The sequence below is a fragment of the Luteimonas soli genome, from assembly GCF_042648865.1.
In the GTDB taxonomy this organism is placed as follows: Bacteria; Pseudomonadota; Gammaproteobacteria; order Xanthomonadales; family Xanthomonadaceae; genus Luteimonas; species Luteimonas soli.
The window spans coordinates 826,407-882,771 of sequence record NZ_JBHRYA010000003.1 but is presented as its reverse complement, the minus strand read 5'-3'; the positions used below and the strand labels follow the sequence as shown (position 1 = coordinate 882,771).

General features: G+C 69.7%; 49 protein-coding genes and 2 tRNA genes (1 of these 51 running past the window's edge). 18 read left to right on the top strand and 33 right to left on the bottom strand.

The annotated features are described in order from the left end of the window. A protein-coding gene (locus ACFONC_RS07255) for a phosphatase PAP2 family protein (RefSeq protein WP_386743034.1) crosses the window boundary here: on the bottom strand, window positions 1-378 show its 5' portion. It extends 210 nt beyond the left edge of the window; the window shows 378 of its 588 coding nt (coding positions 1-378); it begins with the start codon at window positions 376-378; its stop codon lies beyond the left edge, outside the window. A 139-nt stretch (window positions 379-517) separates the two neighbouring features. Here ACFONC_RS07255 and ACFONC_RS07250 point away from each other — a divergent pair, with 139 nt between their 5' ends. Further along, the gene (locus tag ACFONC_RS07250; protein WP_386743033.1) at window positions 518-1,087 is read left to right on the top strand and encodes an EF-hand domain-containing protein; all 570 of its coding nucleotides are present in this window, start codon (window positions 518-520) and stop codon (window positions 1,085-1,087) included. A gap of 147 nt (window positions 1,088-1,234) precedes the next feature. Here the strand turns inward: ACFONC_RS07250 and ACFONC_RS07245 are convergent, their stop codons facing one another. From ACFONC_RS07245 to ACFONC_RS07230, 4 genes are all read right to left on the bottom strand, one after another. Beyond that, window positions 1,235-2,386, bottom strand: a complete 1,152-nt coding sequence (locus ACFONC_RS07245; RefSeq protein WP_386743032.1) for an RNA polymerase sigma factor — start codon at window positions 2,384-2,386, stop codon at window positions 1,235-1,237. A gap of 75 nt (window positions 2,387-2,461) precedes the next feature. Continuing rightward, window positions 2,462-3,295 (bottom strand): putative signal transducing protein, encoded by an 834-nt coding sequence (locus ACFONC_RS07240; protein ID WP_386743031.1) that lies wholly within the window; start codon window positions 3,293-3,295, stop codon window positions 2,462-2,464. 7 nt (window positions 3,296-3,302) lie between these two features. After that, window positions 3,303-4,208: an acyl-CoA thioesterase II gene (tesB, locus tag ACFONC_RS07235; RefSeq protein ID WP_386743030.1), complete on the bottom strand. Its 906-nt coding sequence runs from the start codon at window positions 4,206-4,208 to the stop codon at window positions 3,303-3,305. A 142-nt stretch (window positions 4,209-4,350) separates the two neighbouring features. After that, a complete protein-coding gene (locus tag ACFONC_RS07230) occupies window positions 4,351-4,962 on the bottom strand; it encodes an N-acetylmuramoyl-L-alanine amidase (RefSeq protein ID WP_386743029.1) in 612 nt (203 codons plus the stop codon). Window positions 4,963-4,984: 22 nt separating this feature from the next. Between ACFONC_RS07230 and ACFONC_RS07225 the strand changes: the two genes are divergently transcribed. The 3 genes from ACFONC_RS07225 to ACFONC_RS07215 all read left to right on the top strand — a co-directional run bounded on the left by ACFONC_RS07225 (window position 4,985) and on the right by ACFONC_RS07215 (window position 8,871). Further along, entirely contained in the window at window positions 4,985-5,515 is a 531-nt protein-coding gene (locus tag ACFONC_RS07225; protein ID WP_386743028.1) for a hypothetical protein, read from the top strand. Between the two features lie 91 nt (window positions 5,516-5,606). Continuing rightward, on the top strand, window positions 5,607-7,769 hold the full coding sequence (gene rlmKL / locus ACFONC_RS07220) for a bifunctional 23S rRNA (guanine(2069)-N(7))-methyltransferase RlmK/23S rRNA (guanine(2445)-N(2))-methyltransferase RlmL (RefSeq protein WP_386743027.1): 2,163 nt from the start codon (window positions 5,607-5,609) through the stop codon (window positions 7,767-7,769). Between the two features lie 235 nt (window positions 7,770-8,004). Beyond that, entirely contained in the window at window positions 8,005-8,871 is an 867-nt protein-coding gene (locus tag ACFONC_RS07215) for a pirin family protein (RefSeq protein ID WP_386743026.1), read from the top strand. A 69-nt stretch (window positions 8,872-8,940) separates the two neighbouring features. Here the strand turns inward: ACFONC_RS07215 and aqpZ are convergent, their stop codons facing one another. The 6 genes from aqpZ to ACFONC_RS07185 all read right to left on the bottom strand — a co-directional run bounded on the left by aqpZ (window position 8,941) and on the right by ACFONC_RS07185 (window position 13,469). Beyond that, window positions 8,941-9,678, bottom strand: a complete 738-nt coding sequence (gene aqpZ / locus ACFONC_RS07210; protein WP_386743025.1) for an aquaporin Z — start codon at window positions 9,676-9,678, stop codon at window positions 8,941-8,943. 183 nt (window positions 9,679-9,861) lie between these two features. After that, window positions 9,862-10,305: a hypothetical protein gene (locus ACFONC_RS07205; protein ID WP_386743024.1), complete on the bottom strand. Its 444-nt coding sequence runs from the start codon at window positions 10,303-10,305 to the stop codon at window positions 9,862-9,864. 376 nt (window positions 10,306-10,681) lie between these two features. Further along, on the bottom strand, window positions 10,682-11,092 hold the full coding sequence (locus ACFONC_RS07200; RefSeq protein ID WP_386743023.1) for a hypothetical protein: 411 nt from the start codon (window positions 11,090-11,092) through the stop codon (window positions 10,682-10,684). Window positions 11,093-11,165: 73 nt separating this feature from the next. Further along, entirely contained in the window at window positions 11,166-11,849 is a 684-nt protein-coding gene (nfi, locus tag ACFONC_RS07195; protein ID WP_386743022.1) for a deoxyribonuclease V, read from the bottom strand. Beyond that, window positions 11,849-12,361: a histidine phosphatase family protein gene (locus ACFONC_RS07190; RefSeq protein WP_386743021.1), complete on the bottom strand. Its 513-nt coding sequence runs from the start codon at window positions 12,359-12,361 to the stop codon at window positions 11,849-11,851. The genes nfi and ACFONC_RS07190 overlap by 1 nt, the downstream gene beginning before the upstream one ends. Window positions 12,362-12,572: 211 nt before the next feature. Further along, on the bottom strand, window positions 12,573-13,469 hold the full coding sequence (locus ACFONC_RS07185) for a diguanylate cyclase (protein ID WP_386743020.1): 897 nt from the start codon (window positions 13,467-13,469) through the stop codon (window positions 12,573-12,575). 99 nt (window positions 13,470-13,568) lie between these two features. Between ACFONC_RS07185 and ACFONC_RS07180 the strand changes: the two genes are divergently transcribed. Continuing rightward, window positions 13,569-16,307, top strand: a complete 2,739-nt coding sequence (locus ACFONC_RS07180) for a serine/threonine-protein kinase (protein WP_386743019.1) — start codon at window positions 13,569-13,571, stop codon at window positions 16,305-16,307. A 6-nt stretch (window positions 16,308-16,313) separates the two neighbouring features. Here ACFONC_RS07180 and ACFONC_RS07175 read toward each other — a convergent pair whose 3' ends face one another. The 9 genes from ACFONC_RS07175 to ACFONC_RS07135 form a co-directional block, all read right to left on the bottom strand. Then, entirely contained in the window at window positions 16,314-17,219 is a 906-nt protein-coding gene (locus tag ACFONC_RS07175) for a DMT family transporter (RefSeq protein WP_386743018.1), read from the bottom strand. A gap of 283 nt (window positions 17,220-17,502) precedes the next feature. Further along, the gene (murB, locus tag ACFONC_RS07170; protein WP_386743017.1) at window positions 17,503-18,588 is read right to left on the bottom strand and encodes a UDP-N-acetylmuramate dehydrogenase; all 1,086 of its coding nucleotides are present in this window, start codon (window positions 18,586-18,588) and stop codon (window positions 17,503-17,505) included. A gap of 8 nt (window positions 18,589-18,596) precedes the next feature. After that, window positions 18,597-19,652 carry a quinone-dependent dihydroorotate dehydrogenase gene (locus tag ACFONC_RS07165; RefSeq protein WP_386743016.1) on the bottom strand — a complete coding sequence of 352 codons (1,056 nt, stop codon included), beginning with the start codon at window positions 19,650-19,652 and terminating at the stop codon, window positions 18,597-18,599. A gap of 189 nt (window positions 19,653-19,841) precedes the next feature. Then, window positions 19,842-21,377, bottom strand: coding sequence for an L-piperidine-6-carboxylate dehydrogenase (gene amaB, locus ACFONC_RS07160; protein WP_386743015.1), 1,536 nt, complete (start codon window positions 21,375-21,377; stop codon window positions 19,842-19,844). Window positions 21,378-21,535: 158 nt separating this feature from the next. Continuing rightward, a tRNA-Arg gene (locus tag ACFONC_RS07155) sits at window positions 21,536-21,612 on the bottom strand. A gap of 148 nt (window positions 21,613-21,760) precedes the next feature. Further along, complete coding sequence (locus ACFONC_RS07150) at window positions 21,761-22,513, bottom strand: L,D-transpeptidase family protein (RefSeq protein ID WP_386743014.1); 753 nt, start codon at window positions 22,511-22,513, stop codon at window positions 21,761-21,763. A gap of 94 nt (window positions 22,514-22,607) precedes the next feature. Next, window positions 22,608-23,456, bottom strand: coding sequence for a MurR/RpiR family transcriptional regulator (locus ACFONC_RS07145; protein WP_386743013.1), 849 nt, complete (start codon window positions 23,454-23,456; stop codon window positions 22,608-22,610). Window positions 23,457-23,474: 18 nt separating this feature from the next. Next, window positions 23,475-24,581: a dipeptide epimerase gene (locus ACFONC_RS07140; protein WP_386743012.1), complete on the bottom strand. Its 1,107-nt coding sequence runs from the start codon at window positions 24,579-24,581 to the stop codon at window positions 23,475-23,477. 29 nt (window positions 24,582-24,610) lie between these two features. Further along, window positions 24,611-26,008, bottom strand: a complete 1,398-nt coding sequence (locus ACFONC_RS07135) for a C40 family peptidase (protein ID WP_386743011.1) — start codon at window positions 26,006-26,008, stop codon at window positions 24,611-24,613. 370 nt (window positions 26,009-26,378) lie between these two features. Here ACFONC_RS07135 and ACFONC_RS07130 point away from each other — a divergent pair, with 370 nt between their 5' ends. The 3 genes from ACFONC_RS07130 to ACFONC_RS07120 all read left to right on the top strand — a co-directional run bounded on the left by ACFONC_RS07130 (window position 26,379) and on the right by ACFONC_RS07120 (window position 33,267). After that, complete coding sequence (locus tag ACFONC_RS07130) at window positions 26,379-27,821, top strand: transglutaminase-like domain-containing protein (protein ID WP_386743010.1); 1,443 nt, start codon at window positions 26,379-26,381, stop codon at window positions 27,819-27,821. A gap of 144 nt (window positions 27,822-27,965) precedes the next feature. Beyond that, window positions 27,966-30,923, top strand: a complete 2,958-nt coding sequence (locus tag ACFONC_RS07125; protein WP_386743009.1) for a TonB-dependent receptor — start codon at window positions 27,966-27,968, stop codon at window positions 30,921-30,923. A gap of 94 nt (window positions 30,924-31,017) precedes the next feature. Further along, complete coding sequence (locus tag ACFONC_RS07120) at window positions 31,018-33,267, top strand: serine hydrolase (RefSeq protein WP_386743008.1); 2,250 nt, start codon at window positions 31,018-31,020, stop codon at window positions 33,265-33,267. A 471-nt stretch (window positions 33,268-33,738) separates the two neighbouring features. On the opposite strand, the gene ACFONC_RS07115 is transcribed toward ACFONC_RS07120, so the two are convergent. Beyond that, a tRNA-Ala gene (locus ACFONC_RS07115) sits at window positions 33,739-33,814 on the bottom strand. A 13-nt stretch (window positions 33,815-33,827) separates the two neighbouring features. Beyond that, window positions 33,828-34,967: a ribonuclease D gene (gene rnd / locus ACFONC_RS07110; protein WP_386743085.1), complete on the bottom strand. Its 1,140-nt coding sequence runs from the start codon at window positions 34,965-34,967 to the stop codon at window positions 33,828-33,830. A 132-nt stretch (window positions 34,968-35,099) separates the two neighbouring features. Between rnd and ACFONC_RS07105 the strand changes: the two genes are divergently transcribed. Together ACFONC_RS07105 and ACFONC_RS07100 are read left to right on the top strand one after the other, a co-directional pair. Continuing rightward, complete coding sequence (locus ACFONC_RS07105) at window positions 35,100-36,953, top strand: formylglycine-generating enzyme family protein (protein ID WP_386743007.1); 1,854 nt, start codon at window positions 35,100-35,102, stop codon at window positions 36,951-36,953. A gap of 20 nt (window positions 36,954-36,973) precedes the next feature. Beyond that, window positions 36,974-37,885, top strand: coding sequence for a M48 family metalloprotease (locus ACFONC_RS07100; protein ID WP_386743006.1), 912 nt, complete (start codon window positions 36,974-36,976; stop codon window positions 37,883-37,885). A gap of 206 nt (window positions 37,886-38,091) precedes the next feature. Here the strand turns inward: ACFONC_RS07100 and phbB (ACFONC_RS07095) are convergent, their stop codons facing one another. The 6 genes from phbB (ACFONC_RS07095) to epmB all read right to left on the bottom strand — a co-directional run bounded on the left by phbB (ACFONC_RS07095) (window position 38,092) and on the right by epmB (window position 44,746). Next, the gene (phbB, locus tag ACFONC_RS07095) at window positions 38,092-38,832 is read right to left on the bottom strand and encodes an acetoacetyl-CoA reductase (RefSeq protein WP_449284279.1); all 741 of its coding nucleotides are present in this window, start codon (window positions 38,830-38,832) and stop codon (window positions 38,092-38,094) included. A 20-nt stretch (window positions 38,833-38,852) separates the two neighbouring features. Then, window positions 38,853-39,353: a polyhydroxyalkanoate synthesis repressor PhaR gene (phaR, locus tag ACFONC_RS07090; RefSeq protein WP_386743005.1), complete on the bottom strand. Its 501-nt coding sequence runs from the start codon at window positions 39,351-39,353 to the stop codon at window positions 38,853-38,855. A 295-nt stretch (window positions 39,354-39,648) separates the two neighbouring features. After that, window positions 39,649-40,389 carry a beta-ketoacyl-ACP reductase gene (phbB, locus tag ACFONC_RS07085; protein WP_386743004.1) on the bottom strand — a complete coding sequence of 247 codons (741 nt, stop codon included), beginning with the start codon at window positions 40,387-40,389 and terminating at the stop codon, window positions 39,649-39,651. A 50-nt stretch (window positions 40,390-40,439) separates the two neighbouring features. Next, window positions 40,440-41,342, bottom strand: a complete 903-nt coding sequence (gene gluQRS, locus ACFONC_RS07080; protein WP_386743003.1) for a tRNA glutamyl-Q(34) synthetase GluQRS — start codon at window positions 41,340-41,342, stop codon at window positions 40,440-40,442. Window positions 41,343-41,575: 233 nt separating this feature from the next. Beyond that, window positions 41,576-43,660 (bottom strand): EAL domain-containing response regulator, encoded by a 2,085-nt coding sequence (locus tag ACFONC_RS07075; RefSeq protein ID WP_386743002.1) that lies wholly within the window; start codon window positions 43,658-43,660, stop codon window positions 41,576-41,578. Between the two features lie 48 nt (window positions 43,661-43,708). After that, window positions 43,709-44,746, bottom strand: coding sequence for an EF-P beta-lysylation protein EpmB (gene epmB, locus ACFONC_RS07070; RefSeq protein WP_386743001.1), 1,038 nt, complete (start codon window positions 44,744-44,746; stop codon window positions 43,709-43,711). A gap of 105 nt (window positions 44,747-44,851) precedes the next feature. Here epmB and efp point away from each other — a divergent pair, with 105 nt between their 5' ends. From efp to folE2, 6 genes are all read left to right on the top strand, one after another. Then, window positions 44,852-45,418, top strand: coding sequence for an elongation factor P (efp, locus tag ACFONC_RS07065; protein ID WP_386743000.1), 567 nt, complete (start codon window positions 44,852-44,854; stop codon window positions 45,416-45,418). Window positions 45,419-45,421: 3 nt separating this feature from the next. Further along, window positions 45,422-46,768 carry a TRZ/ATZ family hydrolase gene (locus tag ACFONC_RS07060; protein ID WP_386742999.1) on the top strand — a complete coding sequence of 449 codons (1,347 nt, stop codon included), beginning with the start codon at window positions 45,422-45,424 and terminating at the stop codon, window positions 46,766-46,768. Window positions 46,769-46,897: 129 nt separating this feature from the next. Beyond that, window positions 46,898-47,623, top strand: a complete 726-nt coding sequence (ubiG, locus tag ACFONC_RS07055; protein WP_386742998.1) for a bifunctional 2-polyprenyl-6-hydroxyphenol methylase/3-demethylubiquinol 3-O-methyltransferase UbiG — start codon at window positions 46,898-46,900, stop codon at window positions 47,621-47,623. Further along, window positions 47,613-48,311: a phosphoglycolate phosphatase gene (locus tag ACFONC_RS07050; RefSeq protein WP_386742997.1), complete on the top strand. Its 699-nt coding sequence runs from the start codon at window positions 47,613-47,615 to the stop codon at window positions 48,309-48,311. Before ubiG ends, ACFONC_RS07050 begins: the two co-directional genes overlap by 11 nt. 70 nt (window positions 48,312-48,381) lie before the next feature. Further along, on the top strand, window positions 48,382-49,053 hold the full coding sequence (locus ACFONC_RS07045; RefSeq protein ID WP_386742996.1) for a phytoene/squalene synthase family protein: 672 nt from the start codon (window positions 48,382-48,384) through the stop codon (window positions 49,051-49,053). Between the two features lie 160 nt (window positions 49,054-49,213). Continuing rightward, window positions 49,214-50,137 (top strand): GTP cyclohydrolase FolE2, encoded by a 924-nt coding sequence (gene folE2, locus ACFONC_RS07040; protein ID WP_386742995.1) that lies wholly within the window; start codon window positions 49,214-49,216, stop codon window positions 50,135-50,137. 156 nt (window positions 50,138-50,293) lie between these two features. Here the strand turns inward: folE2 and ACFONC_RS07035 are convergent, their stop codons facing one another. The 3 genes from ACFONC_RS07035 to yidD all read right to left on the bottom strand — a co-directional run bounded on the left by ACFONC_RS07035 (window position 50,294) and on the right by yidD (window position 52,800). Continuing rightward, entirely contained in the window at window positions 50,294-51,103 is an 810-nt protein-coding gene (locus ACFONC_RS07035) for a M23 family metallopeptidase (RefSeq protein ID WP_386742994.1), read from the bottom strand. A 113-nt stretch (window positions 51,104-51,216) separates the two neighbouring features. After that, complete coding sequence (locus tag ACFONC_RS07030; protein ID WP_386742993.1) at window positions 51,217-52,563, bottom strand: dihydroorotase; 1,347 nt, start codon at window positions 52,561-52,563, stop codon at window positions 51,217-51,219. 9 nt (window positions 52,564-52,572) lie between these two features. Continuing rightward, window positions 52,573-52,800, bottom strand: coding sequence for a membrane protein insertion efficiency factor YidD (yidD, locus tag ACFONC_RS07025; protein ID WP_386742992.1), 228 nt, complete (start codon window positions 52,798-52,800; stop codon window positions 52,573-52,575). A 145-nt stretch (window positions 52,801-52,945) separates the two neighbouring features. Here yidD and dksA point away from each other — a divergent pair, with 145 nt between their 5' ends. Together dksA and ACFONC_RS07015 are read left to right on the top strand one after the other, a co-directional pair. Then, a complete protein-coding gene (dksA, locus tag ACFONC_RS07020; protein ID WP_386742991.1) occupies window positions 52,946-53,980 on the top strand; it encodes an RNA polymerase-binding protein DksA in 1,035 nt (344 codons plus the stop codon). A gap of 173 nt (window positions 53,981-54,153) precedes the next feature. Then, window positions 54,154-54,510 (top strand): hypothetical protein, encoded by a 357-nt coding sequence (locus ACFONC_RS07015; protein ID WP_386742990.1) that lies wholly within the window; start codon window positions 54,154-54,156, stop codon window positions 54,508-54,510. A gap of 63 nt (window positions 54,511-54,573) precedes the next feature. Here the strand turns inward: ACFONC_RS07015 and ACFONC_RS07010 are convergent, their stop codons facing one another. Both ACFONC_RS07010 and ACFONC_RS07005 read right to left on the bottom strand, forming a co-directional pair. Further along, window positions 54,574-55,779, bottom strand: coding sequence for an MFS transporter (locus ACFONC_RS07010; protein ID WP_386743083.1), 1,206 nt, complete (start codon window positions 55,777-55,779; stop codon window positions 54,574-54,576). Between the two features lie 44 nt (window positions 55,780-55,823). Further along, a complete protein-coding gene (locus tag ACFONC_RS07005; RefSeq protein WP_386742989.1) occupies window positions 55,824-56,261 on the bottom strand; it encodes a SufE family protein in 438 nt (145 codons plus the stop codon). Between the last annotated feature and the right edge of the window lie 104 nt (window positions 56,262-56,365).

Genomic DNA, 56,365 nt, shown 5'->3' with positions numbered 1-56,365 from the left:
CGACAGCTTGCACCAGCGCGCGGACAGCATCGCCACGGCGATCAACAGTGCCGACAGCGCCAGCCCGAGCGCGAACTCGCGCTGCGCTGCCCCCGCCCAGGCCGCCAGCGTCGCGACCGCGAACACCGCCAGCAGGAAGCGGTTCAGCGAGCGGCGCTCGCCGTGCCCGCTGGCGTCGACGTGCCGCCAGCGCTCGCGCCGCACCTGCCAGCGCGAGTAGCCCATCACGCCCAGGGCGATCGCGCCGGACCCCAGCATCAGCGCCGACAGCCTTGCTGGGCCTGCGTCCTGATGCGCGGCCAGCAGCAGCGCGGCCACCGGCAGGCAGACCAGCGGATGGCCGAAGACGGACACGATGCGGGCGAGCCGGTGCGACATGCCGCAAGCATAGCGCCCGCGCGCGCAGGACCTGCGACTGTCCACGCGCTGAATGCGCGTGCCGGTTTGTCATCCCCGCGCGCGGCCGGGCGTTGACCGTCGTGATGGCGGCACTGTCGCTGCCGGAATGGAGACATCGATGAACCACAAGATCCTGTTCGCCACCGTGGCCCTGGCGCTGGTATCGGCCGGCACGGCGGTTGCCCAGCAGCCCGCCGCCACGTCCGACAAGCCGGCGCGCCACATGAAGCTGGACACCAACAACGACGGCGCGATCGACCGTGCCGAAGCGGCCGCCTCGCCGCGCCTGGCCGAGCGTTTCGACCGCGCCGACAAGGACAAGGACGGTCGGCTGGCGGGCGAAGAACTGCGGCATCGCCATCGCTGGCACCACCGCGGCCACGGCATGATGAAGCTCGACGCCGACAAGGACGGTCGCATCAGCAAGGCCGAGGCCGCCGCCGAACCGAAGTTCGCCGAGCGTTTCGCGAAGATGGACTTCAACAACGACGGCTACGTCGACCGCGCCGACTTCAAGGAGCGCATGGAGCAGCGCCGCAGCGAATGTTTCGACAAGGCCGACATCAACCACGACGGCAAGCTCAGCCGCGTCGAGTACTCGAACATGCGCGAAGTCTGCGCACCGAAGCATGACCGCAAGGTAATGCATGCCGGCAAGCGACAGGGCGCCCAAGCGCCGGCAAACTAAGCGCAGGAAGCGCTGCGGGGGAGGCCCGCGCCGCAAGGCGCGGGCTTTTTCGTGCGCCGGCTGAGGCCAGGGAACGCCGTAGGTCGGGGCTACGCCCCCGACGCCCGCCGATGCGTGCCGAACGGGATGTCGCGGCTTCCGCCGCTCCTACAACACGCCTGCTGCGTTCAGGCCGAGGACCACGCCGGCGCAACCGGACACGAAACCGACGATGCCGCCGATCCAGCAGTGGATGCGTTCGCGCCGGCGCCGTCGCGCGGCGGCGACCGGGTCGCGCTGGGCTTCCAGCGTATGGCGCCGACGCATCGCGCGCGGCTGGACCACGAGGGTCTGGTAGAAGATCACCGCCATGAAGCCGAGCCAGGCCGCGATCGTCGCCACCAGCATCACCGTGCCACGCGCGGCGACGGCGACCAGCAGCATGCAGGCGACGAAGGCGATCGACGCCAGCGCGTTGATTACCGAGCTGCGGATGAGCGCCGCGCGCTCCTCGTCGTCGATTGCGCCTTTGAGCTGCTTGCGCAGGCCGAGCCACATGCCCGCGAAGGCGGCGACCAACGCCAGGCCGATGCTGCCGGCCGCGCCGAGCGCGACCTTGCCCAGCGTGTTGGCGCCGCCCGCGGCCGCGACGGCGAAGATGCCCTTGGCCGCCGCGGGCGGGCTGGCGGCGGCCAGCGCAGCGGAGATGATGGTGGTGAACGCCGCCGTCGGCGCGCTGCTGCGCGCGAATTCGCCGAAGCGCCGAAGCAGGTCGTCGCGCAGCCCTTGGCGTGCGCGCGACAGGCGCTTGCGCACGGCCGCATCCGACAGCCCGAGCAGCGTGGCCACCTGCTGCGAGCTCTGTCCCTCGCGGTAATACAGCAGCAGCACTTCGCGGCTGTCCTCGGGCAGGGCGGCGATCAGTTCGGCGGCGGCCTGTTCGCGTTCGTCCTGGACCAGCTGTTGCGCGGGCGTCGGCGAGGGGTCGGCGGCGAGCGAGATCGCGATCTCGGCGCCTTCGCCATCGAGCGGCCGGTGGCGATTGGCACGCAGGTGGTCGCGGGCGAGGTTGCGGGTGATCTGGCGCAGCCAGGGCAGGAAGCTGGAAGGATTCTGCAGGCGCTTGAGGTTCTGCCAGGCGGCGAGGAAGGCGTCCTGGGCGATGTCTTCGCTGGCCGGCACGTCGCGGGTGATCGCCAGCGCCACCGCGGTGACGGCGTTCTGGCAGGCGCCGACGATGCGGCCGTAGGCGTCGCGGTCGCCGCGCGCGGCGGCTGGCAGCTCGGTGCGGATCAGCAGGTCGATGGCTTCGGCGTTCATGGCGCTTTCCGTTGGCAGTCGACCATCAGGACGTGGCGGCGGGCCGGATGTGACCGGCCAGCGGGGGAGCCGCCCCTACAGCGGCTGCACGATCCGCCATCCCTCTCCGTCGCGGCGCACGTTGTACCACTGCGGTACCGCGCGGCCGCCAACGTCGCGGCGCTGCAGGAAGATCGTGCCGGTGCCGGCGTCGTTGGCTTCGTACTTGCCCACTGCGATCACCTGCGCGGCGCGCTTGCCTTCGGCCGCGGCCGGGCACTGCGAGACCGGGACCACCTCGCCGGGCGAGGGCGGCAGCGCGGCAAGCAGCGCCGGCGAGGCGTCTGCGCCGTCGACCGCGATGCAGGCGACGTCGTCGGTGCGCCTCGGCAGTTCGCCGCGCAGCAGCGCGACGGCCAGCGAGTCGGGCGTGGGGGTGTTGCCCGGCCCGACCAGGTCGTCGGGGACCGGCGCCGTGGTGGATGCAGGTGTTGCGGCGGCCGGCGCAGTCGTGGCGCCCGGCGGTGGTGCAGGCTGGCGCGTGGTGAGGTAGCCCAGCGCGACCACGACCACGATCACTGCCAGCAGGCCGAACTTCATGCGCTGCGCGCGCCGCTGCATGTCGTCGCGTTGCCCGGCCTGCGCCGACGTGCCGCGCAGGCCCATCGACAGGAAGCTGTCCGGCGCATTGCGCGTGGAGTCCATCAGCCCGGCCTCGCGCAGCATCGCGCGCGCGCGCGGCTGGTCCGCGGACCTGATGACCCATACCTCCGGCATCTTGTTGCCTTCGCCGCGATAGGAAAAGTTGCCGCGGATGCTGCCCTTGTACGAGCGGCCGTTGGTGATGCGCACCTCGATGCCGTCATCCTCGAGCAGCCTGGCGACGCGTTCGACGTTCTCGAGCCGGGCACTGGTGAAGACCTTCCTCATCGCACGCTCACTGTTTCGCCGGCACGTGCGAGGACGACTCGCCGGCGGTGACGCGGATCAGCCCTTCCTGCGCCGTGCTCGCGACCAGGTGGCCGTCGCGGTCGTAGATCAGCCCGCGCGCCAGCCCGCGCGAACCCTGCGCGCTGGGACTGTCGATCGAATACAGCAGCCAGTCGTCGGCGCGGAATGGGCGGTGGAACCACAGCGCATGGTCGAGCGAGGCCATCTGCACGTTCGGCTGGTAGTAGCTGATGCCGTGCGGGAAGGTCGCAGTGCCCAGCAGGTGGAAGTCCGATGCGTAGGCGAGCAGGGCGCGATGCAGCTCCGGCGCGTCGCCGACCTTCTCGGCCAGGCGGAACCAGACCTGCTGGAACGGCGGCCGCTTGGGTGGATCGAGCTCGTCGCGCGGATAGATGTGGCGGAACTCGAACGGGCCCATGCGGTCGAGCCAGCGCTGCACCTTGGTCGGCAGCGTCGCCAGCACTTCCGGCGGGATCGCAGGCGCCGGGTTGATGTCCCCGGGCTTGGGTACCTCCGGCATCGACAACTGGTGTTCGGCGCCGTCCTCGTGCTCCTGGAACGACGCCGCGCAGAAGAAGATCACCTTGCCGTGCTGGATCGCCGTCACCCGGCGCACCGAGAACGTGCCGCCGTCGCGGGTGCGGTCGACCTCGTAGACGATCGGATGGTCGATGTCGCCGGCGCGTAGGAAGTAGGCGTGCAGCGAGTGCGCGTCGCGCGCCTGCGTCAGCGTCGCCTGCGCCGCCGACAGCGCCTGCCCCAGCACCTGGCCGCCGAACACGTACTTGGTGCCGATGTCGCGGCTCTGGCCGCGGAACAGGTTGTCCTCGAGCCGCTCCAGCGAGAGCAGTTCGATCAGTTCGGAGACCACGGGTTGCAGGGGAGGGGACATGGGAAGCGGATGCGAAAAGTCGCCGGGATTATACGGGCGAGGCCCACACGGCGCGCCCCGATGCGCCGCAGGTCGGGGCTACGCCCCCGACGACTCTTGATCTTCGCTCTTCTCGCCGAACCCCGGTTGCCGGGAACGCAGGTCAAGAGTCGTCGGGGGCGTGGCCCCGACCTACGGGCTGCAGTGGGACTTCGGCCAGCACCCGTTGCCACGGGAACATCGGTCCCGGGTCGCGCTTGCGTGGCACCAGGATCTTCGGATCGTCGCTGGCCGGCACCATCGCGGTGTCCAGGTCCTCGTGTCCGGCGATGTGGCGCAGCGAAGGCAGCTCCGTCCGGAGTGCGTTGAGCAGCACGACCAGCGCTTCGATCTGTGCGTCGGGATAGGCCTCTTCCATCGCCTGGTGGCGCGAATCGAGCCAGTGCGGCCAGCGGCCGGCGTTGACAAGTTCGATGCCGATCGAGCGCGGGTTGTAGCCGCGCACGTGGTGGGCGACGCGGTCGGGCGCGACGAAGCGGTGGCAGGCGCCGTTGCGGTCGACGTAGTAGTGGCCGCTGTTGCCGGTGCCCCCGCTTCCGTCGGTACGTTCGGCGTACAGCACGCGTTCGCCGTACTCGCGCGCGGTGGCCAGGTCCGGCAATTCGGTGCAGTGGATGACCACCAGGTCCACCTGCGACAGCGGGCGCGCGTCCAGCCTGCCTTCGTAGGCCAGCGGCGACACCTGCAGCGCGTGCGGACGGGGCTTGGTCGGCATCGGGCGATGCTAGCATCCACGCATGAGCACACGCGGGCACTGCATCCTTTCCCACGGTTTCGAAAGCGGCCCGGACGCGACCAAGGTCACCGCGCTGGCTGCAGCCGCCGAACGCCTGGGCTGGAGCCACGAGCGGCCCGACTACACCGACCTCGATGCGAAGCACGAAGCCAGCGAACTCGGCGACGTGCCGGCGCGACTGCAGCGCCTGCTTGCGCTGGCGCGTGACGCCGCCGCGCGCGGTCCGCTGGTGCTGGCCGGCTCCAGCCTCGGCGCGTGGATCTCGGGACGCGCGTCGCTGGAGGTGCCGGTGGCCGGGCTGTTCCTGATGGCGCCGCCGGTGCGCATGACGCCGGCGCCCGCGCTCGAGGCCGCGGCCGTGCCGACGTCGATCATCCACGGCTGGCACGACGAGCTGATCCCCGCAGGGCAGGTGGTCGACTGGGCGCAGGCGCGGCACGCGCGGCTGCTGCTGGTGGACGATTCGCATCGGCTCGCCGGGCACGTGGAGGCGTCGGCGGAAGCGTTCGCCGCGCTGCTGGCCGGGCTGTGATGCGGATGGGCGCCCGGCGCGGTGCCGGCAGTGCCGGCGATGCTCTTGTGGGAGCGGCCGGTTGCCCGGGAGTACAGGGAAGGCGCACCGCATGAAATTTTTCGCTTCCTGCAACAAGGGCCTCGAATACCTGCTCGCGGACGAAATGCTCGCGCTCGGCTGCGCCCGCGCCACCGCGACGATGGCCGGCGTCAACGCCGAAGGCACGCTGGAAGACGCGCAGCGCGCGGTGCTGTGGTCGCGGCTGGCCAGCCGGGTGCTGTGGCCGCTGGCGGAGTTCCCCTGCGATGACGAGCACGCGCTGTACCGCGGCGTCGCCGTGTTGCCGTGGCGCGAGCACATGGACGAGACCATGACCCTGGCGGTCGACGCGCACGTGTCCGGCGATGCGATCACCCACGCGCGCTATGCCGCGCAGCGGGTCAAGGACGCGGTGGTCGACACCCTGCGCGAAGCGACCGGGGTGCGCCCGTCGGTGGACATCGACGCGCCCGACCTGCGCCTGAACCTGGTCGTGCGCAAGGGCAGGGCGATCGTCTCGGTCGACCTGGGTGGCGGCCCGATGCATCGCCGCGGCTGGCGGCGCGCGCAGGGCGAAGCGCCGCTGAAGGAGAACCTCGCCGCGGCCGTGCTGCTGCGCGGCGGCTGGAAGCAGGTGTATGCGGACGGCGGCGCGCTGCTCGACCCGATGTGCGGCAGCGGCACCCTGATGATCGAGGGCGCGCTGATGGCGGCCGACGTCGCCCCGGGCCTGATGCGCCACGGCGACGTGCTGCCTTCGCGCTGGCTCGGCTTCGACGAAAAAAGCTGGGCGCGGATGTACGCGCAGGCGCACGAACGCAAGCGAGCCGGGCGCGATGCGCTGCGCGACGTGTTCCATGGCAGCGACAGCGATCCGCACATGGTCCGCGCCGCGCGCGAGAACGCCACCGCCGCCGGCCTGCGCGACGCGATCGCCTTCGACGTATGCGGCATGGCGGTGCTCCCGGCCCAGCAGGCGCGGCGCGGGCTGGTCGTGTGCAATCCCCCTTACGACGCGCGGCTGGCGGCCGATCCGGCGCTGTACCGTACGCTCGGTGACGCGTTGAAGCGGGCCGTCCCCAACTGGCGTGCAAGCCTGCTGTGCGGCGACGTCGCGCTGGCGCACGCCACCGGCCTGCGCGTGGCGAAGAAGTACCAGTTGTTCAACGGCGCGCTCGAGTGCAGCCTGGTCGTCTGCGACCCGGTGCGCCCGGCCATGCGCGACGACGCGCAACCGCGCGCGCTGTCCGACGGTGCGCAGATGCTTGCCAACCGCCTGCGCAAGAACCTGCGCAACCTCAAGTCCTGGCGCGCGCGCGAAGGTGTCGAGTGCTTCCGCGCCTATGACGCAGACCTTCCCGAGTACGCCGCCGCGATCGACGTCTACCCGGAAACCGACGACCCCGACACCACCTGGCTGCACGTGCAGGAGTACGCGGCGCCTGCGCAGATCCCGGAGGCCGACGTGCGCCGCCGCTTCGGCGAAGTGCTGGCCGCCGCGCGCGAGGTGTTCGGCGTGCCGCGCGAGCGCGTCGCCACCAAGACCCGCGCGCGCGGCAAGGGCGGCAGCAAGTACGCGCAGGCGGGCGCCGGCTTCGGCCCGCGCGGGGAGAGCTTCGTCGTGCGCGAGGGCGAGGCGCGGCTGCGGGTGAACCTGTTCGACTACCTCGACACCGGCCTGTTCCTCGACCACCGCCCGCTGCGCCAGCGCATCTTCCGCGAGGCGCGCGGCCGCCGCTTCCTCAACCTGTTCTGCTACACGGGCGCTGCCACGGTGCAGGCCGCGGTCGGCGGCGCGGCGGCGACCACCAGCGTCGACCTGTCGGCGACCTACCTGCAGTGGCTGTCGGACAACCTGCGCGAGAACACCCTCGACGGGCGCGCGATCGGCGGCGAAGCGCATCGCCTGGTGCAGGCCGACGCGGTGGCCTGGCTGGAAGCCGACGTTGGCCGCTATGACCTGATCTTCTGCGACCCGCCAACGTTCTCCAACTCCGCCCGCGCCGACGACTTCGACGTGCAGCGCGAGCACGTACGCCTGCTGCGTGCGGCCGTGGCGCGGCTGGCGCAGGGCGGTGTCGTGTATTTCTCGAACAACTTCCGCCGTTTCCGGCTCGACGTCGACGCGGTCGCGGAGTTCGCCGACTGCGAGGACATCAGCGCGCAGACCATCCCGCAGGACTTCGCCCGCAACCCCCGCATCCACCAGGCCTGGCGCCTGCAGAAGCCGTAGGTCGGGGCTACGCCCCCGACGGCTCTTCGCCGGGACACCCCACGTCATTGCGACCTGGGGCATGGGGCGGTCAGGCATCGCGGGCGTTGGGGGCGTAGCCCCGACCTACCGCAGTTGCGTGGCTCCGTGGGAGAGGCCTTCCACGGCTCCGGCACCTTGCGTTCCAGCAATGGTGCTGGTCCGGGTGCATCATCGGCCCCATCACGGGTCCATCGCATCCCACCGGAGCCCCGCCATGCAGACCACTACCCACGCCCGCGTCATCCGCCAGGTCCGTGGCAGCGCCACCTCCGACGGTGCCGGGGTCAAGCTCACCCGCGTCATCGGCGGCCCAGCGCTGCCGGAGCTTGATCCGTTCCTGCTGCTCGACGAGTTCGGCACCGACCAGGCAGAGGACTACATCGCCGGTTTCCCGAGCCATCCGCACCGCGGCTTCGAGACCGTGACCTACATGCTCGACGGCCGCATGCGCCACAAGGACAACCACGGCAACGAGGGTTTGCTGGTGCCCGGCAGCGTGCAGTGGATGACGGCCGGCCGCGGCCTGGTGCACTCGGAGATGCCCGAGCAGGAGGCGGGCCGCATGCGCGGCTTCCAGCTGTGGGTGAACCTGCCGGCGAAGGACAAGATGACCGACCCGCGCTACCAGGAGTTCGACGCCGCGAAGATCCCGTCCGTGCAGCCGGTTGCCGGCGTCACGGTCAAGGCGATCGCGGGTGAAGTCGACGACGGACGCGGCGGCTCCGTGCGCGGGCCGATCGTACAGCCGGCCACCGATCCGCTCTACCTCGACATCGCGCTCGGCGCGGGCGCGCGCTGGAAGTACGCGCTGCCGGAAGGCCACAACGCGTTCGCCTACGTGTTCGAGGGCGGGGCCACGATCGGCGAAGGCGACGACGCGCGCACGCTGGCCACCCACGAGATGGGCGTGCTCGGCGGCGGCGACACGCTGGCGCTGCAGGCAGGCAAGGACGGCGCACGCCTGATCCTCGTCGCCGGTCGCCCGCTGCGCGAGCCGGTCGCGCGGCACGGGCCGTTCGTGATGAACACCCGCGAGGAGCTTATGCAGGCCTTCGTCGATTTCCAGGAAGGCCGGTTCTAGCCGCCACGGATGCAAGGAAAGAGGGGGAGCCATGGCTCCCCTCTGCTTTCCCGGATCAACGATCACCAATCACGAATCGCCGACCACGTCCGGCCGATGCTGGCCCAGCCAGCGATAGGCGATGCCGCCGAGCAGGCCACCGAGGAACGGCGCCACCCAGAACAGCCACAGCTGGCTGATCGCACCAGCCCCCGCGAACAGCGCCACGCCGGTCGAGCGCGCCGGGTTCACCGAGGTGTTGGTGACCGGGATGCTGATCAGGTGGATCAGGGTCAGCGCCAGGCCGATGGCGATGCCGGCGAAGCCCGCCGGCGCGCGGCCGTGGGTGGCGCCCATGATCACGATCAGGAAGAACGCGGTCATCACCACTTCGCACAGGAACGCCGCTGCCACCGAATATCCCTGCGGCGACAGCGCGCCGTAGCCGTTGCTGGCGAAGGCGCCGGCCGCGTTCGGGTCGATCGCGAACCCGGCCTGGCCGCTGGCGATCTGGAACAGGATCCAGCCGGCCGCGATCGCGCCGACCACCTGCGCCACGATGTAGGGCACCACGTCCTTGAGCGGGAAGCGGTCGCCGGCCCACAGGCCGAGGGTCACCGCCGGATTGAAGTGCGCGCCGGAGATATGGCCGAACGCGTAGACACCGGTCAGCACGGTCAGGCCGAAGGCCAGCGCCACGCCCATGTAGCCGATGCCGAACTGGTATCCGTCGGCCCCGACCACGTGCGCGGCCAGTACAGCCGCTCCGCAGCCCCCCAGAACAAGCCAGAACGTGCCGAGCAGCTCGGCAACGAGTCGTTTCGTCATCTTGGTATTCCCCCAGGAATGGCCCGCAGGAGGGCCGGAGGGAATGCTGGAACAAGTGTTCGCCGAAGATGTTCGCGCGGCGTTAAGGCGCTGCGGTGCGGAGCCTGCGACGGGCCGGTCGTGCCCGGGGAGTGCGCAGGCAGCCAAGTACCGCCCGGGAGGGCGGCCTGGGCGTAGCGGCGATCAGTTGCTGGTCAGCTGCGGCCCGCCGAAGCGCAGCGTCTGGGCCTGCTGCAGGGCGTCGGCCAGTTCGGCTTCTGAGTTGGCGCGCAGCGAGATATGGGCGACGCGGCCGTCGTCGAGCTCGATCAGCGTTTCGCGAACCTTGGCGTCTGGTGCCGAGGCGATCTCGCCGCGGTACCAGCGCGCTTCGTGGCCGTCGATCGTGGTCTCTTCGGCGCGATTCGAACGCTGGGGATCGAACGGCGAATCCTTGGAGATCATCACCGCGAACACTTCTTCGCCGCTGTCGCGCAGCGCCTTGCAGAAGACGAAATCATCGCCGGCCATGGCTTTCCACGACAGGCCGCTGTCGCCCGGCAACAGCGGGCATTCGCCGGCCGATTGCGCCTGGGCGGCGCCTGCGGCGAGCAGGCAGGCCAGTGGAAGTATCCGGAGCAGGTTCATTACGCACCCCCTTGCGCACCTGAACGACTGGTACCCGAACATAGTTGACGCTTGGCGAGGATGCAAACCGTGATGGATATCTCAGTTTTCTGCCTAGACATCTCCTGGACGGGCTGACGACAGCGAATACCCGGAAGTTGATGGTTGGGCGCCGGGTGTGGAGGCCCCTGGGGCAAATGTCCCCCGGCGCCGACCTGCGGCCGGCACCTCCTCCTTAGATTTTGCCCCAGGGCCTCCGCATCCGGCGTACCGCCTTCCCCGGTGCCTCCAAAGTACAAAAGCAGACAGCCTGGCTTTGGCAAACCTGCCGGTTGCGCCGGAACTTTCAGGTTGCGGCGTGGCGTGCGGCTCCGAAAGATCGCGGCCGACGCGACCTTCAGGGCAGGGTTTCGAGCTTGAGCTGCGCTTCGGGTTCGGCGCCGTCGGCCAGCGATACCAGGGTCAGGCGGCGACCGCCCAGGTCCCGGCTTCGATCGCCGCGGCCGGTGTGCAGGCTGAACGATTCGGGCGTGCCCGCGGCGTCCGCGCTCCATTCGAAAACCACTTCGGCGTCGCCAGCCCAGACGCACTGGCGGCCGGGCTTGCAGCGCGAATCGTTGGTGACGCGGACGTAGCGCAGCGTGCTGCGGTCTGCCAGCGCGACCTGTTCGCCGGCGGCCATCGCGAACGTTTCGCCGTCGGCGACCGAACGCATGCCGCCGCTGTCGGCGGCTGGCGTGGAGCAGGCGGCGAACAGCAGGGGCAGCAGGCCGGCGACGGCGGCGGCGTGGGGCAGGAGCGTGGGCATGCGGGCGTCCTTGTGCGGGGGAGCGCCCGATTCTAAGCAGGCGCGCGCCGTCCGCGGATGAACGCGGTGGATGTCAGCCGCGGCCTTCGTCGCGGCGCGAGGCAAGGCGGTCGGCCAGCCGCGTCGGCTCGGGCAGCCTGTACTTGCCAGTGAAACGCATCACCAGGTCCGCCGAGGAGGCCATCGAGACACGGTGGCCGGGCGAGACGACCAGTGGATTGCAGTTGACCTTGCTGCGCAGGACCCAGCCCAGCTGTGCGCCCTCGTGGCGCAGCGGAGTGTAGGCCCCACGCATCTGGTGCGGTTCGGAGCCGCTGCCGACGAGGGTCTTCTTCGCCACGCCGATGCTCGGCAGGCCGGTGGCGACGCCGAAGTGCGCGGCGATGCCGAGCCCGCGCGGATGCGCGATGCCGTGGCCGTCGACGAAGGCCAGGTCCGGCGCCTGCGGCAGCCGTTCGAGCGCCAGCAGCAGCGCCGGCAGTTCGCGGAACGAGAGCAGGCCGGGGATGTAGGGCATCCGGGTCGGGATGCGCGCAACTTCCGAGGCGAGCACCTGCCCGCTGTCGGCGTCGAGCAGCACCGCCGCCGCGCGCGTGGTCGCGCCGTCGTCCTCGAAACCGACGTCGAAGCCGGCGATGGTGCGCAGCGGTTGCCGGTAGTCGTCGCGCACGACGACCCGTGCGGCGAGTTCGACCTGCAGCGCGCGCGCCGCGGCGATGTCGCCGTCCCAGTCGGGGAACCCCGCGACCTCCGCCATCAATAGCGCTGCTGCGACAGCACCGGCGCGGCACCGGCGCGGATGCGCACTTCGAACAGGTTGCCGTAGTCGCTTTCGTCGATCGGCGCGACCTCGCAGCCGCACAGCGCCGACACGATCCCGGGGACGGTGTTGCTGTGGCCGACGACCAGCACCGTGCCGGTGGCGTGGGCGCGGCGCAGGCGCTCGGCGACGGCCTTGGGGGGCGCGTCGGCGTCGTAGGAGATGATGCTCAGGTCGTGGGTGGCGGCCGTGGGCTCGGCGGTATTGCGCGTCCTGCGGAAATCGGTGGCATAGACGGCCACCACGTCGCGCGATCGCAGTCGCGCGGCCAGTGCGTGGGCGCGGGCGCGGCCGGCATCGGTCAGCGACGGGTCGCGCGAACCGTCGCCTACCTTTTCCGCGTGGCGGACGACGACGTAGGTCACCGAAGGCGAGAAGGCGGGAATCACGGCGCAGGCCGACAGGGCCAGTGCGCAGGCGAGGATCAGGAATCGGAGCGGAGCGTGCATCGGCGGATTCTCGGTTCGGGCCGGGTCGCGGCTTGCGGGCGCAAGTCGCCGGGACTGGCTGCGGCGGACTTCCGGCCGTGGCGCGCCGCGTCCGGGGTGGCGCATCGAACGGCCGGCCAGCCGGTGGTTCGAAAGCGTATTGTCCTGCACGCCGGCCGCGATGTCAGCGCACCCGGCGACGCGTGCCGTTTCCGCGCGACCCGCCGCCCGGTCAGGATTCGATGCAGACGCGGTTGCGTCCTTCTTCCTTGGCGCGATACAGCGCGGCGTCGGCGGCGGCCATCAGGCCGGCGCGGCTGTCGTGCGCGGGCGACAGTTCGGCGATGCCGATGCTGATGGTGATCCGCCGCGGCTCGCCGCCTGGGGTGAAGGTCGCCGCCGCCACGGCCGCGCGCAGGCGCTCGGCGAAGCCGTATGCGGCGTTGGCGTCGCATTCGGGCAGCAGCACGGCAAACTCTTCGCCGCCGATGCGCGCGGCGATGTCGTCGTGGCGCACGTGCCGGTGGACCAGGTCGGCGATCTGGCGCAGGACCTCGTCGCCGGAGATGTGGCCGTAGCGGTCGTTGACCGGCTTGAACAGGTCGACGTCGACGATGCACATCGCCAGCGGCCGGCCGTGGCGCACGGCGCGCGCGACCTCGCGCTCCATCTGCTCGAGGAAATGGCGGCGGTTGCACAGGTCGGTCAGCGCGTCACGGGTGGCGAGCTGGTAGATCTCCTCGTGGTAGTTCGCCTCCACGCTGGTGTGGCTGATGAACTTGAGGATGCTTTCGCCGACGGTGACGTGGTCGCCGTCGGCCAGCGTTCCTTCGGTGATGGGCGCGTCGTTGAGGCGGGTTGTGTTGGTCGCGCCAAGGTCGCGGATGCGGTACTCGTCGCCGTCGCGCCAGACCTGGCAGTGCTCGCGCGAAACGCTCTTGTGGGCGATGCACAGGTCGGCTTCCTGCGAACGCCCGACCAGCACGCGCGCGGTGTCGACGTCCGCGCGGCCGCCCAGCCCTGCGCCGTGGATCACGACCACGCACGCCGAACGCGGCGCCGCGCGGTGCGGGCCGTCGCTGAGCAGCGTGCGCTGCGTGGTTTCGGACGGGCCGTTGCGGTTGTCCATGTCGTGGAGAGCGGAACGGGGCTGCAGTGTAGCGGCAATCCCGTGGCCGGACGCGGCGCTTCCGTTACCATGCAGGCGCTGCCGACAGGGGGGAGCACCATGTCCATGCCTACCGGGGACGACCCGGACCGCACCGAACTGCTTGCCACGCGCGGGCCTGCCGCGGGCGATGCCGGCGGCGAAGCGTTGGCGCCGGGCGCGCGCCTGGGGCGTTACCGCATCGAGGCGCTGCTCGGACGCGGCGGCATGGGCGACGTGTATCGCGCCGAGCAGCTGGAGCCGGTGCGCCGCACGGTGGCGCTCAAGCTGCTGCGCCGGCGCAGGCTGGATGCGCGGCACCTGGCCTACTTCGAGGTCGAGCGCCAGCTGCTCGCGCAGATGCGGCACCCGGCGATCGCCCAGGTGTTCGACGCCGACACTACCGCCGACGGGCATCCGTTCTTCGCGATGGAGTTCATCGCCGGCAGTCCACTGACGCAGTTCTGCGAAGAGCACGGCCTGTCTCTGCGGCAGCGCATCGAACTGATGATCCGGGTCTGCGAGGGCGTGCAGCACGCGCACCAGAAGGGCGTGGTGCACCGCGACCTCAAGCCCGGCAACCTGCTGGTGGACGAAGTCGACGGCCGCGCACTGCCGAAGATCATCGACTTCGGCATCGCCACCGCCTCGTCGATGGCCGAGGGCCGCGAGGTGGCCGGCACCCCCGACTACATGAGCCCGGAGCAGGCCGGTGGCGATCAGTCGCTGGTCGATACCCGCAGCGATGTCTACTCGCTGGGCGTGGTGCTGTACGAGATGCTGACCGGGCAGCGGCCCGAAGCCGCGGGCGAAACCCGCGTCGCCAGCACGCAGACGCTGCGCCTGCCTTCGGAGAAGCTGGCCACGCTGCCGCCCGGCGATGCAGGCCGCATCGCCCACCGGCAGGGCCTGCGCCTGGCCGACATGCGGCGGACGCTGCGCAACGAACTCGACTGGGTCGTGGCCAGGGCGATGCGCCACGACCGCGGCGAACGCTACGCCTCCGCCGGCGCACTGGCAGACGACCTGCAGCGCTACCTGGACGGCAGGCCGCTGGCGGCGGTGCCGGCATCGCGCCGCTACGTCTGGGGCAAGTTCATGCGCCGCCATCGCGTGGGACTGGCGGCCGCGTCGGTGGCGCTGGTAGCCCTGCTTGGCGGCCTGGCGATGTCGCTGTACGGGCTGCAGCAGGCCCGCGCGCAGCGGATGATCGCCGAACAGCGCAGTGCGGAACTGGAAAAGGTCGCCGCATTCCAGCAGTCGATGCTCGAGGGCATCGACATCGAGGCGATGGGCATCGGCATGGCCGACGGCCTGCGCGGGCAGGCGGCGAAGGCGACGCCCGAAGCAAGGGATGCGGTCGAGGAAGCGCTCGCCCACGCCAGCACCGCCGACATCGCCCGCGACCTGATCGACCACAACATCCTGGCCGGCGCCGAGACGGCGATCGCGAGCGACTTCGCGGCCGAGCCGGGGCTGGCCGCCGACCTGCGCGAGTCGGTGGCGAAGGTGCGCGAGGCGCTCGGGCTTCCCGAGGCGGCGGCCACCGGATACCGCCAGGTGGCCGACTACCGCGAACGGGCGCTGGGCGCCAGCGCCGTGCCGACGCTGCGGGCGCGCGCGGAACAGGCGTCGGCGATGCTGGCGGCGGCGCAGCCGAAACCCGCGCACGCGCTGCTGGAGCAGACCCTGTCGGACGCCTCCGCGCTGCCGCCGGACGATCCGCTGCGGATCCGCCTGGAAATGGACCAGGCGTCCGCGACCAGCGCGCTCGGCGACCGCAAGACCGCGCGCAAGGCGCTGGAGTCGCTGTACGACCGCAGCCGCAAGGCGCGCGGCGAGCGTGATCCGACGACCATGGACGTGGAGAACACCCTGGCCATCCTGCTCGGCCGCATGGGCGAGGCGGAACTCGGCCGCGAGCACATGGAAAAGCTGGTTCCGATGCGCCGCGAGGTGCTCGGTCCCGACCACGAGGACACGCTCAGCGCCCTGCACAACCTGGCGGTGATGCGGATCATGACCGGCGACAGCGAGGGCGCGCTGTCGCTGCAGCGGGAACTGGTGGCAACCCAGACGCGCCGCCTGGGTGCGGAACATCCGCAGACCCTGTCCGAACGCGGCAACCTGGCGAGCATGCTGATCGACAGCGGCAAGCCGGAGCAGGCGCTGCCGGTCGCGCTGTCGGTGGTGGAGGCGACCACGCGCGTGCTCGGCGCCGATGCCCCGCAGACGCTGCGCGCCAAACTCAACCTGTCCTCGCTGTACGCGCGCCTGGGGCGGTTCGACGACACGCTGGCAATGCAGCTGGAAGTGATCGAGGCGCGCACGCGCCTGCTCGGGCCGCGCCACCCGGACACGATCTACATCCTGGTCAACCGCATCGCCACGCTGTCGCAGGCCGAGCGACCGAAGGAGGCGCTGGCGATGCTGGAGACGGTGCTGCCGATGGCCAGGGAAGTGCTCGGTGACCGCCATCCGCAGACCCAGGCGGCGATGCAGTTCCTCGCGGAGGATTCCGATGCCGTCGGCGACACGCCGCGGGCAATCGCCGCCTACCGCGAACTGCTGGCCGCGCGCGAAGCGTCGCTCGGCGCGGACGACGAGCGGACGGTCGATACGGCCTGGCAGCTCGAAGGCCTGCTGCTCGCGACGGGTGAGCGCGAGGAAGCCGCCAGCGTGCGCGCGCGCTACGTCACGCCGCTGCTGGAGACCCCGGACGCGCGGCTCGATGAGGACCAGAGGAAATTCGTGGCCAACGTCCGTGAAACAGAGGCCGCCGAGGCGCTGCAGGCACGGCAGGCCGGCAGCGGCCACTGAGCGCGGCTACTCGGCCGGCTTGGCGGCCTCCACCGGCGCGTTGGTCGCTGCGCGCCGCGCCAGCTGCACCTCGCGGTGGGCGATGTAGGCGTTGGCGATGAAGATGATCGCCGCGCCCAGGATCGTCCAGCGGCTGGGATCCTCACCGAACAGCAGCCACGCCGCGAACGCCACCAGCGGCAACTGCATGAAGCTGATCGGAGTCAGCGCCGACACGTCGCCGAGCTTGAGCGCGCGCGTCCACAGCAGCTGGCCGCCGGTGCCGAACGCGCCGATCGCCACCACCCACAACCACACGATGCCCTGCGGCCATTCCCAGGCGAACAGCGCCGGCACCAGCGAGATCGGCACCCAGAACACGTAGGTGTAGAACACGATCGTGTCGGCCGGGTCGACGCGCGAGAGTTGCTTGATCTGGATCGCGACGATCGCGCTGAGCACCGCCGCCGACAGCGCCACCAGCGTGCCGAGGCTGAAGGACGTGCTGCCCGGCTGCACGATCACCAGCACGCCGATGAATCCGATGATCACCGCGCTCCATCGGCGCATGCGCACCTTTTCCTGGAGGAAGATCACTGCGGCGATGGTGACGAACAGTGGCGCCGAGTACGACAGCGAGATCGCCTGCGCCATCGGCAGGTGGCCGATCGCCCAGAAGCCGCACAGCATCGAACCCACGCCGATCGCGCTGCGCACCAGGTAACGCGGCAACTGCCGCGTACGCAGCACCGCCGGCCCGCTGCGCCACAGGAACGGCAGCAGCGCGAGCAGGCCGAAGAAGTTGCGGAAGAAGGCGATCTGGTAGGTCGACAGCGTCTCGGAGGCGAGGCGGATCATCACCGCCATCGCGCCGAAGAACATGGTGCTGCCGATCATCAGCAGGGCGGCGCGTGCGTGGGGGGTGGAGGGCATGGGGGAATGTCGAATGGAGGAAGGTGGGTGCGGCTTCAGCCGCGAGCTCCAACTCCCTCTCCTGCGAAGGCAGGGGGGGAGGAGGGCCGCTTGCGAGCCATTGGCTCGCGGCCTGACGAGCGACATCGAGCTGTGCTCGATGGCCGGACGGGTCGGGGAGGGGGGCCTTTGGGCAGCACGGTGAACCGTGAGCACCCCCTCCCAGCCTCCCCCTGCCGTCGTAGGGGGAGGAGCAAAAGCTCACGGCCGAAGCCGCTCCTGCAGGGGTTCTGTACGGGTGGATTCACCAGTCCGCGCCGATGATGCGCGGTTCGGGCTCGAGCGTCACGCCGAAGCGCTCGTGCACCGATGCCGTGATGCGCCGCGCCAGCGCCAGCAGCTGTGAGCCGGTCGCCGCGCCGTGGTTGACCAGCACCAGTGCGTGGTCGGGCGACACGCCGGCGTCTCCGTCGCGGTGGCCCTTCCAGCCGCAGGCGTCGATCAGCCAGGCGGCGGACAGCTTGCGCGTAGCGTCGCCGTCGGCTTCGCCATGCGTCGCGGCGTCGGCCGGGAGCGCGGCGACCGGGAACACCGGCAACCGCGGATTCGCAGCGCCCAGCGTTTCCGCCTGGGAGGCCGGCACGATCGGGTTCTTGAAGAAGCTGCCGGCGTTTCCGAGCACGGCCGGGTCGGGCAGCTTGCGGCGGCGGATGCGGATCACCGCCCCGGCGACCTGGGCGGCGGTTGGCGTGGCGACGTCCATCGCCGCCAGTTCGTCGCGCAGGCCGGCGTAGTCGAGCATCGGCGCAGGCCGGCGCGAAAGCGCGAACTCGACCGCGGTGACGATCCAGCGCCGCGGATCACACTTGAACGCGCTGTCGCGGTAGGCGAAACCGCACTCTTCCGGGGCGAGCCGGCGGACCTTGCCGGTGGCGCGCTCGAACACTTCGACCGCATGCACGCGCTCGCGCACTTCCACGCCGTAGGCACCGATGTTCTGGATCGGCGCCGCGCCGACGGTGCCGGGGATCAGGGCCAGGTTCTCCAGCCCGCACAGCCCCAGCGACAGGGTGTGCATGACGAAGCCGTGCCACGGCACGCCGGCGCTGGCGCGCACCAGCACGATGTCGTCGCCGCCGTCGCCCGTCTCCACGTTCTGCGCCGTCAGCGCCAGCACCGGCCCGGGCGCGTCGCCGGCGAACAGCAGGTTGCTGCCGCCGCCCAGTACCAGCAGCGCGGGGTCCGCCGCGTCGACGATGCCGTCGGCGAACAGCCGTGGCAGCGCGGCCGCATCGTCCACCTCGACCAGCACTGGCGCGCGCGCGGGGACGCCGAAGGTATTGCGCGTGGTCAGGTCGACGTCGCGCGCCAGCCGGTAGCCGTCGGTCATCGCCTGGCTCACCGGTTGGGCAGGTTGCCGCGGCTGGGGGCTTCCTTGCGCCGGCGGATCGCCTCGACGCATTCGCCGACCAGCGCCGGGCCGCGGTAGATCAGCCCGGTGTAGCACTGCACCAGCGATGCGCCGGCGGCCATCTTCTTGGCAGCGTCCGCGCCGGACAGGATGCCGCCCACGCCCACCAGCGGGATCGAGTCGGGCAGCCGCGTGCGCAGCATCCGCAGCACCGCGGTGGACTTGTTCATCAGCGGCTCGCCGGACAGGCCGCCGGTTTCGCGTGCGAGGGGATCTTCCTGCACGGCAATTCGCGAGACGGTGGTGTTGGTGGCGATCACGCCGTCCACGCGCATGTCGCCGAGCACGCGCGCGGCGGCGTCGATGTCGTCGTCCGACAGGTCCGGCGCCACCTTGACCAGCATCGGCACGTACTTGCCGTGCTTGGATGCCAGGCGCTCCTGCTCGTCGCGCAGGGTGCCGATCAGCCGGCGCAGCGCCTGTTCTTCCTGCAGCTCGCGCAGGCCGGCGGTGTTGGGCGAGGAAATGTTGACGGTGACGTAGTCGGCCGCGGGGTAGACGTGTTCGAGGCAGAACAGGTAGTCGGACGCGGCCAGCTCGTTGGGCGTGTCCTTGTTCTTGCCGATGTTGATGCCCAGCAGCCCGTCGCGGCGGCGCGCGCGGCCGACGTTGCGCAACAGCGCGTGGATGCCGTCGTTGTTGAAGCCCAGGCGGTTGATGATGGCCTGGTGGCGCGGCAGCCGGAACATGCGCGGCTTCGAGTTCCCTGCCTGCGGTTCGGGCGTGACCGTGCCGACCTCGACGAAGCCGAAGCCCAGCGCCAGCAGCGCGTCGATGTGGGCGCCGTTCTTGTCGAGTCCCGCGGCCAGGCCGACCGGGTTGCGGAAGGTCATGCCGAACGCGCGCGTGGGCAGCGGCTTCGGCCGCCGCGCCAGCAGCGGCGAGGTGCCGGTCCGGTATGCGGCCTCCAGCGACGCCAGCCCGATTCCGTGCGCGCGTTCTGCGTCGAGTCCGAACAGGAAGGGGCGGGCGAGTCCGTACATGTCAGGTTGTCAGCGGTCCATCCGCAAGAGTACCCACGAACACGCGGCCGTCATAGCGGAACGGCCGCGTGCCGTCGAATCATGCCCGCGGCGCCATCGTGGAAAGCCGGGCCGGCGGCGGACCTTCGTCCGGCCCGGCTGCCGGGCCGCCCGCGGGCGCGGCGGGTCCCGGCATGGCGGCTGGTCCGGTTACAGGTCGAACTTGATGCCCTGGGCCAGCGGCAGCGCGTCCGAGTAGTTGATGGTGTTGGTCTGGCGGCGCATGTAGGCGCGCCACGCATCCGAACCCGACTCGCGGCCGCCGCCGGTTTCCTTCTCGCCGCCGAACGCGCCGCCGATCTCGGCGCCGGAGGTGCCGATGTTGACGTTGGCGATGCCGCAGTCCGAACCGGTCGCCGACAGGAACGCCTCGGCCGCCTTGAGGTTGGTGGTGAAGATCGCCGACGACAGGCCCTGCGGCACGTCGTTCTGCATCGCGATGGCGTCCTCGAGCTTCGAGTACTTCATCACGTACAGGATCGGCGCGAAGGTCTCGGTCTGCACCACCTCGGACTTGTTGTCCAGGCCGGTGATGATCGTCGGCAGCACGAAGTTGCCCTTGCGGTCGGACAGCGCCTTGCCGCCGCTGGCGACGGTGCCACCCGCGGCCTTGGCCTTCTCGATCGCATCCAGGTAGGCATCGACCGCGTTGCTGCTGTTGAGCGGACCCATCAAGTTGGCCGGGTCGGTCGGGTCGCCGATCTTCTTCTCGACCTGACCGTAGGCGGTGACCAGCTTGGCCAGCACGTCATCGAAGATCGACTCATGGATGAACACGCGGCGCGTGCTGGTGCAGCGCTGGCCGGCGGTTCCGACCGCGCCGAACACGATCGCCGGGATCGCCAGCTTCAGGTCGGCGGTTTCGTCGACGATCATCGCGTTGTTGCCGCCCAGTTCCAGCAGCGAGCGGCCCATGCGCCGGGCGACGCGCTCGCCGACGTGGCGGCCGACCTTGGTCGAGCCGGTGAAGCTGACCAGGCCGATGCGCCTGTCGTCGACGAACGCCTGCGCCAGGTCGGTGCCGGCGTCGTTGAACAGGAAGAAGATGTCGGGGAAGCCGCCCTTCTTCAGCGCCTCGTTGCAGATCTTCATCGAGGCGATCGCCGACAGCGGGGTCTTGGGCGAGGGCTTCCAGATGCAGATGTCGCCGCAGGCGGCGGCCACGAACGCGTTCCAGGCCCAGACCGCAACCGGGAAGTTGAACGCCGAGATGATCCCGACCAGGCCGATCGGGTGCCACTGCTCGTACATGCGGTGGCCGGGGCGCTCGGAGTGCATGGTCAGGCCGTAGAGCTGGCGCGACAGGCCGACGGCGAACTCGCCGATGTCGATCATCTCCTGCACTTCGCCGTCGCCCTCGGGCTTGGACTTGCCCATCTCCAGCGCGACCAGCGAACCGAGCGCGTCCTTGTGCTCGCGCAGCGCGTCGGCGCACAGGCGCACGGCTTCGCCGCGGCGCGGCGCCGGGGTGGTGCGCCAGACCTTGAACGCGGCCTGCGCGCGCTCGACGATGGTGTCGTAGTCGGCCTGCGACGAGGCCTGCACCCTGGCGATCACTTCGCCGTCGGCGGGATTGACCGGCTCCAGCACGCCGGCGTCGCGGGTCTTCGACCATTCGCCGTTGCCGAGGTAGGTGCCCGATTCGTTGTCGGACAGGCCGAGGGCGGTGAGGACGGGGTGGGTCATGGAAACTCCTGCAATTGTGCGTCGCGGTGCTTCGTCCTTGTCCGTCGTCCCCGTGGCGGTTGTGCCTGACTGTCGCGGCGGGCGAAGTCGCAATGGGTTCCCCGCGTGCGCGGGAATGACGGAATCGGGGCCGGGGCGTGCGGCGACTGTGGGTGAAATGGCGCCCCCGGCGCGATTCGAACGCACGACCTTCCCCTTAGGAGGGGGACGCTCTATCCAGCTGAGCTACGGGGGCATCTAGCCGCTCATTTTCGCACGAACCGGCGACCGGCTGGAAACGCCGCGCATGGCCGCAGGTCGGGGCTACGCCCCCGACGGCTCTTGATCTTCGCACTCCGGCCAAATCCCCATCGCCGGAAAGCCGTCGGGCGCGTCGCCCCGACCTACGGCAGGTGCCAGGGGGCCTTGAGGCGCTCGTATTCGGCCTGCGGCAGTAGCACGAACACCGGCCTGGCCTCCGGCCGCAGCCAGCCGTACAGCCGCGCCATCGTGGCGTCGGCCATGGCCGTGCAGCCGGCGGTGGGTGCGCCGGGTGCTTTCCAGAGGTGGGCGAAGATGCAGCTGCCCGCACCCTTGCGCGCCTCGGGGTTGTGCTCGATCACGAAACCGCTGCGGTAGCGCTGGTCGCCGTCGTTGTGCAGGTCCAGGCGCATTGGTTCGCTGGAACCGCGCACCGCGGCATCGCCCACGTCACGCGCATCGACGATGCGGTTGTACAGCGGCGAGTCGACGACATCCATGCACCAGCTGCTGGCCTGCATCTGTGCATAGGGCAGGGCGGTTTGCGCGTGCTCCGCGTAGCCGAAGGCTTCGCCGATCGCGAACACGCCCGCCGGCGCGCGGCCGTCGCCCTCGCGCTTGACCGGGCCGCCGGCCTGTCCGGGATGCAGGCCGATGCCCCAGCCCGAACCGCCGCGGCCGATGCTCACCGGCGCCGGGTCGCCCCGTTCGTGCCACGCGCCGCCATCGTCGCGGGCGAAGGTGCGCAGGGTGCCGGTGGTCGCATCCCAGTCGGCGGTGGTGACCAGCACCAGCTGGCGCGCGTCATGCCAGGCGGTGTCGTCGGCGCGCGGGCCGATGCTCGTGCAGCTGGCAAGCGCGAAAACGGCGGCTGCGAGAAGGATCCGAAGCATCATGTTCAAGGTCATCCGGTCATTTGCAGGAGCGCACCTGGGCGCGACCGGCATCGACCGGGAACGCCAGTCGCGCCCGAGTGCGCTCCTACGGCGGTCAGGTATCAAGCATCGGGTGCATCAGCTCGAGGTTGATCGACAGCTGCTGCAGGCGGCCTTCGTCCTCGCACAGCAGCTGGAAGATCAGGTCCAGCAACTGCTGCAGCGCCGCCTGGTAGAGCAGCGGTTCGATGTGCGCCCGTTCGTCGTGCGCGGAAACCAGCAGCGACAGGTCGGCGTGCGCGCGCAGCGGGTTGGCGGTGTGCCGCGTTACCGTCACCACTTTTCCGTGGCGCTCGTGGAACAGGCGCGCGACCTGGCACAGCGAGGACTGCCGGCCGTGCTCAGAGAACACCAGCAGCACGTCGTCACCGGCCGTGGTGGACACCGCCGCCGGCATCAGCACCGGGTCGAAGTGGTGGACCGCCAGGATGCCCAGCAGCGACAGCTTCATCGCGAAGGCGCGCGCCTGGATGCCGTCCATGCCGAGCCCGATCACGAATACCTTCTGCGCGCCGCGGATCGCGTCGGCGATGGCGTCGATCTTCTCCGGCGGATTGATCAGCCGGGTTTCCTCCTCGGCCTCGGCCTTGGCGCGCCACAGGCTCTCGGCCAGCGCCGCGTGCGGATGCGGGCTTTCGCTGGCGGCTGGCGCGCCGTTGTCGTCGTTGCCGTCGCCGCGCGCCAGCGATTCGCCGACCGAGTACTTCAGGTCCGGGTAGCCCTTGAAGCCCAGCTTCTGGCTGAACTTGACCACGCTCGACTGGCTGATGCCCAGCGCGCTGGCCAACTGCTGCGAGGAGTAGTCGCGCAGCAGGTGTGCGTTGTCGAGCAGGAAGTCGGCGATGCGGCGCTCGATCGCCGACATGTGGTCGCGCTCGGAGCGGATCTTGAGCAGCGGAGACATCCGTCGTGCCCCGGGCTGTCAGGCCGCCGCGGCCGCGAGCGGCTCGAGGCCGCGGATCTCGCGGATGCCCAGCCCCGGCGCGTCGGTGATCGAGATCTCCGATTCGTTGAAGGTCACGCCGCCGTCGACCGGATCGAAGGCGCACAGCGACGGGCCGTCGAGGTCGACCTTGGTGATCACCCCCGACTTGGCCACCGCCACGTGCACCGCGGCGGCGACGCTGATGCTGGTCTCGAGCATGCAGCCGATCATGCACTCCACGCCGTAGAGCGCGGCGATGTCGGCGATGCGGATGGCGTTGGAGATGCCGCCGGTCTTCATCAGCTTGATGTTGATGATGTCGGCCGCTCGCGCCTTGATCAGGTCGATCACCTGCAGCGGGCCGAACACGCTTTCGTCGGCCATGACCGGCGTGTGCACGCGGTCGGTGACGTACTTGAGGCCGTCGATGTCCTGCGCCTTGACCGGCTGCTCCAGCAGTTCCAGGCGCACGCCGGCGTCCTCGAGCGCCTGCATCGCGTAGACCGCCTGCTTGGCGGTCCAGCCCTGGTTGGCGTCCAGGCGCAGCAGGGCGCGGCCCTCGACCGCGGCGTAGATCGCCCGCACCCGCTCGATGTCGACGCCGATGTCCTTGCCGACCTTGATCTTGAGCGACTCGAAGCCGCGGTCCACGGCCGACAGCGAGTCGGCGACCATCTTGTCGATGTGGTCGACGCTGATGGTGATGTCGGTGGTGATCACCGGCTCGCCGCCGCCGAGCATCTTGTACAGCGGCGCGTCGTACAGCTGCGCCCACAGGTCGTAGACCGCGATCTCGACCGCTGCCTTGGCGCTGGTGTTGCGCTCCAGCGCGCCCTGGATGAGCCGGGTGATGCGATTGAGGTTGGCGATCTCCTCGCCGATCAGGCGCGGGGCGATGAACTTGTTGATCGCCGAGACGATCGAGCCGTGGGTGTCGCCCGTGATCACCGCCGTCGCCGGCGCCTCGCCGTAGCCGACGTGGCCGGTGTCGGTATGGATCGTGACGACGATGTCCTCGACCGTCTCCACCGTGCGCAGCGCGGTCTTGAACGGCGTTTTCAGCGGGACCCGCAGCATGCCGAAGCGGATATCGGTGATCTTCATTGGCTCGCCTTGTCTGATGGATGCCGCTGTTAGGGGCGGATCCGCTGGATGTTGGTCATGCGGTCGACGTAGGTCTGCGACGCGTTGAATCGAAGCGGAGTCAGGGGAGTCACGGAGACGCCGTTGAGGCGGCCGCGGACCAGTTCGCCGTCGGGGCCGAGCCAGCTGCCGCCGTTGGTGTCGTGGATGACGTACGGCATGCCGTTGTCGTGGCCGATCACCATCATCACGTGGCCGGGGATGTAGACCAGGTCGCCGACCTGCAGTTCGGAGGCCGCATCCATGCGCTTTTCGCGGCTGTCACCGGCGTCGAAGGCGAGGCGGTTGAGTGCCGGGCTGACGCTCTGGGCGCTGGTGTTGCGCGGCAGCTGCACGCCGAAGCTGCGGTAGACCTCGGAGACGAAGCCGCTGCAGTCGCGGGTGCCGTAGGAGTGCCCCCAGCCGTAGCGCTCGCCGAGGAACTTGAAGGCCTGGCGGATCAGGTTGGCGCGGGTCAGCGGCAGGTAGTCGGCGGACACGTCGGCGGTGCGCGGCAGCAGCGCCGGGACGATGCGCAGGCTGCCGTCGTCGTTGCGCACCGGCAGCTCGACCACGTGCGAGGCATAGGCGGCCTGGCCGTTGACGGGCCTGGTGCCGGGCCAGTCGCGCAGCACCGGGACGCGGATGCCCATGTCCAGCTGCAGGTCGGACACGGCGGGCAGGTCGGGCGTGAACGTAGTGCGCACCTTGGCGCCGGTCACGACCAGGTACGGCACCTTGCGCGCGTAGCCGAAGACCTGGGTCTTGCTGCCTTCGGCCACGTACTGCTTTTCGATCCACGCCGCGTAGCGTTCGCTGACCACGAACAACCATTCGCCGTCGCCGCTTTCGTGCACGATCGCCACCGGCGTGCCGGGGAACAGCGCGCTTTCCTGGAAGCGGTCGATGTCGGTGTCGTCGTCGCTGCTGAACACACGGGTCGTGGTCGGGAAAGTGCGCAGGGCCGCGCGATGGACCACAAGGCCGTAGCGGGTCTTCTGCGTCTTCGGGATCGCCTTGAGGTTCAGCGCGGCGATGTAGCCGTCGATGGCCTTGCCTGTCACCGGCTTGCCCTGCACGTCGTACAACTGCCTCTGCGGGCGCGAGGACAGGTCCTCGATCCATTCGCGCACGCGCGCGGCGTCCAGTTCGGCCGGCAGGCCCTCGACGTCGTGCATCGACGGATCGGTCTGCTGCAGTTCGCGGTTCTGCAGCGCGATGGCGCCGCGGTCGAGCACGACCCGGTCGGCCTGGCGCTGGCGATCGATCCAGTAGTCGGGGGTGAGCTGGTTGCTGTCGACGCCGATCACGCCGGTCGGGCGCGGCGCGATGCGCGCGTCGGCCTGCGGGGCGAGCGCACCCGCGAACAGGCCCAGGGCGGCGGCGAGGAGGAGGGTGTGCTTCGTCATCGGAACGTTCCTGCGTCAGCGTGGAGTTTCAAAGTGTCGGCGACCGGCCTGAACGCACGTGTGGACGGCGCGCGAAGACGCAGTGGACACCCGGATGCACGGCTCCGAATTATTCCGCACTGCAGCATGGAGATTCCCCCGGGAGCGCGGACAGTGCGCCCGCCGCGGCCATCATGGAATACATATTTCTTCCGATGCAAGTTTTCCGAATAAATTATTGACGATGGTCGGGCTGCATGTTACACAGCCGTGACGATGGGGCACCTGCAGCGGGGCGTTAAACGGCGTGGACTTCACCTCGATCGAACCGGTTCAACAGCCAGCGGCGATGTCGGTCGCGGCAGTCGCGCGGCGGTGCCGCAGGCTTGCCATGGCGCTGTGCGTGGCGATCGTTTCCTGCCTGTCATGCGCGCAGGCGGCTGAGGCTGCAAATCTTGCGGTCGAGCAGATCGCCGGACTGGTCGACGACGGCAGCTTCAAGGCCGCCGAAGCCGGCATTGCCGAGGCGCTTGCACAACCGGGCCTGACTCCCGCGCAGCAGCGCGCCTACGCCTGGCAGCGCGAGCGCATGCGCCGCATCCTGCTCGACTTCACCCTCGACGAAAGCGAAGTCCAGGCGCGCGTGCGCAAGCAGGTCCCGGACCTCACCGACGCGGAGTTCGCGAAGTGGCGCGACGCGGGCCTATTCGAACGCCAGGTCATCGACGGCCGCACGCTCTACTTCAACCGTTCGCCGTCGAACCTGTTCCGCCTCAGCGACGAAGCGCTCGCGCGTCGCGACCCGGCGGCGCGGCCGATCACCGACGGCCCGATGGAGTCGCTCAACGCGCACCAGCGCGCGATCCGCGACGCCGCGCTGGCCGAAGGACGCAGCAGCGTGCTGCCGCTGCGGCTGCGCATGACCCAGAAGTTCACCGTCGACGCCGACGCCGTGCCCGCGGGCGAGACGGTGCGCGCGTGGATCCCGTACCCGCAGGCGATCCCCGGCCACCAGGAAGACATCCGCTTCGTCGCCAGCGAACCGGCCGCGCACGAGATCGCGCCGGAGTCGGCGCCGCAGCGCACGGTGTATTTCGAGAAGCCCGCCCGCGCCGGTGAGCCGACCGAGTTCTCGATCACCTACGAACTGACGATCTTCGGCCAGTACCACGATATCGACCCCGGCAGGGTGGCGGCCGCCGACATCACGCCGGAGCTTGCGCCCTTCGTTGCCGAGCGCGCGCCGCACGTGGTGTTCACCGACGACATGCGCGCGTTCTCGCGCAAGGTCGTCGGCGACGAGACCAACCCGTACCGCATCGTGCAGAAGCTGTTCGCCGCGGTCGACGAGATCCCTTGGGCCGGCGCGCGCGAGTATTCGACGATCTCCAACATCAGCGACTACGCGCTGCACGCCGGCCACGCCGACTGCGGCCAGCAGACGCTGCTGCTGATCACGCTGCTGCGGATGAACGGCATTCCCGCGCGCTGGCAGTCGGGCATGGTCTTTTCCGACGGCAGCTACAACAACATCCACGACTGGGCGCAGGTGTACGTCGCGCCCTACGGCTGGGTGCCGATGGACGTGACCACCGGGCGGCTGGCCGCCGACAAGGGAACCGGCGACGACCCGTCGATGGAATGGTTCTACCTCGGCGGACTCGACAACTGGCGCATCGCGTTCAACCAGGACTGGGACCGCCCGTTCCAGCCGCCGAAGCAGCATTTCCGTTCCGACAACATCGACTCGCAGCGCGGCGAGGCCGAGTGGGACGGCGGCAACGTGTACTTCAACCAGACCGGGTACGACTTCGAATGGCAGATCCTGCCGTAGAAGCAGGGACGCACCCAGCGTTACATCACTGACTGATTTCCAACCAGGCAATCCACAGTTACCGACGGGGAGAGGGAAATGAGAAGCAAGCAGAACATGCGCAGACGCGCGCTTTGCATGGCGATGGGAGCGTGCCTTGCGTCCATGGCCGCCGCGCCGGTGTTCGCGCAGAGCGTGACGGGTGCGGTTGCCGGCCGCGCGGAGGCTGGCCAACAGGTGACGATCAACAATCCGTCGACGGGGTTGACGCGTTCGGTGACCGTGAGTGGCGATGGCAGCTATCGCATCGGCCAGTTGCCCCCGGGCGACTACACCCTGACGTCGGGTTCGGGAGAACCGATTTCGGTCAGTGTTTCCATCGGCGGGACCACGACGGTCAACCTGACCGGCGCCGGCGCGGTGGACCTGGCTGCGGTGCAGGTCGTCGGCTCCCGGGTGATCAATCGCGTGGACGTGCGTTCCACCGAATCGGCGACCAACATCCGGCGCGAGGAGATCGCGCGGATGCCGGTGGACCAGAGCCTGGGTTCGGTCGCGCTGCTGGCGCCGGGCGTGGTGGCGTCGGGCGCGACCTTCGGCGGCCTCACCTTCGGTGGCTCGTCGGTGGCCGAGAACGTGGTCTACATCGACGGCATGGACGTGACCGACCCGTATCGCCGCCAGGGCTATTCGACGGTGCCGTTCGGCTTCTACGAGGAATTCCAGATCAAGACGGGCGGCTACTCGGCCGAGTTCGGCCGCAGCACCGGCGGCGTGATCAACGCCGTGACGCGCTCGGGCAGCAATGAGTTCCATGCCGGCGCCGAGTTCACGATCGAGCCGGCGGCCTGGACATCGGCACGCGACGACCAGTTCCACAAGGACGGCACCATCGACGAGCGCGACCGCAGGAGCCGCGACGACGGCTCGTTCTACAAGGCCAACGTCTGGGCGTCGGGCGCCATCATCAAGGATCGCCTGTTCTTCTTCGGCATGTACGAACAGCGCGACAGCAATCCGCACGACATCGATACCATCGAGGCCTGGTACACCGACAGCAACAACGACTTCTGGGGCGGCAAGCTGGACTGGCAGATCAACGACAACCACCTGTTGTCGTTGCTGGCGTTCTCCGACGAGTCCGAGTCCGACACCACCAAGTACGACTACGACTGGGATACCGCGACGCGCGGCGACGAGGTGGGCCAGAGCTACGACGGCTCCGGCGGCGACAACTGGTCGCTCACCTACACCGGCAACTTCACCCAGAACTTCGTCGCCAAGGCGATGTACGGCGTGAACAAGCGCAGCGCCACGGGCGGCAGCCCCTGGGACGGGCCGTGCAGCATCGTCAGCCGCGACAGCACCTACGACGAACTCTTCGGCCAGGCGACGATCCAGGAGGGCTGCCACCCGAGCAATGCCAGCGTCAGCAGCCGCTACGACAAGCGCGAGGCCGCGCGCCTGGACTTCGAATGGACGCTGGGCGACCACCTGCTGCGCTTCGGCGCGGACCAGCAGGTCATGGACTCCACGAGTTCCAGGATCTACCCGGGCGATGGCGTGAGCTACAGGTTGACGGGGGCCCCGACTCCTGAAGTGGAACCGGGGGATCCGCCGCCCACGAACAATGGCGTGCTTCCCAACGGCACGCCCATCCCCCTCGACGTGCATGCCTACGTGGATGCCCGCCGCTACATCACCGGCGCGCCGGTCAGCACCAAGGCCCAGGCGATCTACATCGAGGACGTCTGGAACGTCACCCCCAACCTGCTGCTGAGCCTGGGCGTGCGCGCCGACAAGTTCGAGAACACGCTCGCCTCGGGCGCCACCTTCGCCAAGGCCGACTTCAGCGACATGATCTCGCCGCGCGTGGGCTTCAGCTGGGACATCAAGGGCGATGGCACCACCAAGCTGTTCGGCAACGCCGGCCGCTACTACATCCCGATCACCAACAAGCTGATCGACTATTTCGGCGGCGGCACCACCGACGAGCACACCTACTACGTGCTCGACCACATGGAAGAACGCATCGACCCGGTTACCGGCGCGACCTACCTGTTCCCGGTGATCGGCGAGCAGCTCGGGCCAGTCAACACCGAGGGCAACGTGCCCGCCCCGGACGACGTCCGCACCGCGGTGGCCCGCGACCTGAAGCAGGTCTACCAGGATGAGTTCATCCTCGGCTTCCAGCAGGCACTCAACCAGGCCTGGTCGTGGGGCGTGAACGCCACCTACCGCGAGCTGAACCGCGCCGTGGAAGACGTGCGCATCAACCACGTGGAAGGGTGCCCCTGGTACTCGGGCGACTGGCCGATCATGAACCCCGGCGAGACCACCACGCTGTGGTGCCCGGACACCAATGACTGGGTGACGTTCGACAGTTCCCAGGACGGCTACGAGGCCTTGGGCAGCGGCAACGTCATGGGTTACAAGCGGCCCAAGCGTACCTACAAGGCCGTCGAGTTCCAGCTCGACCGCGCCTGGGACGACAAGTGGGCATTGAACCTCAGCTACGTGTGGTCCAAGTCCGACGGCAACATCGAAGGCCCGGTGAACTCGGACACCGGCTACAACGACACCAACCTGGTGCAGTACTACGACCACCCGGCCGTGAACGAGCGCTTCGGCCCCACGTTCAACGACTACCGCCACCAGATCAAGGTGCGGGGCAGCTACAAGTTCAACGACATGTGGACCGTCGGCGCCACGCTGTCGGCGCGCTCCGGCGGCCCGATCACCGCCTTCGGCGTGCGCTGGCCCGACGACAACCGCAGTGCCGGCGGACCCAGCGAGTTCAGCGGTGGCGGTTCGGGCTGGCTGTGCGAGGCCGGGTGCGACGACTGGACCACGCGGCAGCTGGTCTACACGGAGAAGGGTGGATTTGGCCGCATGCCCTGGGTCACCAACCTGGGCGCCAGCGTGATGTGGACGCTGCCTTCGGACAGGATCGACCTCAAGGCACGCTTCTCCGTCTACAACCTGCTCGACAAGCAGACCGAGATCAACGTGCATTCCCGCTACGAGAGCACGCCCGGCAACAAGATGCCGTACTTCGGCGAGGCCACCGTCTGGCAATCGCCGCGCTACATGCAGCTGGTCGTGACCTGGAACTTCTTCTGATCTCCTCCCATGGGCGGCCCGCGCGTCGGGCCGCCCTTTTTTTCGCCTGCGCGCGGCGGCAGGATGGCTGCGACCGGTTCGATGGACGCTTGCCATGACATTCACGCGCCTGCCTTTCCACCTGATCACCTTCGTCCTGCTGGGGATGCTGTCGATGGCGGCCCCGGCGCGGACACCCGACGGCACGGCGTTCGATGCGACAGCGATCGATAGCGCCTTCGACGACACCGTCGCGCGTTATGAACTGCCGGGGCTTGCGGTCGGCGTCGTCGTCGACGGCGAGGTCGTCTACATGCGCACCGCCGGCGAACTCGAAGCGGGCGGCGGCCAGCGCATCGACGAGGACACCCTGTTCAAGATCGCCTCCAACACCAAGGCGATGACCACCGGCCTGCTGGCGCGGCTTGTCGACGCGGGCAAGCTGGAGTGGAGCGACCCGGTGGTGAAGTACCTGCCGGACTTCCGGATGTTCGACCCGTGGGTCACGCGCGAGATGCAGGTGCGCGACCTGCTGATCCACAACAGCGGCCTCGGGGCCGGCGCGGGCGACCTGATGCTGTGGCCGGGGCCGAACCATTTCACCCGCGCCGACGTCATCCACGGCCTGCGTTACCTCAAGCCGGTCTACAGTTTCCGTTCGCGCTACGCCTACGACAACACGCTGTACATCGTCGCCGGCGAGTTGGCTGCCGCCGCCGGTGGCGCGCCGTACGAAACCCTGGTGCGGCGCGAGCTGTTCGAACCGCTGGGCATGGCCCGCTGCCAGGTGGGCGCGTGGGACCGCGACGCGGTCGGCAACGTCGCCCAGCCGCACGCGCGGCGCGACGGGAAGAACGTGGTCACCGGCGCCGACGGGGCGACGGTCCCGAACGTGCCGATGATGGCCGCCGGCGGCATCCGCTGCAGCCTGCACGACATGCTCGCGTGGGTGGCGATGTGGCTGCGGCCGGAGCAGTCCGGGCTCGTCGACGGCAAGCCCTGGCTGTCTGCGGAGCAGCGCGAGGCGGTGTGGTCGCCGCAGACGATCATGCCGCTGTCGCAGCGCATGCGCGACTGGGATGACAGCCACTACTCCGCCTACGGTTACGGCTGGCGATTGACCGACGTGGACGGCACGCAGAAGGTTTCGCACACCGGCACGCTGTCGGGCATGTACTCGGCGGTCACCCTGCTGCCGCAGGAGGGCGTCGGCTTCGTGATCCTGATCAACACCAATGCAGGCGACGCGCGGACCGTACTCAACCAGGTGCTGGTCAAGCGGTTCACCGCACCGGAACAGCAGCGCACCGTGGCGTACTACGCTGGCCTGCTCGACCGCGATGCGCGCGCGGCGCGGGTGGAGCGGCTGGTGCCGGATACCTCTTCGCGCAGGCCTGCCACCGCAGCGGGGATGGCCGGCGTGCTTGGCATCTACCGCGACCCGTGGTTCGGCGACGTGTCGATCTGCGAAGCAGGCGAGGGCGTGCGCTTCGCGTCGGCCAAGTCCCCGCTGATGACCGGCGACGTGATGCGCGTCGGCGACCGCCTGCTGGTGCAGTGGCTGCGCCCCGATATCGAGCCGTGGCTGCATTTCGGGTCCGCGGATTCGCGACCGATGACGCTGGAGATGTCGAAGATCGACCCCGATGCGGATTTCAGCGCCGATTTCGAGGACCTGGCCTTCGTGCGGACCGGCGACTGCCCGGCGGCACCGCGCGTTCCGGCCGTATCGCCGGCCGGTGACGCGCAGTCCGCGGGCATGGCCGACATCCGTGAACTGGTGCCCGACATCGCCCAGGACATCCGCTACGCGGGCAGCCACAACTTCGTCGGCACGCCCATCGATGGCTATGACGCGCCGCGCTGCTACCTGCTGCGTCCGGTGGCCGAGGCCCTGCAGCGGGTGGAGGCGGCGCTGCGCGAAAGCTACAGGCGCCTGCTCGTCTACGACTGCTACCGTCCCGTGCGGGCCGTGCAGCACTTCATGCGCTGGGTGCGCGATGCCGACGACCAGAAGAACAAGGCGGAGTTCTATCCGCTGCTCGGCAAGGACATGCTGGTGGGGCAGTACATCGCCGAGCATTCGGGCCACAGCCGCGGTGCGACCCTCGACCTGACCCTCATGCAGTGCGACGACCGCGGCGAAAACTGCGAGCCGCTCGACATGGGCACCGGGTTCGACTATTTCGGCGAACTCGCGCACACGGACTCGCCCAACGTGACCGCTGCCCAGCGCCGCAACCGTCACCTGCTGCGCGACGCGATGCAGGCCCAGGGCTTCGCCAACTACGCCGACGAGTGGTGGCACTACACGCTCAAGCCCGAGCCCGATCCGGGCATGGCCTACGACTTCCCGCTGCGCTGAGCGTGACAGCCGCGAAAAAGAAGGTTTTTCTCCCAATTGAGTGATCATCGCGACCCGGACAGGCGGTCTGAGACGCGGGCTTCGGAAGCAGCGTCGTCCCGACCGGGGCATGCTCCCCGGCTCGACAGGCATCCATGCCTGACTCGCCGCCGCAGGCCATCCATGGCCTGCTTTCCGCATGCCCCGGTCGGGACGACGCGTCGGCGATTCGCTGTCATGGCTTCTTCATCGGCAACCGAAGATCAAAAGCCGTCGGGGACGTAACCCCGACCTACGCGGCTTCAACCGAAGCGACGAAGGTCACATCAAGGTGAGCCGTGTCCCGGCCGACAGGGCATGGCATCCGCCCGGAGCCCGCATGGTCGATCTGCCCGCCGACGCCCGCGGATGGGCGAAGAACAAAAAAGAGGCTCTTCCTCCAAACAAAAACCCCGCCGATGGCGGGGTTTCCGGGATTCCCTGAAGAAGGGATGGTGGAGCGGATGGGGATCGAACCCACGACCTTCGCGATGCGAACGCGACGCTCTCCCAGCTGAGCTACCGCCCCACGAGGCTGCGGATTATACGGAGCCGCCGGTCGCGAGGCCAGAACCTTCCGCATCCGGCGCAAGCAGGGGCGCGAGCAGCGGTTCGAGTTCGGCGCGGCGCCAGCCCGAAAGCGGCCCGGGCCAGTCCTCGCCGGGGCCCCGGGCGGCTCCGAGCAGCTGTTCGAGCCAGCGTCGGGAGGCGAGCACGCCATCGGGCAGGCCCAGTTCGGCGCTGCGCGTGGACGTGGCTTCCTGCAGCCGCCGCAACGCCTGCTTGTCGCGATCGTCGTTGCGCGGCTCGGGAGCCTGCGCCTCGTCGTCGAGCGGGGTCTGCAGTGCCTGCCAGATCGCTTCTGCCAGCTTGCGCGGCGCCTTTGGATGGGCGTCGAGCTGGCGCTGCAGCGCGGGCAGGTCGGGCCCCGGGTCGCGCGCCAGCAGCACGGCCAGTTCGTTGTCGAGGATCCAGCTGCGCGGGCGGTCGGCGCGGCGCGCGTGGGCCTCGCGCCAGCGCAGCAGGCGCAGCAGGCGCAGCTGTGCCGGCCGGTCGAGGAACTGCGCCGCGCGCAGCGACAGGTGCGGCCAGCGGTCGCCCGCGTCGCGCTCGGCATTGGCGACCATGCGCGCACAGTCTTCCTGCAGCCAGGCTTCGCGCCCCAGTTCGTGCAGGCGCGCGGCCAGCGCGTCGTGCAGTGCGAACAGGTGGCGCACGTCGTCGGCGGCGTATTCGAGCTGCGTGGGCGACAGTGGCCGGCGCAGCCAGTCCGAGCGGGTCTCGCCCTTGGGAAGCGAGATGTCCAGCAAGTCCTGCACCAGGCGCTGATAGCCGATGCCGGCGGCGATCCCGGACAACGCGGCAGCCGCCTGCGTGTCGAACAGCGGCTGCGGCACCACGCCGCAGGCGTGCATGAACGCGACCAGGTCCTCGCTGGGGCTGTGCATCACCTTGAGCACGGCGGTGTCGGTGAGCAGCGGCCGCAGGGCGTCCGTGATGCCCGGGGCGAGTGGATCGACCAGCAGGATGTCGTCGTCGCCGTCGCCGAGCGACACCTGCACCAGCGCCAACTGCGGCCAGTAGGTGCGTTCGCGGATGAATTCGGTGTCCAGGCCGATGCGGCCGGGGTGCTGCGCGATGCGGCGTTCCAGTTCCGCGGGGTCTTTGATCCAGTGGGGCACGGCGTCGTGGTCGAATGGCAATGGCGCAGCCTACCGGGCGCAAGCGGGCAGCGGCAAATGGCCGACGGGGCGGCGCAGGCCCGTGCGCATGCCAGGACCCCGGGCGATGGCGTAATCTGGCGGCCCGTTTTCATGGAGCCGGGTTTGCGCGGAGTTTGCCGGATCGTCGTGCTGGCGTTGCTGCTCGCGGGTTGCACGCGCAACCCGGGCGAGCCCGCGCGCGACGAACAGACCGGCAGCGCCGCGCAGGCGCACGAGGGCATCGTCACCATCAGTGGCGACGATACGATCCTCGAATCGCTGACCTGGCGCCCGCCGGCGGTGGAGATCCCGCCCGACGGCCTCGACGACGCCATCGAGCGCGCCGGGCAGGCGTTGGAGGACGGCAACCTGTCGGCGGACGCGGAATCGGCGGTGCCGCTGTTCCTGGCACTGTCGAAGCAGGCCCCGGACAACCCGCAGGTGCGCGACGGACTGCAGCGCGCCCTGCAGGCGGTGGTCGCTCGCGGCGACGAGGCGCTGTCGCGCGCCGGCGATGACATCTCCGCATTGCGCCAGGCACACCAGATGGCGGCCGTGGCGCGGGCCGTGGACGGTGGCAACGAAGCGGTCGTCGACTACCTCGAACGCGTCGACCAGGCCGACACGCTGTGGGAACTCAACCGCGACGGCGAGCACGCGCTGGCCGGCGGCCGCTACGGCGAGGATGGCGGCGGTGCGCTGGCGAAGTTCCGCGAGGCGCTGGCGCTGCAGCCCGGCCAGCCGCGCGCGATGCAGGGCCTGGCGGCCACCGAGAGCGCGATGATCCGCAGCGCCGAGATCGCCGCGGAGAAGGGCGACTTCGACGGTGCGAAGCGCTGGCTGGCAGCGGCCGCGAAGGTCCGCCCGGAGATGTCCACCGTGCCCGACGCCGTCGTCCGCATCGAGCGGCTGCGCAGCGCCCGCATTGGTCGCCTGCGCGACCTGGGCGTCGCGGCGCTGGGGCGGGACGACGGCATCGCCACCGCGCGCCGGCGGCTCGCGGAGATCCTGCTGATCGCCAGGCCGGGCGACCCGGTTGCCGCGGACCTGCGCGAACGCATCGACCTGGCCGAACACTACGGGCAGTTCCGCCCCGGCCAGCAGTTCACCGACGGGCTGGAGCACGGCGCGCGCGGGCCGCAGATGGTGGTCGTGCCGCATGGCGCATACCGCATGGGCGCAGGGGCCGACGACATGCACGCCGACGACATCGAGCGCCCGCAGCATGCGATCCGTTTCGACCGTGGATTCGCGATGTCGATCACCGAGGTCACGGTCGGCGACTACCGCCGCTTCATCAACGCCACCGGGCGCGAGACGCGCGCCGAACGCCGCGGTTATTCGATGGCGTACGACGAGCGCAGCGGCAACTTCGCGCGGGTGAGCGGTGTCGACTGGCGCAGCGACTACGCCGGCGCCCCGGCCAGCGAAGACCAGCCGGTGCTGCACGTGAGCGCCCGGGATGCCGAGGCCTACGCCAAGTGGCTGTCCGAACAGAGCGGGCATCGCTACCGCCTGCCCAGCGAGGCCGAGTTCGAGTACGTGCTGCGCGCCGGCAGCAGTTCGGTCTACCCATGGGGCGAGGGCGCCCCGCCGCGCGACGCGGGCAACTTCACCGGTGGCGGCGACCGCTCTCCGACCGGGCGCCACTGGAACAATGCCTTCGACGACTACGCCGACGGCTACTGGGGCCCTGCGCCGGCCGGGCGCTTCGCGGCCAACCGGTGGGGCGTTGCCGGGCTTGCAGGAAATGTGAGCGAGTGGGTGGCCGACTGCTGGCATGATGGCTATCGGCGCGCGCCGATGGACGGGACGGCCTGGCTCAACCCGGGCTGCCGGACACGGGTGGTGCGCGGCGGTTCCTGGGCCAGCGCACCGGCCCAGACGCGCTCGTCGTGGCGCGCGCCCGCGGGCGTGGACAGCACCAACGGGCGGATCGGCTTCCGCGTGGTGCGCGAGATCTAGCAGGCAGGGAGTACAGGCAGATGCGTCGGAATCCTTTCGAAAGCGGGCAGGCCCGGCAGGGCGGGCGGCGCGGGTTCGGCTTCAGCCCGCGCCTGTTGATCCTCGTGGCGTTCATCGCCTACGGCGCCTATTACTACTTCTCCAACCGCTCGACCGATCCGCTGACCGGCGAGACGGTGCTGATCGACAAGTCCATCTCGCCGCAGGACGAGAAGGCGCTGGGCCTGCAGGCCTACCAGGAGATCCTGGCGCAGGAGACCCCGGTCGATCCCCATTCGCAGATCTCGCGCCAGGTGCGCGAGATCGCGCAGCGGCTGATCGTGAAGATCCCCGAGGTCGAGGACGCGCTGGCCGCCGAGCACGGCATGCAGGCGCAGCACATCGAGGATTCGTTCGACTGGGACGTGACCGTGCTGCAGTCCGACCAGGCCAACGCGTTCTGCCTGCCCGGCGGCAAGATGGCGGTCTACACGGGCCTGGTGCCGGTGGCGCAGAACGCCGACGCGATGGCGATCGTGATGGGCCACGAGATCACCCACGCCCTGCTGCGCCACGGCGCGCAACGCATGACCGAGCAGAAGCTGGCCCAGCTCGGCCAGATGGCCGGCGCGATGAGCGGCATGGACCAGCAGCAGATGCAGATGGCGATGTCCATCTACGGTTACGGGCGCTCGCTGCCATACGCGCGCAAGCAGGAATCGCAGGCCGACGAGATGGGCCTGATGCTGGCCGCCGCGGCCTGCTACAACCCGGAGGAAGCGATCGCGCTGTGGGAACGCATGGGCCAGGCCAGCGGCGGCCAGGCGCCGCCGGAGTTCGCCTCCACGCACCCGAGCTCGGCCACCCGCATCGAAAACCTCAGGGCGCTGATGCCCAAGGCGCAGCAGTATCGGGAGCGGTTCTGCACCGGCGGCGCGGGCGGTTCGCCGTAGGTCGGGGCTACGCCCCCGACGCCCGCACTGGTACGGGACTTGCCGCGCTTCCCGCAATCATTGTCATTGTCGGGGATGTAACCCCGACCTACGGCGCCCACGAACATCCGGGCTGTAGGAGCGGCGGAAGCCGCGGTGCTTTGCCGGCCGAACGGGTCGCGGCTTCCGTCGCTCCTGCGGGAGCCGGTTCAATTGTGCCGCGACGTTCAGAACGACATGAACATCCCGCCGTTGACCGGGATGTTGGCGCCGGTGATGAACCCGGCGTCATCCGCGGCGAGGAACGCCACGGTGCGCGCGATTTCCTCCGGCTGCCCGAGCCGCCCGACCGGCACGTCGGCGACGATGCGGTCGCGGATTTCCTGCGACATCGCCATCACCAGCGCGGTCTCGCAGTAGCCCGGCGACACCGAGTTCACCGTCACGCCCTTGCGTGCCACTTCGCGCGCCAGCGCCATGGTGAAGCCGTGCATCCCGGCCTTGGCCGCGGCGTAGTTGGTCTGCCCGAACTGGCCGGTCTGCCCGTTCACCGAACTGATGTTGACGATCCGGCCGAATCCGCGCGTCGCCATGCCTTCGACCGCGTGGCGGCACAGGTTGAACACGCCGTCCAGGTTGACCCGCAGCACTGCGTCCCACTGTTCGCGCTGCATCTTGCGCAAGGTGGTGTCGCGGGTGATGCCGGCGGCGTTGACCAGGATGTCGAGCGCGCCGTGCGCGGCGACGATGTCTTCGACCAGCTGGCCGCAGGCGTCGAAATCGGAGACGTTCCCGGCGGCGAAATGGATGTCGAGCCCGGCCGTTTCCCGGGCGAACGCCTCGATGCGTTCATCGCGGTCGCCCAGGTCGATGGCGACGACGGTGCGGCCCTGCGCCGCCAGGGATTTGCAGATCGCGGTGCCGAGACCGCCGATACCGCCGGTGACGGCAGCGATGCGCTTTTCCAAGTGGATTCCCCCGTGACTTGCTACTTGCCGCCCTTGGCAGTGTCCTTTTCCTTGCCCGCGGCGGGCGCGTTGGGGTTGCGTCCCATGCCGGCGACCAGGTTTTCCTGGAAGTCCTTCCACATTTCCATGTTGCGCTCGGTGAGCTGGTTCATCATCGACCAGGGCGTCTGCCCGAGCATGCTGCCCATCTGCTGGCGGAATTGGGCCTGCTGTTCCATGAAGGTCTGCATCGAACGGTCGAGATACGTGCCCATGAAGCCCTGCAGCGAGTCGCCGTACAGGCGGATGATCTGGCTCAGCAGCTGGGTCGACAGCATCGGCTGCCCATCCTGTTCATGCTCGGCGATGATCTGCAGCAGCACCTGGCGGGTCAGGTCGTCGCCGCTCTTGGCGTCGCGGACCTCGAAGTCCTCGCCGTCGACGATCAGCTGGCGGACGTCCTCGATCGTGATGTAGCTGGAGATGTCGGTGTCGTAGAGACGACGGTTCGGATATTTCTTGATGACGCGCGTCTTGGTCATGGAGCAAAGGCTCTAACTGATGCGTCCACGCAGCATGGCGCAGTGCAGCACGGGTTGCAAGGTAGCGGGGATCTGGGGACTTGGGGCTGGGGAGAAGCGCGCTACGCGGTAGGCCGAGACACGCGGGTCGCGAAGGGTCCTTAAGGAAAACCCACGAACCGCCACCAGCGCGAACGTGCGAACCCAGCCGTGCAGGGTCTCGATCCGCCATCCGGCATCACGCAAGTGGGCGGCGGGTCAAGACCCGCCCTACGGCAGTCTCTCCAGCCCCCAGCCCCAGCCCCCAGCCCCCGCTTCACCACCCCATGTACTGCCCGCCGTTCGCCGCCAGGTTCGCGCCCGTGATCCAGCTGGCTTCGTCGGGGATGAAGAAACTCACCGCATAGGCGATTTCGTCCGGGTTGCCCAGGCGGCCGGTCGGGATCTGGGCCACGATCTTGTTGCGCACTTCCTCGGGCACGGCCATCACCATGTCGGTGCCGATGTAGCCGGGCGAGACGGTGTTGACGGTGATGCCGAACTTCGCGTTCTCCTGCGCCAGCGAAATCGTGAAGCCATGCATGCCGGCCTTGGCCGCGGCGTAGTTGGCTTGGCCGTACTGGCCCTTCTGGCCGTTGATCGAGCTGATCTGGATGATCCGCCCCCACTTGCGCTCGCGCATGCCCTCGATCACCGGGCGGGTGACGTTGAACACCGAGTTGAGGTTGGTGTTGATGACCTCCTGCCACTGCTGCGCGCCCATCTTGTGGAAGGTGCCATCGCGGGTGATGCCGGCGTTGTTGACCAGGATGTCGACCGGGCCGAGCTGCTTCTCGACCTCGCGCACCATCGCCTCGGCGTCCTCGGGCGTGGAAACGTCGCCCTTGGCGAGCGCGAAGTCGAAGCCGTCGGCCTTCATCCGGGCCTGCCAGTCGCGCGCCTTTTCCTCGTTGCGGTAATTGGTCGCGACCCGGTGCCCGCCCGCGGCGAGCCGCCTGCAGATTGCCGTGCCGATCCCGCCGGTACCGCCGGTTACCAAAGCCACGCGTGCGCTCATGCTGCCGTCTCCCTGTCGATTCTGGAGAGGGTTCTCCATTGCCGATGATTCTATGCGGCGTCGATGACCGTGGCGTTGTGCATTGCGGCGAGCGCCGCCGGCGGCGTGCGCGGGATCCGTTTCGCCTCGAATGCGGAAGCCGCGGCTTCGAGCGTCGCGGCCAGCGTCGCGCCAGCGGGCCAGGCATCCGCGGCCTGGCCGAGCGCGAGCCAGGCTGCACGCAGGATCGGCAGCGGGTCAGCGCCGTCGATCGGTAGCGCGGCGAGCGATTTCGACAGCTTGCGGCCATCGGCATCGACGACCAGCGGCAGGTGCGCGTAGTCCGGCGTGGGCAGCCCGAGCCTGCGCTGCAGGAAGACCTGCCGCGCGGTGGAATCGAGCAGGTCGGCGCCGCGCACGACCTCGGTGATGCCCTGCGCGGCGTCGTCGACGACCACGGCCAGCTGGTAGGCCCAGGGGCCGTCGGCGCGCCGCAGCACGAAATCGCCGACCTCGGCGGAAACATCCTGCACCACCGCGCCGTGCACCCGGTCCTCGAAGCCGACGACGGTGCCGTCGGGCACCCGCAGCCGGATCGCGGGGTCGGGGCGGTGCGTGCCGGGAACGCAGGCGCGGTGCACGCCGCCGGCCAGGTCGCTGCGGCTGCAGTGGCATTCGAACGCATCGCCGCTGGCGAGCAGGCGCTCGAGGGCCGCGCGGTAGTGCGCGTCGCGTTCGCTCTGTCGCAGGACCTGGCCGTCGGCGACCAGGCCGAAACGCTCCAGCGTGCGCAACTGCTCGTCGGCGGCACCGGCCACCTCGCGCGGCGGGTCCAGGTCCTCGATGCGCACCAGCCATTCTCCGCCGGCCTTGCGCGCCATCAGCCAGCTGCCGAAGGCGGCCAGCAGCGAGCCGAAGTGCAGCGGCCCGGTGGGCGAGGGGGCGAAGCGGCCGCGGCAGGGAGGCGGGGGCATGGGGTCGGAGCAGGGCAGGCAGGAGCTTTGGAGAGAGGGTCGTCTTGTGGGGAGCAGACCAGCCGGAACGCACGGCCAGCCAAGGAGCGCGAATCCCCCCACATTGTCATCCCTCGCTACGCTCGGGATGACAAATCAAGGCAGGGCTCGCACGCTTTTCCCGAATCCCGAATCCCGAATCCCGAATCCCGAATCCCGAATCCCGAATCCCGAATCCCGAATCCCGAATCCCGTCACTCGAAGTCGTAGCTCATGTCAGGCCCGGCGCCGGCGAGGAAGTTGCCTTCGACGTAATCCACGCCCGCCGAGAACAGGATCGACATGCTCGCCGCGTCGCTGACGAACTCGGCGATGGTGCGGATGCCCAGCTCGCGCGCCTTGGTGGCGATGTCGCGGATGCGGTCCTGGTTGGGCTGGTTCTTCGGCAGTTCCTCGACGAAGCTGCGGTCGATCTTGACCATGTTCGGCTTGAGGTGGGCGAGCAGCTGGAACGAATCCAGCCCAGCGCCGAACTGCTCCAGCGCGATCCGGCAGTCGAGCTTGCCGATCGCCGCGGCGAACTCCTGCGCGGCCTTGAGGTGGGTGAACACCTTGGCCTCGGGCAGCTGCAGCACCAGGTATTCGCCGGGCACGCCGTGCGCGGTCAGCTGCTCGCCGATGAATCGCACCAGGCTGTCGTCGTCGAGCGAGGCCTGGCTGACCTTGACCAGCAGGGTCGTCGGCTTGCCGGCGCTGATCTGCTGGCCGATCGCGGTGATGGTGTGGCCGATCACGTAGCGGTCGATTTCCCACAGCAGGCCGTGTTCCTCGGCGATCTGCAGGAAGCTCAGCGGCTTGACCAGCTCGCCGTCGCCGGCGTCCAGGCGCAGGAAGGTCTCGTAGACCGCGCCGGTGTCGCCCTGCAGGCTGATCACCGGCTGGTAGTGCAGCACGAAGCCTTCCTGGTCGAGTGCGTCGCGCAGGCGTGAGACCCAGGCCTGGACGTGCTCTTCCTCGGCCCGCTCGACCGCGCTGGGGTCGAAGATCTCGAAGCGGTTGCCGCCCACGCCGATCGACGACTGCACGCCCTGGTTGGCCTTGGCCAGCACCTGGGTGACGCTGGCGATCTTCTCGCCGATCTGCACGCCGCCGATGCTGGCGGTGATCACGCTGGAGCGGTTGCCGATCTGGAACACGTGCGAGGCGAAGGCCTCGCGGATGCGTTCGGCCAGCGCGGTGGTCTGCGCGTAGTCGTTGCCGCGCATCAGCACCGCGAGGCTGTGCTCGGAGAAGCGCGCGGCGACGGCGTCGTCGCCGATGGCCGCCTGCAGGCGCTCGGCCATGGCCGCGAGCATCGTGTCCGCGGCGTCCAGGCCGATTTCATGCAGCAGGCGCTGGTAGTGGTCGGGTTCGAGCAGCAGCAGGCCATGCTGGGCGTTGCTCCGCGCCGCCTCGGCCACGGCGTCCTCCAGCATGTGCAGGAAGGTGGGGCGGTTGAGCAGGCCGGTGACCTGGTCGCGCTGGCGCAGCTCCTCGAGTTCCTGCGCAAGGCCGGGGTCGACCTCCTGCTCCTGGCGGCGGAAGATCACCTGCTGGCAGGCCTCGCCCTCGTACAGGGCGGACGCGAATTCCATCGATGCCGGGAAGCCGTTGCCCTCGAAATCGCGGGCTTCCAGGTCGTAGCGCGCGGGCGGCGGTTCGCCCTTGGCCAGGTCCTTGAGCAGCTGCTTGAAGTCCTCGACGTGCTGCGGCGCCACCAGGTCCAGCAGCGACATGCCTTCGAGGTCCTCGAACGACTCGTAGCCGAACATCTCCAGGTACGCGCTGTTGGCGCGGATGTGCATGCCCTGGTGCACGTAGGCGATCGGGTCGCGAGAGGATTCGATCAGGGTGTCGCAGCGGCGCTCGGTTTCGCGCACCCGGGCTTCCAGCTTGCGCAGCGCGCGGCGGCCTTCGAGGTCGTCCCACTCGCGCCGCACCGTTGCCAGCAGCTGCTGTGGCTTGTGGCGCAGGGCGATGTTGCGCGCGCCGGTGCTTTGGGCTTCGTGCAGGCCGGCGTCGTCGATGCCGTTGCTGACCGCCACCACCGGGATGTCCTTGCCGCTGGCAGCGATGGCCTGCATGACGTCGGCGAAGGGGATGTCGCTGGCCTGCTGCGCGGCCAGGACCAGGTCGATCGGCTGCGCGCCGAGCATGGCGGCCAGTTCTTCGCCGGACGCCGGCCGCAGCGGGCGCACCGCGATCCCGGAGTTGCGCAGGCCGCTGACGATGGCCTCGGCATCCTCGCCGCTGTCGTCGACGATCATCAGGCGCAGCGCTTGGTCAGGGTTCTTCGACATGCGGGCGTTTATGCCATGTTGCGACCGGCCTAGTCTACGTCGAGCCCGTCACAGTGCGCGCTTGGAGGCATCGCCGGCGACCTCGCGCACCAGCTTCGGCACCAGGTAACCCGACAGCCTCGCCACCAGCGCCGCGTGCAGCTCGAGCGCGCGGGCGTCGGGCACTTCGAAGTGCGCGGCGCCGTCGACCCGGTCGAGCTGGTGCAGGTAGTAGGGCAGCACGCCGGCGGCGAAGCCGCGTTCGGACAGGTCGGTCAGCGCGTCCACCGAGTCGTTCACCCCGCGCAGCAGCACGGCCTGGTTGAGCACGGCGGCCCCGGCGCCGCGCAGCCGAGCCATCGCCGCATCCACGGCCGCGTCGAACTCGTTGGCGTGGTTGGCGTGCACCACCACCGCGACCGGCCACGGCAGCGCGCGCAGCCAGGCGGTGAGTTCGTCGTCGACCCGCTCGGGCAGCACCACGGGCAGGCGGGTGTGGATGCGCAGCCGGCGCAGCTGCGGCAGCTTGCGCAGGGCCGCGGTCAGCTCGGCCAGCTTGGGCGTGGCCAGCGACAGCGGGTCGCCGCCGGACAGGATCACCTCGTGGATCGAGTCGTCGGCGCGGATCGTCGCCACCGCTTCGCGCCATCCGCCGGCCGCGGCGGTTTCCTCGGCGTAGGGGAAGTGGCGGCGGAAGCAGTAGCGGCAGTTCACCGCGCAGCTGCCGGTGGCGACCAGCAGCGCGCGGCCCTCGTACTTGTGGATCACCCCGTGGCCGGCGCGGGCGGCGCCGTCGCCCACCGCGTCGGGGCTGAAGCCGGGCACCGGCCGCAGTTCCTCGTCCAGCGGCAGTACCTGGCGCAGCAGCGGGTCGTGGGGGTCGCCATGGCGCATGCGAGCGACGAAGCCGCGCGGCACCCGCAGCGGGAACTGCGCCGCCGCGGCTTCGGAAACCCCCGGCACGCGGCCCTCCAGCCCGAGCATCGCCAGCAGCTCGCGCGGGTCGCGCACGGCCTCGCGCCAGGGGCGCTTCCAGCCGCCGGGTTCGGGAAGGGCGCCCGCGCCGATCGGGCCGGGCTGCAGGGCAGGGGAGGCTGCAGGTATCATTCGCGGTCTGTTCCGGGGCCATTCCGGCCGTGCCGGAGCCCAACCCCTCCATTCTAGCCGCTGCCGCGGCTCGATCCCGTCCCGAGTTTCCCCGCAGGAGTACCGATGGCCAGCTATGGCATGAACGACGTCAAGAACGGAATGAAGATCCTGGTCAACGGCGAGCCCGCCATCATTTCCGACACCGAGTACGTCAAGCCGGGCAAGGGCCAGGCGTTCACCCGCGTGAAGTACCGGATGATCAAGTCGGGCCGCGTGCAGGAAGTCACCATGAAGGCGACCGACTCGGTGGAAGCCGCCGACGTGATCGATACCGACATGCAGTACCTGTACAGCGACGGCGAGTACTGGCACTTCATGAACCCGGAATCCTTCGAGCAGGTCCAGGCCGACCAGGCCGGCATGGGCGGCGCCGAGAAGTGGCTCAAGGGCGAAGAGGACTGCGTGGTGACGCTGTGGAACGGCACCCCGATCCAGGTCACGCCGCCGAACTTCGTCGAGCTCAAGATCACCGAGACCGATCCCGGCGTGCGCGGCGACACCTCCGGCGGCGGCGGCAAGCCGGCCACGCTGGAAACCGGAGCCGTGGTCCGCGTGCCGCTGTTCGTCGGCCAGGACGAGGTGATCAAGGTCGATACGCGCTCGGGCGAATACGTTTCGCGCGTGAAATAAGCGATGACCGAAAGCCAGCGAGAAACCTGCGACCTGGTGATCGAAGCCGGCTTCGTCGTCCCCGTCGAACCGCACGGCGTGGTCCTCGACGACCACGCCGTCGCCGTCCGCGACGGTGCCATCGTCGCCGTGCTGCCGCGCGCCGAAGCGCGGGCGCGGTTCGAGGCGGCCGAGATCGTCAGCCGCCCCGAGGGCGCGCTGGTGCCCGGCTTCGTCAACAGCCACGCCCACAACCCGATGACTTTGCTGCGCGGCGTCGCCGACGACCTGCCGCTGAAGGTCTGGCTGCAGCAGCACATCTGGCCGATCGAGGGCGCGGTGATCGGGCCGGACTTCGTCGCCGACGGCGTCACCCTCGCGATCGCCGAGATGCTTCGCGGCGGCACCACCTGCGTCAACGAGAACTACTTCTTCCCCGACGTGCAGGCGGCCACCTACAAGCGCCACGGTTTCCGCGCGCGCGTCGGGCTGCCGGTGATCGACTTCCCCACCGCATGGGCGAAGAGCGACGACGAGTACTTCGACAAGGCCGGCGAGGTCCACGACCAGTGGCGCGACGATCCGCTGGTCGCAACCGCGTTCGCGCCGCACGCGCCGTACACGGTCAACGATGCGAACTTCGAGCGCATCCGCATGCTGGCCGACCAGCTCGACGTGCCGGTGCACCTGCACCTGCACGAGACCGCGCAGGAAGTGCAGCAGTCGCAGGACAAGCACGGCCAGCGCCCGATCGCCCGGCTCGACCGCCTCGGCCTGTTCAACGACCGCCTGATCGCGGTGCACATGACCCAGCTCACCGACGCCGAGGTCCACCTGTGCGTGGAACGCGGCGTGAGCGTGGTGCACTGCCCGGAGTCCAACCTCAAGCTCGCCTCCGGCTTCTGCCCGGCCTGCGCGCTGGAGCGGGCGGGGGTGAACCTCGCCATCGGCACCGACGGCTGCGCCAGCAACAACGACCTGGACATGGTCGGCGAGACCCGCACCGCGGCGATCCTGGCCAAGGCGGTGGCGGGCGAGGCCGAGGCGTTCAGCGCCTTCACCGCGCTGCGCGCGGCCACGCTGGGCGGGGCGAAGGCGATCGGCTTCGACCACCTGGTCGGCTCGATCGAACCGGGCAAGCAGGCCGACCTGGCGCTGTTCGACCTGTCCGTGCTGGAATCCCAGCCGCTGTACGACGTGGTCTCGCAGCTGGTCTACGCCAGCGGCCGCCACCAGGTCAGCGACGTATGGATCGCCGGCAAGCCGAAGCTGCGCGACCGCGAACTGACCGGCATGGACATCGACGCGATCATCGCCAACGCGAAACAGTGGCGCACCCGCATCGCCGCCATCGACAGGGCGTCGCTGTAGGTCGGGGTTACGTCCCCGACACGCGGTGCCAAGAAAGCCATCGCTGTAGGTCGGGGCTACGTCCCCGACACGCGGTGCCAAGGAAACCGTCGGGGACGTAGCCCCGACCCACGAGCGCGGTAACCACGCATGAACTCGCCATCGCCCAACTTCCGCCAGTCCGAGCTCGACAAGTTCGCCGCGCTCGCCAACCGCTGGTGGGACCCGAAGGGCCCGCAGAAGGCGCTGCACGCGCTCAACCCCGTGCGCCTTGGCTACGTCGCCGACCGCGTCGCGCTGCGCGGGGCGAAGGTGCTCGACGTCGGCTGTGGCGGCGGCCTGCTCAGCGAGGCAATGGCGCGCGAGGGCGCGGACGTCACCGCAATCGACCTGGCCGACGACCTGGTCAAGGTCGCGCGCCTGCACGGGCTCGAATCCGGGGTGAAGGTCGACTACCGCGTGCAGCCCGTCGAGGCGTTGGCCGAAGAACAGCCGGGCGCGTTCGATGCCGTGACCTGCATGGAGATGCTCGAACACGTGCCCGATCCCGGCGCGATCCTGTCGGCCTGCGCGACGCTGCTCAAGCCTGGTGGACGCCTGTTCGTGTCCACGCTCAACCGCACGCCGGCCGCGTTCGCGCTGGCGATCGTCGGCGCCGAGTACGTCGCGCGGCTGCTGCCGAAGGGCACGCACCAGTACCGTGACTTCATCAAGCCGTCCGAACTCGGCGGCTGGCTGCGCGAGTCGGGCCTGCAGCTCGAGGACGTGAGCGGCGTGGTGTACGAGCCATGGCGCGACGCCGCGCGGCTTTCGCGCCGCACCGAAGTGAACTACCTGGCTTGCGCGGTGAAGCCGGAAGCCGGGAATGGGAGCTAGAGAGTTGGAAGCGCGACCCGTAAGTGCGGCATTCCCGCGCGTGGTGCTGTTCGACCTCGACGGCACGCTGCTCGACAGCGCGCCGGACATGCTGGCGGCGATCAACGCGCTGCGCGGCGAGCGTGGCGAGGCGCCCGCGACGCTGGAGCAACTGCGCCCGCACGTGTCGAAGGGTGCGCGGGCGATGATCGCGGCGGCGTTCCCGCAGCTCGACGAGGCCGCCCGCGAAGCGCTGGTCCAGCCGTTCCTGGATGCCTACGAACGCGAGATCGGCCTGCACGGCAGGCCGTTCGACGGTGTCGAGGAGATGCTTGCCGCGATCGAGGCCGACGGCGCGCGCTGGGGCATCGTCACCAACAAGCCCGAATACCTCGCGCGGCAGGTGCTGCCGGCGTTCGGCTGGGACGCGCGCAGCGCGATCCTGGTCGGCGGCGACACGCTTGCCGAACGCAAGCCACACCCGCTGCCGCTGCTGCATTCGGCGCAGGCGCTGGGTGTCGAACCCTCGCAATGCGTCTACGTCGGCGACGACGAACGCGACATCCTCGCCGCGCGTGCCGCGGGCATGCCGTCGGTCGTCGCCCTGTGGGGCTATCGCCTCGCCCTGGACGACCCGGAAACCTGGCAGGGCGACGTGCTGGCCGAAGCCCCGCGCGACCTGCTCGACCCCGCCGCATGGCCCCTGTAGGAGCGTCCCATGGGCGCGACATGTGGTGCGGCAAGGCATCGCGCCCTTGGGGCGCTCCGGCAATGACACCATGAGCGACGCCGACGAATTCACCGCCAAGTGGCGCGCACGCTGGCCGGAGTGGAACATCGGCGGGGTGTTCCTGTCCGATGCACGGCGCGAAACCGCGTTCGCCTGGTTTGCCCTCGTGGAGGAGTTGACCGATGCGGCCTGGAGCGGCGCAGACGCCACGCCGGGCCTGGCCAAGCTGGCGTGGTGGAACGAGGAGCTGCAGGGCTGGGCGAAAGGTGCGCGTCGGCATCCGCTGGGCGCAGTCCTGCAGCCGCAGCCTGCACCATGGGCGCCGCTCGCCGCCAGCCTGTTGTCGCTGCAGGCCAGCCGCGAACTGCCGCCGGGCACTGATCCGGAGGCGGCAGGAGTGACGTCTTTTGCGCGCGCGGCGGCCGGTTGCGAGCGTGTGCTGTTCGACGAAGCCGCGACTGAGGTCCACGAAGGCGAAGGCGCAGGGGTGGTCGCATTCGACCTGCTGGCCGCGCGCCAGCTGCTGCAGGGCGACGCGCAGGACGCACTCCAATTGCTGGGCGTTGCTCCGGCCGGCGGCCGCACCACGCGCCCCAGGCGCCTGCACTCGGCGCTCCTGCGCCAGCGCCTGCGCGGCCTGGCGGCAAACAGGCAGGGCCAGCCGCCCGCGGCCTGGCGCAGCCTGTGGCTGGCCTGGCGTGCGGCGCGAGGGGTGGGCTGAGCGTCGGCGCCTTCGAGTCGCAAGCCCCACGCTTCATCCGGTTGCTTCCGCCGCTCCTACGGGGAATGCCGTGGGCACCAGCGACGGGAAACGCAGCGTTGCGCGGGCGTTTTGGCGATAGCCGGTAAACTGCGCGCTTGTCTCCGATCCCCCGAATGCCTTGAATCCTTCCAGCCAGAATCCACTGCCGGACGTCGCCGGCGACCTCGCCATCGCCGCGCGCCCGCTCGACTGGGTCGGCATGGAGCGCATCGCGTTGCCGCTGGCGATTCCCGGCGCGAACGGCGAGCCGCTGCAGGTGGCCGCGTCCGCCGACGTGTTCGTCGACCTGGTCGAACCCGAGGCGCGCGGCATCCACATGTCGCGGTTGTACCTGCGCCTGCAGGACGCGTTGTCGGCCGAGGCGATCACGCCCGCCGGCCTGCGCCGCGTGCTGCAGGACTGCATCGACTCGCAGGGCGGGCTGTCGACCAGCGCGCGCATCGTGCTGCGCTACGAACAGCTGCTCAGGCGCCAGGCGCTGGCCAGCGACAACGCCGGCTGGAAGCGCTACCCGGTCGAGATCGACGCCACGCTCGCCGGTGGCCACCTGGCGCTGGTGCTGGCGTTCTCGGTCGAGTATTCGAGCACCTGCCCGGCGTCGGCCGCGCTGTCGCGCCAGCTCAACGCGGAGCGTTTCGCTGACGACTTTGCCGCAGCCCGTCCACTGTCGACCGGCGTGGTGCGCGACTGGCTGGCCTCCGAGCGCGGCCTGGCCGCGACCCCGCATGCCCAGCGCAGCAGCGCCGAGGTGCGCGTGCAGCTCAAGCCGTCGTTCGGGCAGCTGTCGATCGAAAGCTTGGTCGACGCGATCGAGGCGGCGCTCGGCACGCCGGTGCAGACCGCAGTCAAGCGCGAGGACGAACAGGCCTTCGCCCGGCTCAACGCCGAGAACCTGATGTTCTGCGAGGACGCCGCCCGCCGCGTCGCCGCCGCACTGTCGGCCGACGAACGCATCGAGCGCTTCGACGCCACCGTTTCGCACTTCGAAAGCCTGCACGCGCACGACGCGGTGGCGCGGGTGAGCGGTGGTGGCGTGGCATAAGGCTTCGCCCGGATTGCCGTAGGTCGGGGCTACGCCCCCGACACCCCGCGAAAACCGGAAAGCTGCGAGGTCGCCCGAAAAGCTCGCGGCTGAAGCCGCTCCCACAGGATTGTTCGGCTCTTGTGGGAGCGGCTTCAGCCGCGAGCTTTTATGCGTTTACCGCGTGCGCTCCAGGACCAGCAGCGGATCGACGCGCACGTCGAACCAGCTCATCCCCCAATGCAGGTGCGGTCCCGTCGCGCGCCCGGTCGCGCCCACTGCGCCGATCACCTGTCCCTGCGCCACCCGGTCGCCCACCTTCACGTCCATCCGCGACAAGTGCAGGAAATTCGAACTTACGCCGTGGCCATGGTCGAGCAGGATCGTGCCGCCGGTGAGATAGAGGTCGTCGGCAAACGTCACCACCCCCGCGGCCGGCGCCTTGACCGGCGTGCCGGTGGGCACGGCGATGTCCATGCCCGAGTGGCCCGCGCCGGGCTGGCCGTTGTACACGCGCCCGCTGCCGAAGCGGCCGCTGATGCGGCCGGTGACCGGCCGGATGAAAGGCGCGGCGAAATCGGCGCGATCATCGTCGCGGGTGCGCGCGGCGGTGACCCGGGCCTGTTCGCGGCGGATGCGCTCGGCGATCGCCGGCGGCGGGTTCACGGTCTTGGGCGGCACGCCGTCGACGCGTTCGAGCGGCCAGTCGCGCGCGGTCACCGCGATGCTTTCCGCGGCGCGCGTGCCGTCGGCGCGCAGCACTTCGAGCCGCAGCGGACCCTGCTCCCTGCGATCGACGCCGAACACCACCGTGCCCCAGGGGGTCGGGCGCAGCGTGCGGCCCGCGTATTCGACCACGCTGCCCGCCGGTACCTTGCCGAACACCAGCGCGCCCTGCGACACGCTGGCGGGGAACACGATGCGGTTGTCGCCGGGTTCCTGCGCGATGGCAGGGGCGGCCAAGAACAACGCAATCCACACCGTCATTCCCGCGAACGCGGGAACCCAGTGTCTTCGCGTTTCGCGCCAGTGACGAGCTTCGCCGCACAAGTCACTGGGTTCCCGCGTTCGCGGGAATGACAGAAGGGCCGGAAAACCCCTCAACGATCGAACTCCAGCCGCCGGCCCTGCGGCTCGCCCACGATGCGCTCGCCGTCCCACACCAGCTGGCCGTTGACCCAGGTCGCGCCGATGCGCGAGTGGAAGGTGGTGCCATCGAACGGCGACCACTTGCACTTCGACAGCACGTCCTCGTTGCGCACGGTGAACGGCGTGTCGTCGATGAGCGCCAGGTCCGCCCAGTAGCCTTCGCGCAGGAAGCCACGTTCCTTCACGTCGAACAGCTGTGCGGGCGCGTGCGCGACCTTCTGCACCAGCTGCGTGTTGCTCAACCGGCCCTCGCGCACCAGTTCCAGCGCGGCCACCAGCACGTATTGCACCAGCGGCAGGCCGCTGGGCGCGCGCACGTAGGGATTGTGCTTCTCCTCCCAGGTGTGCGGCGCGTGGTCGGTGGCGAGCACGTCGATCACGTCCGACGCCAGCGCCTGGATCAGCGCCTCGCGGTCGCTGGCGTCCTTGATCGCGGGATTGCACTTGATCAGGTGGCCCAGGCGCTCGTAGTCGCCGCGGTCGAAGCGCAGGAAGTGGATGCAGGTCTCGGCGGTGATGCGCTTGCGCACGCCGTTCTCGTCGATGAGCGGCCCTGGCGTGAACAGCGCCAGCTCGTCGGCGGTGGAGATGTGGAGCACGTGCAGGCGTGTGCCGTGGGTGCGCGCGAGTTCCAGCGCCAGCTTCGTCGACTTGATGCAGGCCTCGCGCGAGCGGATGTCGGGGTGGCAGGCGGCGGGGATGTCGTCGCCGTACTGCGCACGGTACTTCGCCTGCGTCGCCTCGATCATCGGCGTGTCTTCGCAGTGGGTGATGATCGGCGTCGGCGCCTCGCGGAAGATGCCCGCCAGAGTTTCCGGGTTGTCGACCAGCATGTTGCCGGTGGACGCGCCCATGAACACCTTGATGCCAGGCGCGGCCAGCGGATCGAGCGTGCGGATCGCCTCCAGGTTGTCGTTGCTCGCGCCCATGTAGAAACCGTAGTTGGCGCGGGCGCGGCCGGCGGCGAGCCCGTACTTGTGCTCCAGCGCAGCGGCCGACAGCGTCGGCGGGCTGGTGTTGGGCATGTCCATGAAGCTGGTCACTCCGCCGGCGATCGCGGCGGTGGACTCGGTGGCCATGTCGGCCTTGTATTCCATGCCCGGTTCGCGCAGGTGCACCTGGTCGTCGATCATCCCCGGCAGCAGCCGGCGGCCGTTCGCGTCGACCACGGTTTCGCCTTCGCGTGCCGACAACCCGCTGCCGATGGCGTCGATGCGGCCGCGCGAGATGCGCAGGTCGGCGTCGAATTCACGCCCTTCGTTGACCAGGCGGGCGTTGACGATCAGCGTGTCGGACATGAACGGTTCCTATGGATTGGATGGGGGCGGGACCGGGTCGTGGCCGCCCGGATTCAGTGGATGGCAGCGGCCGATGCGCCGCAGCGCCAGCCAGCCGCCGCGCAGGGCGCCGTGGCGGCCGATCGCCTGCATGGCGTATTCCGAGCAGGTCGGCACGAAGCGGCAGCGTGGCCCGAGCAGGGGGCTCAGCCAGCGTTTGTAGCCGCGCAGGAGGGCGATTAGGAAACGATCGATCACGTCGAATTGCACGGGCGCGGGGGAAACGCCGCGGAAAAGGGTCCGCGCGGTTGCCGCTGTAGTCAGGGCAGGGTATAACAGCGCGCTTTCCCATCCAAGGGAATCACACTCCCCGGCAAGCGGGGATCAGGAAGGACTGCAACAAGTGGCTGTCAAGAAAACCGTGAAGAAGGCCGCCAAGGCCACCAGGAAGCCCGCCGCCAAACCCGCCGCCAGCAAGTCCAAGGCCAAGCCGGCCGGCAAGAAGGTCGCCGCGAAGAAGCCCGCGCCCGCGAAGGCCGCAGTGAAGAAGGCATCCGCGAAGAAGGCTGCTCCGAAGAAGGCCGCGTCGAAGGCCGCCCCGAAGAAGGCGCCGGCGACGAAGAAGAAGGTCGTCGCCAGGCCGGCCGGAAAGGTGGCGAAGGCAGCGCCGGCGAAGGCCGCCGCGAAGAAGGCTCCGGCCACGAAGGCTGCGAAGAAGGCCGCCAAGCCGGTCGCCAAGACCGCGTCGGTCGCGAAGAAGGTCGCCAAGGCGCCCGCGCCGCGGAAGAAGGCCGTCGCCGCGAAGCCGGCCGTGGTGGAGAAGAGCAAGGTGGCGCCCGCCAAGGCAGCCCCGGCTCCGAAGGGGAAGCAGAAGCAGGAAGTCGCCAGGCCGGCGGTCGCCGTGCGTTCGCCGTTCGCGCCGCGCCCGGTGGGCAAGGTGGCCGTGGCCGTCGTATCGAGGGCGCCGACGCCGGCGCCGAAGACCAAGTACAAGGTCGTGTCGTACAAGACCGACGAAGCCACCGGCCGCCCGATCCTGCCCAAGGACTATCGTCCCGGCACGGACGAGGAGTACATGAGCGCGCTGCAGCTCGAATACTTCCGCCAGCGCCTGCTGCAGTGGCGCGCGGACCTGGTCGAGGAATCCAAGCAGACCATCGAGAACCTCAAGGACGAAGTGCGTGACGTCGGCGACGAGGCCGAGCGCGCAACCCGCGAGACCGAGAACTCGCTGGAACTGCGCACCCGCGACCGCTACCGCAAGCTGATCGGCAAGATCGACAGCACGCTCAAGCGCGTGGACTCGGGCGAGTATGGCTACAGCGTCGATTCGGGCGAGGAGATCGGCCTCGAGCGCCTCGAAGCCCGCCTCACCGCCGAGCGCACCATCGACGAGCAGGAGCGCTGGGAACACCTGCAGAAGCAGATCGGCGACTGACCGATCCGCGCTTTGTCCATGCGAAACGAACCCGGCCCTGGCCGGGTTTTTCGTGCCTGCCATCATGCCACCCGGGGATCGCGCACACAGGCGTCATCCGCGGACGCGCAGGTGCGAATGACAACTGGGCACAGGGGGCGCATCCTCTCTGGATCGGGACGCGGGGGACGGCAATGGAACGGGATCCGGACAGGCGTGCGTACGCCTTCGCCGTCGGCGGAGGCGCGCTGCTGTGGCTGGCGGCGATGGCGGCCAGCGGCAAGCGCGAGGCCTGGGATTCGGGCCTGTACTGGGTGGGCGCCTATCCGCTCTCGATCCTGCTCGCTGCCTGGCTCGGCTACGAATTCCCGCGCATGGCGTGGCGCTGGGGGCTGGCGATCATGCTCGCGCAGGCGGTGACGCTGGCCGTGACCGCGCTCGATTTCAGCATGCTGCCATTCGGCCTGATCGTGTTTTCCATCCTTGCGTTGCCGCTGATCGGCGCGGCAGTGCTGACCGCGCGCCTCACCCGCCGCCACGAATCCCGTTGACCCGTAGGTCGGGGCTACGCCACTGATACCGACCATCGCGTGCGTCGGGGGCGTAGCCCCGACCTACAGCTCGCGCAGGTCCAGCCGCCGCAGCTTCGGTGCACGCCAACTCGTGACACCGACCACGCCGAGCGTCACGCAGCCGCCCAGCACCACCGCCGGCACCAGGCCCAGCAGGCGCGCCATCGAGCCGGCGTAGAACGCGCCGAGTTCGTTCGACGAGCCAATGAACAGCCCGTTGATCGACGACACCCGCCCGCGCATCGCGTCGGGCGTGGCCAGCTGCAGGATGGTCGTGCGCAGCACCACCGACACGCCGTCGCACACGCCCGACAGCATCAGCAGGAAGGCCGACAGCCAGAACTGCGTCGACAGGCCGAAGCCGATGATGCACAGGCCGAACCCGGCCACGGCGCAGAGCAGCACGCGCCCGGCATGACGCTCCACCGGATGGCGCGACAGCCACACGCCCATCGCCACCGCGCCCAGCGCCGGCGCGCCGCGCAGGATGCCCAGGCCTTCCGGGCCGTAGTGCAGGATTTCCTTGATGAACGCCGGCGCCAGCGAGATCGCGCCACCGAACAGCACCGCGAACATGTCCAGCGCCAGCGCGCCGAGCAGGATCTGGTGCCCGAGCACGAACCGCGCACCGTCGGCGATGCTGGAGAAGATCGGCGCCCGTTGCAGCTGCCGCGGTGGCTCGGTCACCTGCAGCCGGGCGATCGCCATCGATGCGGCGATCGCGAACACGGCAGCGGTGAAGTACGCCACGTGCTTGCCCGCGCTGCCGACCAGGACACCGCCGATCGCCGGGCCGACCACCAGCCCGGCCTGGAACACGACGCTGCCCAGGCTCGCACCATGCGCGAACTGCTCGCGCGGCAGCACGCGCGCGAACAGCGCGTTGTAGACCGGCCCGAGGAAGGCGCGCACCATGCCCGTCACCGCGACGGAGGCGTAGATCAGGCCCACCCCGTGGCCGTCGCCCAGCCAGCCGACGGTGATCGCCGCGAGCAGCAGCGGCGTCGTCGCCAATCCCAGGCACGCGACCATGCCGAGCTTGCGCCGCGGCAGGTGGTCGACCAGGTAACCGGCGAACGGCGCCACGCAGAAGTACGGCAGCACCTCGGCCAGGCCGATCAACCCGAGCATCCAGGGATTGCGGGTGAGCTCGTAGACGTGCCAGCCGACAGTCACCGCCACCATCTGGTACGACAGGATCGAACACAGGCGATAGGCCATCAGCGCGCGGAATCCGCCGTTGCGCAGCGGCGGGGGCGGGGCCTGGTCCACCGGAGGCGACCAGGTGGCGTTCACGCAGCGCGCTGGGCCGTGTCGCGGATGAAGGCCAGCAGCGCGGCCAGGCCGTTGCTGCGGGTGGGCGAAAGATGCTTCGCCAGCCCGATGTCGGCGATGTAGTCGGCCGGCGTGGCGAGGATGTCCTGCGCGCTGCGCCCCGAGTACACGCGCAGCGCCAGGTAGATCAGGCCCGAAACGATGGCCGAATCACTGACCGCCGCGAAGTCGAGCCGCCGCGCGTCGCCTGACGGCACGATCCACACCATCGACTGGCAGCCGAGCAGCCGGTGCTCTTCGGTTTTCCATTCCTCGGGGAAGGCCGGCAGCTTGCGTCCGAGGTCGATCAGGTACTGGTAGCGCTCGGACCAGTCGCCGAAGAAGCCGAATTCTTCCTTGATGGCCTGCTGGGCATCGGCGGCGGTGGCTTCGAGGGGGAAGGGGGAGTCGTTCAAGGCACGGGCCCGGCCGGCGGGGGCGGGTTGGGAGAGAAGGCAATTGTCGCAGAAAGCCCTTGTAGGAGCGGCTTCAGCCGCGAGCTCTCGCGGGGCCCGGCCGA

Excerpts from the sequence above, each read along its gene's own strand:
- ACFONC_RS07250 (WP_386743033.1), top strand. The coding sequence starts at position 518 with ATGAACCACAAGATCCTGTTCGCCACCGTGGCCCTGGCGCTGGTATCG.
- ACFONC_RS07245 (WP_386743032.1), bottom strand. The coding sequence starts at position 2,386 with ATGAACGCCGAAGCCATCGACCTGCTGATCCGCACCGAGCTGCCAGCC.
- ACFONC_RS07240 (WP_386743031.1), bottom strand. The coding sequence starts at position 3,295 with ATGAGGAAGGTCTTCACCAGTGCCCGGCTCGAGAACGTCGAACGCGTC.
- tesB (WP_386743030.1), bottom strand. The coding sequence starts at position 4,208 with ATGTCCCCTCCCCTGCAACCCGTGGTCTCCGAACTGATCGAACTGCTC.
- ACFONC_RS07230 (WP_386743029.1), bottom strand. The coding sequence starts at position 4,962 with ATGCCGACCAAGCCCCGTCCGCACGCGCTGCAGGTGTCGCCGCTGGCC.
- ACFONC_RS07225 (WP_386743028.1), top strand. The coding sequence starts at position 4,985 with ATGAGCACACGCGGGCACTGCATCCTTTCCCACGGTTTCGAAAGCGGC.
- rlmKL (WP_386743027.1), top strand. The coding sequence starts at position 5,607 with ATGAAATTTTTCGCTTCCTGCAACAAGGGCCTCGAATACCTGCTCGCG.
- ACFONC_RS07215 (WP_386743026.1), top strand. The coding sequence starts at position 8,005 with ATGCAGACCACTACCCACGCCCGCGTCATCCGCCAGGTCCGTGGCAGC.
- aqpZ (WP_386743025.1), bottom strand. The coding sequence starts at position 9,678 with ATGACGAAACGACTCGTTGCCGAGCTGCTCGGCACGTTCTGGCTTGTT.
- ACFONC_RS07205 (WP_386743024.1), bottom strand. The coding sequence starts at position 10,305 with ATGAACCTGCTCCGGATACTTCCACTGGCCTGCCTGCTCGCCGCAGGC.
- ACFONC_RS07200 (WP_386743023.1), bottom strand. The coding sequence starts at position 11,092 with ATGCCCACGCTCCTGCCCCACGCCGCCGCCGTCGCCGGCCTGCTGCCC.
- nfi (WP_386743022.1), bottom strand. The coding sequence starts at position 11,849 with ATGGCGGAGGTCGCGGGGTTCCCCGACTGGGACGGCGACATCGCCGCG.
- ACFONC_RS07190 (WP_386743021.1), bottom strand. The coding sequence starts at position 12,361 with ATGCACGCTCCGCTCCGATTCCTGATCCTCGCCTGCGCACTGGCCCTG.
- ACFONC_RS07185 (WP_386743020.1), bottom strand. The coding sequence starts at position 13,469 with ATGGACAACCGCAACGGCCCGTCCGAAACCACGCAGCGCACGCTGCTC.
- ACFONC_RS07180 (WP_386743019.1), top strand. The coding sequence starts at position 13,569 with ATGTCCATGCCTACCGGGGACGACCCGGACCGCACCGAACTGCTTGCC.
- ACFONC_RS07175 (WP_386743018.1), bottom strand. The coding sequence starts at position 17,219 with ATGCCCTCCACCCCCCACGCACGCGCCGCCCTGCTGATGATCGGCAGC.
- murB (WP_386743017.1), bottom strand. The coding sequence starts at position 18,588 with ATGACCGACGGCTACCGGCTGGCGCGCGACGTCGACCTGACCACGCGC.
- ACFONC_RS07165 (WP_386743016.1), bottom strand. The coding sequence starts at position 19,652 with ATGTACGGACTCGCCCGCCCCTTCCTGTTCGGACTCGACGCAGAACGC.
- amaB (WP_386743015.1), bottom strand. The coding sequence starts at position 21,377 with ATGACCCACCCCGTCCTCACCGCCCTCGGCCTGTCCGACAACGAATCG.
- ACFONC_RS07150 (WP_386743014.1), bottom strand. The coding sequence starts at position 22,513 with ATGATGCTTCGGATCCTTCTCGCAGCCGCCGTTTTCGCGCTTGCCAGC.
- ACFONC_RS07145 (WP_386743013.1), bottom strand. The coding sequence starts at position 23,456 with ATGTCTCCGCTGCTCAAGATCCGCTCCGAGCGCGACCACATGTCGGCG.
- ACFONC_RS07140 (WP_386743012.1), bottom strand. The coding sequence starts at position 24,581 with ATGAAGATCACCGATATCCGCTTCGGCATGCTGCGGGTCCCGCTGAAA.
- ACFONC_RS07135 (WP_386743011.1), bottom strand. The coding sequence starts at position 26,008 with ATGACGAAGCACACCCTCCTCCTCGCCGCCGCCCTGGGCCTGTTCGCG.
- ACFONC_RS07130 (WP_386743010.1), top strand. The coding sequence starts at position 26,379 with ATGGCGCTGTGCGTGGCGATCGTTTCCTGCCTGTCATGCGCGCAGGCG.
- ACFONC_RS07125 (WP_386743009.1), top strand. The coding sequence starts at position 27,966 with ATGGCCGCCGCGCCGGTGTTCGCGCAGAGCGTGACGGGTGCGGTTGCC.
- ACFONC_RS07120 (WP_386743008.1), top strand. The coding sequence starts at position 31,018 with ATGACATTCACGCGCCTGCCTTTCCACCTGATCACCTTCGTCCTGCTG.
- ACFONC_RS07105 (WP_386743007.1), top strand. The coding sequence starts at position 35,100 with ATGGAGCCGGGTTTGCGCGGAGTTTGCCGGATCGTCGTGCTGGCGTTG.
- ACFONC_RS07100 (WP_386743006.1), top strand. The coding sequence starts at position 36,974 with ATGCGTCGGAATCCTTTCGAAAGCGGGCAGGCCCGGCAGGGCGGGCGG.
- phaR (WP_386743005.1), bottom strand. The coding sequence starts at position 39,353 with ATGACCAAGACGCGCGTCATCAAGAAATATCCGAACCGTCGTCTCTAC.
- phbB (WP_386743004.1), bottom strand. The coding sequence starts at position 40,389 with ATGAGCGCACGCGTGGCTTTGGTAACCGGCGGTACCGGCGGGATCGGC.
- gluQRS (WP_386743003.1), bottom strand. The coding sequence starts at position 41,342 with ATGCCCCCGCCTCCCTGCCGCGGCCGCTTCGCCCCCTCGCCCACCGGG.
- ACFONC_RS07075 (WP_386743002.1), bottom strand. The coding sequence starts at position 43,660 with ATGTCGAAGAACCCTGACCAAGCGCTGCGCCTGATGATCGTCGACGAC.
- epmB (WP_386743001.1), bottom strand. The coding sequence starts at position 44,746 with ATGATACCTGCAGCCTCCCCTGCCCTGCAGCCCGGCCCGATCGGCGCG.
- efp (WP_386743000.1), top strand. The coding sequence starts at position 44,852 with ATGGCCAGCTATGGCATGAACGACGTCAAGAACGGAATGAAGATCCTG.
- ACFONC_RS07060 (WP_386742999.1), top strand. The coding sequence starts at position 45,422 with ATGACCGAAAGCCAGCGAGAAACCTGCGACCTGGTGATCGAAGCCGGC.
- ubiG (WP_386742998.1), top strand. The coding sequence starts at position 46,898 with ATGAACTCGCCATCGCCCAACTTCCGCCAGTCCGAGCTCGACAAGTTC.
- ACFONC_RS07050 (WP_386742997.1), top strand. The coding sequence starts at position 47,613 with ATGGGAGCTAGAGAGTTGGAAGCGCGACCCGTAAGTGCGGCATTCCCG.
- ACFONC_RS07045 (WP_386742996.1), top strand. The coding sequence starts at position 48,382 with ATGAGCGACGCCGACGAATTCACCGCCAAGTGGCGCGCACGCTGGCCG.
- ACFONC_RS07035 (WP_386742994.1), bottom strand. The coding sequence starts at position 51,103 with ATGACGGTGTGGATTGCGTTGTTCTTGGCCGCCCCTGCCATCGCGCAG.
- ACFONC_RS07030 (WP_386742993.1), bottom strand. The coding sequence starts at position 52,563 with ATGTCCGACACGCTGATCGTCAACGCCCGCCTGGTCAACGAAGGGCGT.
- ACFONC_RS07015 (WP_386742990.1), top strand. The coding sequence starts at position 54,154 with ATGGAACGGGATCCGGACAGGCGTGCGTACGCCTTCGCCGTCGGCGGA.